The 55,437-nt window shown below is 67.3% G+C and carries 54 protein-coding genes (1 of these 54 only partly in view); 29 read left to right on the top strand and 25 right to left on the bottom strand.

Translation table 11 applies throughout. From position 1 onward, the window contains the following. Positions 1-579, top strand: partial view of a PadR family transcriptional regulator gene (locus ACP7AB_RS15780; RefSeq protein ID WP_425992667.1) — the 3' portion only. The gene continues 21 nt to the left of window position 1, outside the view; the window shows 579 of its 600 coding nt (coding positions 22-600); its start codon lies off the left edge, out of view; it ends in the stop codon at positions 577-579. A gap of 134 nt (positions 580-713) precedes the next feature. On the opposite strand, the gene ACP7AB_RS15775 is transcribed toward ACP7AB_RS15780, so the two are convergent. The 3 genes from ACP7AB_RS15775 to ACP7AB_RS15765 form a co-directional block, all read right to left on the bottom strand. Beyond that, positions 714-1,766, bottom strand: a complete 1,053-nt coding sequence (locus ACP7AB_RS15775; protein ID WP_425992665.1) for a 1,9-bis(guanidino)-5-aza-nonane synthase — start codon at positions 1,764-1,766, stop codon at positions 714-716. 105 nt (positions 1,767-1,871) lie between these two features. Beyond that, a complete protein-coding gene (locus ACP7AB_RS15770; RefSeq protein WP_425992664.1) occupies positions 1,872-2,276 on the bottom strand; it encodes a TM2 domain-containing protein in 405 nt (134 codons plus the stop codon). A gap of 67 nt (positions 2,277-2,343) precedes the next feature. Next, complete coding sequence (locus ACP7AB_RS15765) at positions 2,344-3,609, bottom strand: type III PLP-dependent enzyme (RefSeq protein WP_425992662.1); 1,266 nt, start codon at positions 3,607-3,609, stop codon at positions 2,344-2,346. A 257-nt stretch (positions 3,610-3,866) separates the two neighbouring features. Between ACP7AB_RS15765 and ACP7AB_RS15760 the strand changes: the two genes are divergently transcribed. The 5 genes from ACP7AB_RS15760 to ACP7AB_RS15740 all read left to right on the top strand — a co-directional run bounded on the left by ACP7AB_RS15760 (position 3,867) and on the right by ACP7AB_RS15740 (position 8,684). Further along, a complete protein-coding gene (locus ACP7AB_RS15760; protein WP_425992660.1) occupies positions 3,867-4,841 on the top strand; it encodes a hypothetical protein in 975 nt (324 codons plus the stop codon). Positions 4,842-4,949: 108 nt separating this feature from the next. Continuing rightward, entirely contained in the window at positions 4,950-5,774 is an 825-nt protein-coding gene (gene phnC, locus ACP7AB_RS15755; RefSeq protein ID WP_425992658.1) for a phosphonate ABC transporter ATP-binding protein, read from the top strand. Continuing rightward, entirely contained in the window at positions 5,771-6,772 is a 1,002-nt protein-coding gene (gene phnD, locus ACP7AB_RS15750) for a phosphate/phosphite/phosphonate ABC transporter substrate-binding protein (protein ID WP_425992656.1), read from the top strand. The genes phnC and phnD overlap by 4 nt, the downstream gene beginning before the upstream one ends. After that, a complete protein-coding gene (phnE, locus tag ACP7AB_RS15745; protein WP_425992655.1) occupies positions 6,769-7,581 on the top strand; it encodes a phosphonate ABC transporter, permease protein PhnE in 813 nt (270 codons plus the stop codon). The genes phnD and phnE overlap by 4 nt, the downstream gene beginning before the upstream one ends. A gap of 35 nt (positions 7,582-7,616) precedes the next feature. After that, positions 7,617-8,684 (top strand): substrate-binding domain-containing protein, encoded by a 1,068-nt coding sequence (locus ACP7AB_RS15740; protein ID WP_425992653.1) that lies wholly within the window; start codon positions 7,617-7,619, stop codon positions 8,682-8,684. Here ACP7AB_RS15740 and ACP7AB_RS15735 read toward each other — a convergent pair whose 3' ends face one another. Further along, positions 8,685-9,770, bottom strand: a complete 1,086-nt coding sequence (locus ACP7AB_RS15735) for a glycosyltransferase family 4 protein (protein WP_303696787.1) — start codon at positions 9,768-9,770, stop codon at positions 8,685-8,687. Between the two features lie 115 nt (positions 9,771-9,885). Here ACP7AB_RS15735 and putA point away from each other — a divergent pair, with 115 nt between their 5' ends. Further along, positions 9,886-13,014 (top strand): bifunctional proline dehydrogenase/L-glutamate gamma-semialdehyde dehydrogenase PutA, encoded by a 3,129-nt coding sequence (gene putA / locus ACP7AB_RS15730; protein WP_425992651.1) that lies wholly within the window; start codon positions 9,886-9,888, stop codon positions 13,012-13,014. Between the two features lie 46 nt (positions 13,015-13,060). Here putA and ACP7AB_RS15725 read toward each other — a convergent pair whose 3' ends face one another. Continuing rightward, positions 13,061-13,978 (bottom strand): hydroxymethylglutaryl-CoA lyase, encoded by a 918-nt coding sequence (locus tag ACP7AB_RS15725; protein ID WP_425992649.1) that lies wholly within the window; start codon positions 13,976-13,978, stop codon positions 13,061-13,063. Beyond that, positions 13,975-15,669, bottom strand: a complete 1,695-nt coding sequence (locus ACP7AB_RS15720; protein ID WP_425992647.1) for an ArnT family glycosyltransferase — start codon at positions 15,667-15,669, stop codon at positions 13,975-13,977. Before ACP7AB_RS15720 ends, ACP7AB_RS15725 begins: the two co-directional genes overlap by 4 nt. A gap of 74 nt (positions 15,670-15,743) precedes the next feature. On the opposite strand from ACP7AB_RS15720, the gene ACP7AB_RS15715 reads away from it, so the two are divergent. Both ACP7AB_RS15715 and ACP7AB_RS15710 read left to right on the top strand, forming a co-directional pair. Next, complete coding sequence (locus ACP7AB_RS15715; RefSeq protein ID WP_425992689.1) at positions 15,744-16,475, top strand: glycosyltransferase family 2 protein; 732 nt, start codon at positions 15,744-15,746, stop codon at positions 16,473-16,475. A 92-nt stretch (positions 16,476-16,567) separates the two neighbouring features. Then, positions 16,568-16,993, top strand: a complete 426-nt coding sequence (locus tag ACP7AB_RS15710; RefSeq protein ID WP_303696781.1) for a hypothetical protein — start codon at positions 16,568-16,570, stop codon at positions 16,991-16,993. A 178-nt stretch (positions 16,994-17,171) separates the two neighbouring features. On the opposite strand, the gene ACP7AB_RS15705 is transcribed toward ACP7AB_RS15710, so the two are convergent. The 3 genes from ACP7AB_RS15705 to trhA form a co-directional block, all read right to left on the bottom strand. Further along, positions 17,172-17,534, bottom strand: a complete 363-nt coding sequence (locus ACP7AB_RS15705) for a hypothetical protein (protein ID WP_425992645.1) — start codon at positions 17,532-17,534, stop codon at positions 17,172-17,174. After that, positions 17,531-18,187, bottom strand: a complete 657-nt coding sequence (gene phaR, locus ACP7AB_RS15700; RefSeq protein WP_425992643.1) for a polyhydroxyalkanoate synthesis repressor PhaR — start codon at positions 18,185-18,187, stop codon at positions 17,531-17,533. Before phaR ends, ACP7AB_RS15705 begins: the two co-directional genes overlap by 4 nt. A 138-nt stretch (positions 18,188-18,325) precedes the next feature. Next, entirely contained in the window at positions 18,326-19,036 is a 711-nt protein-coding gene (trhA, locus tag ACP7AB_RS15695) for a PAQR family membrane homeostasis protein TrhA (protein ID WP_425992641.1), read from the bottom strand. 182 nt (positions 19,037-19,218) lie between these two features. Between trhA and ACP7AB_RS15690 the strand changes: the two genes are divergently transcribed. The 9 genes from ACP7AB_RS15690 to ACP7AB_RS15650 all read left to right on the top strand — a co-directional run bounded on the left by ACP7AB_RS15690 (position 19,219) and on the right by ACP7AB_RS15650 (position 28,078). Further along, positions 19,219-20,403, top strand: coding sequence for an acetyl-CoA C-acetyltransferase (locus ACP7AB_RS15690; protein WP_425992639.1), 1,185 nt, complete (start codon positions 19,219-19,221; stop codon positions 20,401-20,403). Positions 20,404-20,891: 488 nt separating this feature from the next. Then, positions 20,892-21,794 carry a class I SAM-dependent methyltransferase gene (locus ACP7AB_RS15685; RefSeq protein ID WP_425992637.1) on the top strand — a complete coding sequence of 301 codons (903 nt, stop codon included), beginning with the start codon at positions 20,892-20,894 and terminating at the stop codon, positions 21,792-21,794. Then, positions 21,791-22,522, top strand: coding sequence for a pseudouridine synthase (locus ACP7AB_RS15680; protein WP_425992635.1), 732 nt, complete (start codon positions 21,791-21,793; stop codon positions 22,520-22,522). Before ACP7AB_RS15685 ends, ACP7AB_RS15680 begins: the two co-directional genes overlap by 4 nt. Positions 22,523-22,559: 37 nt before the next feature. Beyond that, the gene (locus ACP7AB_RS15675) at positions 22,560-23,192 is read left to right on the top strand and encodes a phosphoribosylanthranilate isomerase (RefSeq protein WP_425992634.1); all 633 of its coding nucleotides are present in this window, start codon (positions 22,560-22,562) and stop codon (positions 23,190-23,192) included. An 80-nt stretch (positions 23,193-23,272) separates the two neighbouring features. Next, positions 23,273-24,457 (top strand): tryptophan synthase subunit beta, encoded by a 1,185-nt coding sequence (gene trpB, locus ACP7AB_RS15670; protein WP_425992687.1) that lies wholly within the window; start codon positions 23,273-23,275, stop codon positions 24,455-24,457. Positions 24,458-24,459: 2 nt separating this feature from the next. Beyond that, on the top strand, positions 24,460-24,897 hold the full coding sequence (locus ACP7AB_RS15665; protein WP_425992632.1) for a hypothetical protein: 438 nt from the start codon (positions 24,460-24,462) through the stop codon (positions 24,895-24,897). Then, on the top strand, positions 24,894-25,724 hold the full coding sequence (gene trpA, locus ACP7AB_RS15660) for a tryptophan synthase subunit alpha (protein ID WP_425992631.1): 831 nt from the start codon (positions 24,894-24,896) through the stop codon (positions 25,722-25,724). Before ACP7AB_RS15665 ends, trpA begins: the two co-directional genes overlap by 4 nt. 170 nt (positions 25,725-25,894) lie before the next feature. Beyond that, positions 25,895-26,791, top strand: a complete 897-nt coding sequence (locus ACP7AB_RS15655) for an acetyl-CoA carboxylase carboxyltransferase subunit beta (RefSeq protein ID WP_425992629.1) — start codon at positions 25,895-25,897, stop codon at positions 26,789-26,791. A 9-nt stretch (positions 26,792-26,800) separates the two neighbouring features. After that, positions 26,801-28,078: a bifunctional folylpolyglutamate synthase/dihydrofolate synthase gene (locus tag ACP7AB_RS15650; RefSeq protein WP_425992627.1), complete on the top strand. Its 1,278-nt coding sequence runs from the start codon at positions 26,801-26,803 to the stop codon at positions 28,076-28,078. Between the two features lie 238 nt (positions 28,079-28,316). Here ACP7AB_RS15650 and ACP7AB_RS15645 read toward each other — a convergent pair whose 3' ends face one another. Continuing rightward, positions 28,317-29,975, bottom strand: coding sequence for a thiamine pyrophosphate-dependent enzyme (locus tag ACP7AB_RS15645; RefSeq protein WP_425992625.1), 1,659 nt, complete (start codon positions 29,973-29,975; stop codon positions 28,317-28,319). A gap of 115 nt (positions 29,976-30,090) precedes the next feature. On the opposite strand from ACP7AB_RS15645, the gene ACP7AB_RS15640 reads away from it, so the two are divergent. After that, positions 30,091-30,228 carry an entericidin A/B family lipoprotein gene (locus ACP7AB_RS15640; protein WP_425992623.1) on the top strand — a complete coding sequence of 46 codons (138 nt, stop codon included), beginning with the start codon at positions 30,091-30,093 and terminating at the stop codon, positions 30,226-30,228. Between the two features lie 67 nt (positions 30,229-30,295). Here ACP7AB_RS15640 and ACP7AB_RS15635 read toward each other — a convergent pair whose 3' ends face one another. From ACP7AB_RS15635 to ACP7AB_RS15620, 4 genes are all read right to left on the bottom strand, one after another. Then, complete coding sequence (locus ACP7AB_RS15635) at positions 30,296-31,657, bottom strand: glutamate--cysteine ligase (protein ID WP_425992621.1); 1,362 nt, start codon at positions 31,655-31,657, stop codon at positions 30,296-30,298. An 81-nt stretch (positions 31,658-31,738) separates the two neighbouring features. Continuing rightward, complete coding sequence (locus ACP7AB_RS15630) at positions 31,739-32,179, bottom strand: ion channel (RefSeq protein WP_425992684.1); 441 nt, start codon at positions 32,177-32,179, stop codon at positions 31,739-31,741. Then, entirely contained in the window at positions 32,179-32,898 is a 720-nt protein-coding gene (locus ACP7AB_RS15625; protein WP_425992619.1) for a 16S rRNA (uracil(1498)-N(3))-methyltransferase, read from the bottom strand. The genes ACP7AB_RS15630 and ACP7AB_RS15625 overlap by 1 nt, the downstream gene beginning before the upstream one ends. Further along, positions 32,895-33,293, bottom strand: coding sequence for a hypothetical protein (locus tag ACP7AB_RS15620; RefSeq protein ID WP_425992617.1), 399 nt, complete (start codon positions 33,291-33,293; stop codon positions 32,895-32,897). The genes ACP7AB_RS15625 and ACP7AB_RS15620 overlap by 4 nt, the downstream gene beginning before the upstream one ends. Positions 33,294-33,449: 156 nt before the next feature. Between ACP7AB_RS15620 and ACP7AB_RS15615 the strand changes: the two genes are divergently transcribed. After that, entirely contained in the window at positions 33,450-33,785 is a 336-nt protein-coding gene (locus ACP7AB_RS15615) for a GIY-YIG nuclease family protein (protein ID WP_425992615.1), read from the top strand. Here ACP7AB_RS15615 and ACP7AB_RS15610 read toward each other — a convergent pair. From ACP7AB_RS15610 to ACP7AB_RS15595, 4 genes are all read right to left on the bottom strand, one after another. Further along, complete coding sequence (locus ACP7AB_RS15610; protein WP_425992613.1) at positions 33,782-34,072, bottom strand: hypothetical protein; 291 nt, start codon at positions 34,070-34,072, stop codon at positions 33,782-33,784. The genes ACP7AB_RS15615 and ACP7AB_RS15610 overlap by 4 nt on opposite strands. Positions 34,073-34,107: 35 nt before the next feature. After that, positions 34,108-35,271 carry an acyl-CoA dehydrogenase family protein gene (locus tag ACP7AB_RS15605; protein WP_425992611.1) on the bottom strand — a complete coding sequence of 388 codons (1,164 nt, stop codon included), beginning with the start codon at positions 35,269-35,271 and terminating at the stop codon, positions 34,108-34,110. A 173-nt stretch (positions 35,272-35,444) separates the two neighbouring features. Beyond that, positions 35,445-37,229, bottom strand: coding sequence for an acyl-CoA dehydrogenase C-terminal domain-containing protein (locus ACP7AB_RS15600; RefSeq protein WP_425992609.1), 1,785 nt, complete (start codon positions 37,227-37,229; stop codon positions 35,445-35,447). A gap of 4 nt (positions 37,230-37,233) precedes the next feature. Then, on the bottom strand, positions 37,234-37,716 hold the full coding sequence (locus ACP7AB_RS15595) for a MerR family transcriptional regulator (RefSeq protein WP_425992607.1): 483 nt from the start codon (positions 37,714-37,716) through the stop codon (positions 37,234-37,236). A 202-nt stretch (positions 37,717-37,918) separates the two neighbouring features. On the opposite strand from ACP7AB_RS15595, the gene ACP7AB_RS15590 reads away from it, so the two are divergent. Beyond that, positions 37,919-38,107 carry a DUF2256 domain-containing protein gene (locus ACP7AB_RS15590; protein WP_425992606.1) on the top strand — a complete coding sequence of 63 codons (189 nt, stop codon included), beginning with the start codon at positions 37,919-37,921 and terminating at the stop codon, positions 38,105-38,107. Here ACP7AB_RS15590 and ACP7AB_RS15585 read toward each other — a convergent pair. From ACP7AB_RS15585 to ACP7AB_RS15570, 4 genes are all read right to left on the bottom strand, one after another. Next, entirely contained in the window at positions 38,076-38,516 is a 441-nt protein-coding gene (locus tag ACP7AB_RS15585; RefSeq protein WP_425992604.1) for a DoxX family protein, read from the bottom strand. The genes ACP7AB_RS15590 and ACP7AB_RS15585 overlap by 32 nt on opposite strands. Before the next feature lie 352 nt (positions 38,517-38,868). Then, on the bottom strand, positions 38,869-39,105 hold the full coding sequence (locus tag ACP7AB_RS15580) for a helix-turn-helix domain-containing protein (protein ID WP_303696755.1): 237 nt from the start codon (positions 39,103-39,105) through the stop codon (positions 38,869-38,871). 8 nt (positions 39,106-39,113) lie between these two features. After that, positions 39,114-39,635, bottom strand: coding sequence for a DUF2975 domain-containing protein (locus tag ACP7AB_RS15575; protein ID WP_425992601.1), 522 nt, complete (start codon positions 39,633-39,635; stop codon positions 39,114-39,116). A gap of 110 nt (positions 39,636-39,745) precedes the next feature. Continuing rightward, positions 39,746-41,209, bottom strand: a complete 1,464-nt coding sequence (locus ACP7AB_RS15570; RefSeq protein WP_425992600.1) for a protein adenylyltransferase SelO family protein — start codon at positions 41,207-41,209, stop codon at positions 39,746-39,748. Between the two features lie 351 nt (positions 41,210-41,560). Here ACP7AB_RS15570 and nhaA point away from each other — a divergent pair, with 351 nt between their 5' ends. The 3 genes from nhaA to ACP7AB_RS15555 all read left to right on the top strand — a co-directional run bounded on the left by nhaA (position 41,561) and on the right by ACP7AB_RS15555 (position 46,239). After that, on the top strand, positions 41,561-42,772 hold the full coding sequence (gene nhaA, locus ACP7AB_RS15565; RefSeq protein WP_425992598.1) for a Na+/H+ antiporter NhaA: 1,212 nt from the start codon (positions 41,561-41,563) through the stop codon (positions 42,770-42,772). 234 nt (positions 42,773-43,006) lie between these two features. Further along, complete coding sequence (locus ACP7AB_RS15560; protein WP_425992596.1) at positions 43,007-45,622, top strand: TonB-dependent receptor; 2,616 nt, start codon at positions 43,007-43,009, stop codon at positions 45,620-45,622. Positions 45,623-46,056: 434 nt separating this feature from the next. After that, on the top strand, positions 46,057-46,239 hold the full coding sequence (locus ACP7AB_RS15555; RefSeq protein WP_425992594.1) for a hypothetical protein: 183 nt from the start codon (positions 46,057-46,059) through the stop codon (positions 46,237-46,239). A 60-nt stretch (positions 46,240-46,299) separates the two neighbouring features. Here the strand turns inward: ACP7AB_RS15555 and ACP7AB_RS15550 are convergent, their stop codons facing one another. Together ACP7AB_RS15550 and ACP7AB_RS15545 are read right to left on the bottom strand one after the other, a co-directional pair. After that, on the bottom strand, positions 46,300-49,386 hold the full coding sequence (locus tag ACP7AB_RS15550) for an efflux RND transporter permease subunit (RefSeq protein WP_425992593.1): 3,087 nt from the start codon (positions 49,384-49,386) through the stop codon (positions 46,300-46,302). 9 nt (positions 49,387-49,395) lie between these two features. Next, positions 49,396-50,556 carry an efflux RND transporter periplasmic adaptor subunit gene (locus ACP7AB_RS15545; protein ID WP_425992591.1) on the bottom strand — a complete coding sequence of 387 codons (1,161 nt, stop codon included), beginning with the start codon at positions 50,554-50,556 and terminating at the stop codon, positions 49,396-49,398. A 221-nt stretch (positions 50,557-50,777) separates the two neighbouring features. Here ACP7AB_RS15545 and lepA point away from each other — a divergent pair, with 221 nt between their 5' ends. The 5 genes from lepA to ACP7AB_RS15520 all read left to right on the top strand — a co-directional run bounded on the left by lepA (position 50,778) and on the right by ACP7AB_RS15520 (position 54,873). Continuing rightward, a complete protein-coding gene (lepA, locus tag ACP7AB_RS15540) occupies positions 50,778-52,586 on the top strand; it encodes a translation elongation factor 4 (protein ID WP_425992589.1) in 1,809 nt (602 codons plus the stop codon). A 112-nt stretch (positions 52,587-52,698) separates the two neighbouring features. After that, positions 52,699-52,926 (top strand): DUF433 domain-containing protein, encoded by a 228-nt coding sequence (locus ACP7AB_RS15535; RefSeq protein WP_425992587.1) that lies wholly within the window; start codon positions 52,699-52,701, stop codon positions 52,924-52,926. Then, positions 52,923-53,249, top strand: coding sequence for a DUF5615 family PIN-like protein (locus tag ACP7AB_RS15530; protein WP_425992586.1), 327 nt, complete (start codon positions 52,923-52,925; stop codon positions 53,247-53,249). Before ACP7AB_RS15535 ends, ACP7AB_RS15530 begins: the two co-directional genes overlap by 4 nt. Positions 53,250-53,369: 120 nt before the next feature. Further along, entirely contained in the window at positions 53,370-54,317 is a 948-nt protein-coding gene (locus ACP7AB_RS15525; RefSeq protein ID WP_425992585.1) for a hypothetical protein, read from the top strand. 7 nt (positions 54,318-54,324) lie between these two features. Next, positions 54,325-54,873: a fasciclin domain-containing protein gene (locus ACP7AB_RS15520; RefSeq protein ID WP_425992583.1), complete on the top strand. Its 549-nt coding sequence runs from the start codon at positions 54,325-54,327 to the stop codon at positions 54,871-54,873. A 78-nt stretch (positions 54,874-54,951) separates the two neighbouring features. On the opposite strand, the gene ACP7AB_RS15515 is transcribed toward ACP7AB_RS15520, so the two are convergent. Beyond that, entirely contained in the window at positions 54,952-55,341 is a 390-nt protein-coding gene (locus tag ACP7AB_RS15515; protein WP_426046185.1) for a NaeI family type II restriction endonuclease, read from the bottom strand. Between the last annotated feature and the right edge of the window lie 96 nt (positions 55,342-55,437).

The raw sequence follows: 55,437 nt of genomic DNA, 5'->3' as shown, positions 1-55,437 counted from the left end.
AAACACGGCTGGCGCGAGCATCGCTGCGGGCCGGAGGGCGAGGGGCGCGGTCGTGAAGGCCGGGGCCATGGACGGGGTCGTTTCGGCGGGCCCGGAATGTTCGGCGGACGCGGCGGCCCGGGCCGCCGCATGTTCGGGCCGGGCGACTTGAGGATCGTCGCCCTGGCCCTGATCGAGAAGGAGCCGCGCCACGGCTACGACCTGATCAAGGCGATCGAGGCGATGTTCGGCGGGGCCTATGCGCCGTCGCCGGGCGTCGTCTATCCGACCCTGTCGATGCTGGCCGACGAAGGCCTGATCGCGGGGGTGGAGGACTCTGCCGGCAAGCGCATCTTCACCCTGACGGAGGCCGGCCAGGCCTGGCTGAACGAGAACCGTACCGCCGTCGACGGCGTCATGCAGCGCATGGCGCTCGCGGCGCGGCTGGTCTCGGGCGAACAGACGCCGGACGTGGTCAAGGAGGCGCTGCACACGCTGCGCCAGGCCGTGATCATGAAGCCGGGCGAGTGGTCCGACGTGGAGACGGCCCGGGTGGTCGAGAGCCTGATGAGGGCGGTCCGCGAAGTCAGCGGGCAGTAGATACTCCCCCTCTGGGGGAGGTGGCGCGGCGCTGCTTAGCGCCGTGACGGAGGGGGCTTAATGCAAACGACGGCGTGCGCGGCCGGCCGCCTCCACCGCTTCGCGGTCCCCCTCCCCCCGATGGGGGAGGATTCCTACTTCCCGAACAGCTTGGCCCAGCGGCGCTTGTCGCGGTTCTTCCAGGCGCCGCGGTGCCAGGCGTCCGAAGCGATCAATGGCACCACGGTGGTGGCTTCGGCGAAGACCATCTGTTCATGCGTGGTCTGGACCTTGCCCCAGGAGGCGGCCTCCTTGAGCGTCGAGGACGAGCAGGCCCCGTCGCGGACATCGGCGACCGTGATCTGGACCGCATAGCGGTGCATCTCGGCCTCGACACCGAGGATCTCGGCGCAGACGACCGTGTCCTGGGCGAAATTCTTGGGCACGCCGCCGCCGACCATGAACAGGCCGGTGACGCCCGCCGCGATCTTGATGTCGGTCAGTTCGCGGAAGTCGGCGACCGCGTCGATCATCAGATAGGGCTTGCCCGCTGCGATCCGTTCCTTCTGGTGCTTGACCAGACCGAAGCCGGCCGAGGAATCGACGAACGCCGGGCAGAAGATCGGCACGCCTTCTTCATAGGCGGTCTGGATCAGGCTGCCGGGTTTCTTCGCATTTCCCTCCGACAGCCATTTGCCCATTTCCCAGATGAACTCGCGGCTGGAATAGGCGCGCGGCTCCAGGGCGTTGCAGATCTCCAGGATGGTGTGATCGCAGTTCTGGAGCTCTTCCTCGTCGATATAGGTGTCGTAGATCCGGTCGATGTAGTTCTCGCGCAGGACGTTGTCGTCCACCTCGCCGGCGGCCTGATAGTGTTTGAAGCCGAGGGCCTCGAAGAAATCCATGTCGACGATCGAGGCGCCGGTGGCGACGATCGCGTCGATCATGCCGAACTTCACCATGTCGCGGTACACATGCATGCAGCCGCCAGCCGAGGTCGACCCGGCCAGGATCAGCCACGGCGAGCAGTCCTTGTCCTCGATGGCCATGGAGAAGATGTCGGCGGCGCGGGCGGTGTCACGCGACGAGAAGCTCATCTTGCGCATGGCATCGACGATCGGACGGGCATCGAACGAGGTGATGTCGATGTGTTCGACGACGTTCTGGAGCAGCTCGGCCTTGGTGTTCTTTTGAACGGGTGCGTTCATTGCAAGGGTTTCCCTTTGGTTTGAGCGCCCGTCGTCAAAATCAACAGCGGCCCGGACGGAGCGACGGGCTGCTGTGTGTCGTCTAGTCAGGAAACGTGACGAAGGTCAGACCGTTTCGACGATCGTCGGTTTCATCGCGTTGGCCTCGTTCGCCTGCCGGATCCAGCCGGGGATCAGGACGGCGTCGAAGATCCACCAGATCGTCATGGGGATCCCCAGGTAAGGACCGAGCATCTCGGTCATGATCCAGGTCACAAACCCCGCCGCGGCCATGCCGAGCGCCGATTTCCAGCGGCCGACGTAGAGGCGGTGTCCTCCGATCCAGCCGAGGAACAACCACAGGACATAGCCGATCAGGACTGTGCGGCGTCCGTCCCACGGCTTGACCGAGGGATCCGAAGCCATGAACTCAGCATGAGCCATGTCATGCATCATCTGCTGATGGCTGGGCCCCGGTGCGCCGTAGTCGACACTGGGCCCCGGATCGGACGGACCGGACGAGTCGGACATCACACCCCTCCCAAGCGTTGCCTTTCGGGAAGGTGTGGCGCCGACCCGCGCCGTTCACAAGCCAACGTTACTTGCGGCTCTTCCTCCGCTGGCCTGCCTTGCCCTTCGGGCGCGACAGGCGGACGATCTTGCGGGCCTGCTCTTCCGCCGTGGTGCGCACGGTCGGGATGGAGCGGGGCGCGAGCCCGTAGAGCGAGGCCATCGGGGGGTCCTCGACCATGGCGACGTCGTGCTCGCCGTAGCCGTTGAAGCCCGTCGACATGGCGACACCGTAGGCGCCGAGCATGCCGATCTCGATGAAGTCGCCTTCCCGGATGTCGGCCGGCAGCCAGAACGGACCCGGCATATGGTCGATCGAATCGCAGGTCGGTCCGTAGAACTGGAACGGCTTGAGATCGTCCGAGCTTTCGCCGTCCCGGACCAGCTTGGTCGGGAAGGGCCAGCGCGAATGGGTCGCGTCGAACAGCGCTCCATAGGACCCGTCGTTCAGATAGAGGGCGTCACCCTTGCGCAGGTCCACGCGCGCCAGGACCGAAGAGGATTCGGCGACCAGGGCCCGGCCGGGCTCGCACCACAGCTCGGTCGTTTCCGACACGGGCATGTCGTTGAAGCCCCGGTGGATGGCGTCGGCGTATTCGCTCATGTCCGGCGGGACCATGCCCGGATAGACCGAGGGGAAGCCGCCGCCGATGTCGACGATGTCCACGATCACGCCCGCGCGCGAGATGGCGCGACCGACCTGGGCCATGGCGGCCTGATAGGCGGTCGGGCGCATGCACTGCGATCCGACGTGGAAGCAGACGCCCATCAGCCCCTCCTTGACCGCCCGACGAACGGACAGCAGCAGGGCCGGGGCCTGATCGGCGGAGACGCCGAACTTGCCCGAGAGGGAGTAGGCTGCACCGTCGGCGGAAACCGCCATACGCACGAGCAGGTTCAGATCCGTCGCGCCGCCGGTGGCGTCGAGGATCTTCTGCAACTCGTCCTCGCAGTCGAGCGAGAAGGTGCGGACGCCGTGATCGAAATAGGCGCGGGTGATCGCAGACCGGCTCTTCACCGGGTGCATGAATGAGATGCGCGCGTCGGGATCGACGGAGCGCACGAGTTCTATCTCGGCGATCGAAGCCGCATCATAGCCGCGAATCCTGGCGTCCTTCAGGGCCTCGATGACCCAGCGTGAAGGGTTGGCCTTCACAGCATAGAAGACGTCAGCCTTTAGATTATCCTGGAACCAGCGCGCCGCAACGGAGACCGAACGCGGACGCACGAGTGCGACTGGACGTTCGGGGGACCGCTCGCGGACCAGGTCCAGGGGAAATGGATACGTGCGCAATTCACGTAAACCCCTGTAATTGTTAAACCCAGACCGGCGTTAGCAGCGCAAAGTCAGACCACGGGGTCCGCCGGAAGCCGCGCATTTAGGGTCGCGAGACTGTCATGTAAAGCGGTTTCTTCATGACCACGCGGGCGACCCCCGGCGTCGCCTGACGGAACCAGATTCAACGTTCGCCGAACTCGACCATTCGAAAATGACGCTTTAGGGTTAGCGCGTTCGGCCGGGACAGGGTCGGGAGCGCCGGGGGCCTTGAAATGAAATCGATAAACGTCTGGACGACAGCGGCCGTCGCCGCCCTTCTGATGATCGCCGGGTGCGGCAAGAAGGACGAGGCCGCAGCGCCTCAGATTAATGCGGCCCAGCAGGCCGCCGTCGAGCACGCGCCGCCGCCCGGTAAGGCTCTGTCGCCGGGCGGCGTGAACAAGGTGCTGACCGACCGGGGCTTCACGCCCCAGAACGTGAGGCGTCGCGGATCGACCTATGTCGTCGATGCGGTCGGCAAGACCGGCAACCAGGTCCGCCTCGTGATCGACGGCAAGGCAGGCCAGATCAAGGGCCTGGACGTCATCCGCTGGGCGCCGGGGGCCAAGCGGATCGCCAAGGGAAGCCGGGGCGCCACCTTCGTCAACGACACCTACGAGTTCGGCTACACCCTGCCGGACAGCTATTTCGTCGACTGGATCGTCTATCAACCGGCCCAATGGCAGGTGTGGGAACCCTGGATCGACTACGGCGACGAATACGTGATCGATGACTGGATCGAGGTCTATTACGAGGACTACGTCGACGAAATTTCCTATGCCGAGTGGGTCGAGTATTACGGTGACATTCCGGATTGGTCCGACGAAAGCTTCTATGATGACGGCTACTGGGACGTGGCGGTCGAGGAATATTACGCCGATAACGCGGACGCCTTCGCCGAAGACTACGGCTATGAGTACGCCGCCGAGGTCTTCGAGGAAGACTACTACGCCGCCTTGGTCGGGGACGAGATGGCGGCCGATCAGGCGGCCCAGGACGAGGCCGACTACCAGCAGCAGGTCGAGGCGGAGCGCGATGTCGCCAACGAAGAGGCGGCGGCCGAGGTTGAGTATCAGCAGCAGGCCGAGGCCGAGCGCGACGCCGCGGCCTCTGGCGACAGCGGCTACGAAGAGCCCGTCGAGGACACCTCGAACTACGAGGACACGTCCAGCTCTGGGGATACGGGCGACAGCGGCCAGGACTACTGAAGCGCAGGCGCGCTGGACTGCGGCGCGGGCGTCGTGGCAATAGGGAGGGCCGGAGCACGCGCGTCGCGTGATCCGGCGCCTGTCCTTCCATCCGCCGTCAGCGAGTTCATGAATTCATCCGCCGCCAGCGCCGCGCCCGGCCCCCTCGTGGCCGGCCTAGTCATGGCCCGCGACGTGTCCAAGACCTTCGGAACACGGAAGGCGCTGGACGGCGTCTCCGTGTCCGTCGCCGCCGGAGAGATGGTCGCCCTGATCGGTCCGTCCGGCTCGGGCAAGTCCACCCTGTTGCGTTCGATCACCGGCCTGCAGACGATCGACGCGGGGTCGGGCCAGATCGACGTCTTCGGCGTCTGCGTCCAGAAGAACGGCCGCACCACCGGCGCCGTCCGCGCCGCGCGCCAGAAGCTGGGCATGATCTTCCAGCAGTTCAATCTGGTCGGACGGTTGAGCCTGTTCTCCAATGTCATGCTTGGCGCCCTGGGTCGTCTGCCAGGCTGGCAGGGCGTGTTCGGGGCCTGGCCGAAGGCGGACAAGGACCGGGCCATGGCGGCCCTGCACCGGGTGGGTGTCGCCGACTACGCCGCCCAGCGCGCCAACACATTGTCGGGCGGCCAGCAGCAGCGCGGCGCCATCGCCCGGGCCCTGGTTCAGGGTGCCAAGGGGATCCTGGCCGACGAGCCGGTCGCCTCGCTGGACCCGGTCTCGGCCCGCAAGGTGATGGAGTTGCTGGTCGAACTAAACAAGCGCGACGGCCTGGGCGTCATCGTCACCCTGCACCAGGTCGACTACGCCATCCGCTATTGCGACCGGGTCATCGCGCTGAAAGCCGGCAAGGTCGTCTATGACGGCCCGTCGACCAGCCTCGACACCAAGCAATTGATCGATATCTACGGTCCCGAGTTCGAGGACGCGTTCTGGGAAACCAAGGCATGATCTTCGCCTCCTTCACCCGCCGGGCCGGTCTGGTCGGCGCCGCGATCGCCCTGCTCGGTCTCTCGGCCTGCGGCGGCGGTGACGAAACCAAGGCCGGCGCTCCGGCCAAGATCACCTTCTCCATCCTGTCGGCGGAAGGCCAGGCCTCGGCCGGTCCGCTGTGGCAGCCGCTGCTTGACGATATGTCGACCGCCATCGGCGTGCCCGTGGAGCCGTTCTTCGGCTCGAACTACACCGTCCTGGTCGAGGCCATGCGCGGCAACCAGACCCAGGTCGCCTGGTTCTCGGCCAAGCCGGCGGTCGAGGCTATCGACCGCGCCGACGCCGAGGTCATCGCCCGCACCGTCAACAAGGAAGGCTCGGACAGCTATCGCTCGACCCTGATCGTCAAGACCGGTTCGGGCATCACGCTGGATCAGGTCCTGGCCTGCGGCAAACGGTTCGACTTCGGCATAGGCGACGCCCAGTCGACCTCGGGCACGCTGGCCCCGATGGCCTTCCTGTTCAATCCGCGCGGCATCGTCCCGGCCCAGTGCTTCAAGACCGTGCGCTCGGCCAACCACCAGGCCAACGCCTTCGCCGTGGCGACCGGCGTGGTCGACGTGGCGACCTCGAACACCGTCAACACCGTCTTCCTGAACCGCCAGAACCCGGCCATCGCGGCCCAGATCACCGAGATCTGGCAGTCCCCGCCGATCCCGGAATCGGGCATTCTGGTGCGCGGCGATCTCGATCCCGCCATCAAGGAAAAGATCCGCAGCTTCTTTCTGACCTACGGCCAGGGCGAGGGCGTCGAGGCCGACCGTCAGCGCCGCGTGCTGGCCGGGCTGGAGTATTCCCAGTTCCGCGCCGCGGACGACAACTATCTGAACCCGATCCGCGAGATGGTCGCCGACCAGCAGCTGACCGAGGCGCGCGAGAAGGGTGACACCGCCGCCGTCACCGCCGCCGAGGCCGAGCTGCAGCGCCTGCGCGCCCTGCGTGAGGTTCAGCCTTGACCCACGCCGCGCATGCCGCCGGCCCGATCCCGAAGGCGCCCCGGAAGTCGCTGGGGGCCTGGGCGCTCGACGTCCTGATCTGGGGCGGCGTCCTGGCGCTGCTGGTCTATAGCGTCGGCGACGTCGATCTGGGCAATATTGGCAAGCTGTTCAGCAACGCCGAAAGCACCCAGACCTTCGCCAGGGAACTGTTGCGTCCCGACTTCACCGACTGGCGCATCTTCGTCGAGAAGATGTGGGAGACGATTCAGATCGCCCTCTGGGGGACGTTCATCGCCGTGTTCGCGGCCGTCCCGATGGGGCTGGCGGCAGCACGCAACGTGTCTCCGGTCTGGGTTGTCACGCCGGTTCGCTGGCTGATGAACCTGCTACGCTCCATTCCCGATCTGCTCATTGGTCTGTTATTCGTCGTGGCAGTGGGCCTCGGCCCGTTGCCCGGCGTTCTGGCCATCGCCCTGAACACCGCCGGCGTGCTGGCCAAGCTGTTCTCGGAAGCCGTGGAGTCGATCGACAAGGGTCCCGTCGAGGGCGTTCGCGCCACCGGCGCCACCAAGCTCCATGAGATCGTCTGGGGCGTCATCCCCCAGGTCGCGCCGCTGTGGACATCGTTCGCCCTCTACCGGTTCGAGTCCAACAGCCGGTCGGCCACCGTACTGGGTCTGATCGGCGCGGGCGGCATCGGCCAGGTGCTGTTCGACCGGATGAACGCCTTCGACTTCCGCGACGTGTCCGCCATCGTCGTGGTCGTGGTCATCGCCGTGACCCTGATCGACATGCTGTCACAGGCCATGCGCAAACGTCTGCTTTAAGCGTCGCAACTTCGCTTCGCCCGAGAGACCGCCTGATGTCGTCCACCCCGCTCCGCCGGTTTTTGCTCGTCGCCGGAACCGCCGTCATGGCCCTGACCGTCGTCGCCTGCGGGCAGGCTGGCGGACAGAGGAACGGAATCTGGGCGGCGGGATCCTCGACCGTCTTCCCGTTCGCGACCCGGGTGGCCGAGAATTTCGGGCGCAACAATCCGGAAGCCGCTCCGCCTCGCGTCGAGGCCCTGGGCACCGGCGGCGGCATCCAGGCCTTCTGTCAGGGCCTCGGCCCCTCGACGCCCGACATCGCCAACGCCTCCCGGCCGATGAAACAGTCCGAGTTCGACAAATGCGCCGCGAACGGCGTCACCGAGATCGTCGAGTTGAAGATCGGCTACGACGGCATCGTGGTCGCCACGGCGCGCAACGGCGCCAGCTTCGACTTCCAGCTGGATGACCTCTACGAAGGCCTGGCCAAGGAGGCGCCCGGCCCGAACGGGACCTTCGTGCCCAATCCGGCCCGGACCTGGTCCGACATCAATCCGGCCCTGCCGAACCAGCGCATCCAGGTCTATGGCCCGCCGCCGACCTCAGGCACGCGCGACGCCTTCCTGGAGCTGGGCATGACGCCTGGCGCCAAGCTGATCCCGGCCGTCGCCGCGGTTGAGGAGCAGGACAAGGAGCGGTTCGAGGCCCTGGCCCATACGGTGCGCGAGGACGGCGCCTGGGTCGACTCGGGCGAGAACGACAATGCCATCCTGCAGACCCTGACCCGCACGCCGGGCTCACTGGGCATTTTCGGCTACTCCTTCCTCGAGCAGAACATGGACACGGTGAAGGCTGAGACCATCGACGGCGTCTATCCGACGCCGGAGAACATCGCCAACGGGACCTATCCGCTGGCCCGCAGCCTCTACATCTATGTGAAGAAGGCCCACATCGGCGTGACGCCGGGTCTGCAGAAGTTCCTGATCGAGTTCACGTCCGAGGCGGCCGTGGGACAGGGCGGCTATCTGCAGGACCGCGGTCTGGTGCCCCTGCCGGAGCCCGAACTGGTGCAGCAACGCGCCATCGCCACGGCCCTCACGCCCATGGCGCGGCCAGAATAGTCAGGCCGCCGCCCGGCGCCGGACCCGGGCGATGCGACGAAGGCGGCGCCAGAAGCGTCCGCGCTCGGGCTCGGGATAGGGCTCGAGGTTCTGCACGAACTGCTCGGCCGAGGCGCGCCAGCTGAACTTCTCGGCATAGGCGCGGGTGGCGGCGCGGTCGCACTTCAGCGCCTCGAGGCAGGCCGTTCGCAGGTCCGCGTCGATGGCGCCGGCGTTGGAGCCGGGAACCAGGTCGATGGGGCCGTGGGCCGGATAGGCCGCGACGGGGGTGCCGGTGGCCATGGCCTCCAGGATCACCAGGCCGAAGGTGTCGGTCCAGCTGGGGAAGACGAAGACATCGGCGTCGCGGAAACAGCGGGCCAGCTCCTCGCCGAACCGGGCGCCGAGGAATTTCGCCTCGGGATAGCGGTGCTGCAGATCCGCGCGGGCGGGGCCGTCGCCGACCACGATCTTGGTGCCGGGCAGGTCGGTCTCGAGGAAGGATTCGATGTTCTTCTCGACGGCGACGCGTCCGACGTTCAGCCAGAAGGGGCGCGGCCAGTCCTTGCCGCCCAGGTCGTCGAAGATGCGCTCCAGATCCGGCCGGAACTGGTCCGTGTCGACGCCCCGCGACCAGGGCGAGATGTTCTTGAACCCGTGCTCCTCGAGTTCCTTCTTCAGCGTCGGGGTGGCGACCATCAGCCGGCCCGACGGCTTGTGGAACCACTTCATATAGGCGTAGCCGACCTGCACCGGGACGGGGAAGCGGGCGGAAATATATTCCGGGAATTTCGTATGATAGCTGGTCGTGAAGGGCAGTTTCCACTCGACGCAGATGCGCCGGGTGGCGATGCCGATCGGCCCCTCGGTGGCGATGTGCACGGCGTCGGGCTCGATCGCGCGCAGGCGTTCGCGGATCTCTTCCTCGGCGCCGAGGGCCAGGCGAATCTCGGGATAGGTCGGCGCCGCGATGGTGCGGAACTGGCTGGGCTCGATGACCTCAACCTCGTGACCCATGGCGCGGCATTCCGCGACCGTGCGGGTCAGGGTGCGGACGACGCCGTTGACCTGGGGCTCCCAGGCGTCAGTGGCCAGAACGATGCGCATGGATAGGCGGCGGCTCTCACCGTGGCGGGGCGATGAGCATTAGCCTCTTGTTTCGAGGAATGCGAGATGTCGCGGCCCCTCCCGTTCCGACGCGGAAGGGTTTATGTGCGCGGCCATGAACGCACACGTCACGCCACCGGTCGCCCTCTCCCAGGACTGGGACACGCTGGACCACGGCAAGTTCGCCGACGAGCCGTCGACCGTTCGGGCCCTGCTGACCGCCTCTCCGCTGGACTCCGCCGCCCGCCGGGCCGTCGTGGATGAGGCCGTCCGCCTGGTCGAGCATGCTCGCAAGAGCCAGAAGAAGCAGGGGGTGGTGGAGAGCTTCCTGCAGGAATTCTCACTGGGCACCCGCGAGGGTCTGGCCCTGATGTGCCTGGCCGAAGCCCTGCTGCGCACGCCGGACGAGGACACGCGCGACCGGCTGATCGCCGAGAAGATCGGGTCGGCCGACTGGGCGTCGCACCTCGGCCAGTCCGACAGCCTGTTCGTCAACGCCTCGACATGGGGCCTGATGCTGACGGGCAAGCTGGTCGACGCCGACGAGCAGGCCAAGACCGATCTGCCGGGCTTCCTGACCCGCGTCGCCGGGCGTCTGGGCGAGCCGGTCATCCGTCAGGCCGTGGCTGCGGCCGTCCGCATCATGGGCGAGCAGTTCGTGGTCGGACGGACCATCGAGGCGGCGCTGAAGCGGTCGAACCGCGAGGGCTGGCTGTGCAGCTTCGACATGCTGGGCGAGGGCGCCCGCACCGCCGCCGACGCCGAGCGGTATGAAAAGATCTACGCCGACGCCATCACCGCCGTGGGCAAGACCGCCCGGGGGCAGGGGCCGGAGGTCGGACACGGCGTCTCGGTCAAGCTCTCGGCCCTGTCGCCGCGCTATGAGGCGACACATGAAGGCCGTGTCTGGGACGAGCTCTATCCGCGCATCAAGCGGCTGGCCCTGATCGCGGCCGAGGCGGACATCAACTTCACCATGGACGCAGAGGAGGCGGACCGGCTGGCTCTGTCGCTGAAGCTGCTTGACCGGCTGGCGAACGAGCCGGAACTGGGCGACTGGTCGGGGCTGGGCCTGGCCGTGCAGGCCTATCAGAAGCGCGGACCGGAGGCGATCGCACGGATCGCCGAGCTGGCGCGGACCTCGAAGCGGCGACTGATGGTGCGGCTGGTCAAGGGGGCCTACTGGGACACCGAGATCAAGCGGGCCCAGGTCATGGGCCGAACCGACTATCCGGTGTTCACCACCAAGGCGGCGACGGACCTCAACTATCTGGTCTGTGCGCAGGCCATGATCGACGCCGCGCCGCATCTGTATTCGCAGTTCGCGACCCACAACGCCCACTCGCTGGCCGCCGTGCACGACATGGCCAGGGAGGCCGGGGTCAAGATCGAGTACCAACGCCTGCACGGCATGGGCGAGGCCCTCTATGACGCCGCCGCCGAGACCTTCGGGCCGATGACCGTGCGCGCCTATGCTCCCGTCGGGGGTCATGAGGACCTGCTGCCCTATCTGGTTCGTCGCCTGCTTGAGAACGGGGCCAATTCGTCGTTCGTCCACGCCCTGCTGGACGAGCGGGTGCCGGCCTCGGCCGTCGCCGCCGACCCCATCGCCTCGGTCGAGGCCCACCCTGACCGCCACGCCAAGATCCCCACGCCCAAGGACATGTACATGGACCGCCAGAACTCGCTCGGCCGCGACTATTCGCAGAAGGTCGATCGCGAGCGTCACGCCGCCGCCCTGCAGAAGGTCGATGCGGAAAAGCTGACCTCCGGCCCCATCATTGGCGGCAGGCTGATGGCGGGGACGAACGCCCAGGCCGTGACCAACCCCTATGACCGGTCGCAGGTGCTGGGCCATGTGTCTGAGGCCTCGCCGCAGGACATCGACAATGCGGCCCATGCGGCGGCGAAGGCCCAGATCACCTGGGACAGGTCGGGCGGCTCCCGCCGGGCGCCGGTGCTGCGCGCCATGGCCGATGCGCTGGAAGCCGATATGGACCGGCTGGTGGCCTTGCTGTCGCGGGAAGCGGGCAAGACGCTGAACGACGGCGTGGCCGAGGTGCGCGAGGCCGCTGACTTCTGCCGCTACTACGCCATGCTGGCCGAGAAGGATTTCGGCGGACCGCAGATCCTGAACGGGCCGGTCGGCGAGACCAACCGGCTAGTGCTGCACGGGCGCGGCGTCTTCGCCTGCATCAGCCCGTGGAATTTCCCGCTGGCGATCTTCACAGGCCAGATCGCGGCGGCCCTGGCGGCCGGCAATGCCGTGCTGGCCAAGCCGGCGGAACAGACGCCCCTGGTCGCGGCCGAGGCCGTGCGGCTCTATCACAAGGCGGGGCTGAACCCGGACCTGCTGGCCCTTGTGCCCGGCCGAGGCGAGACGGTCGGCGCGGCGCTCGTTTCGCATCCGGGGATCGACGGCGTCGCCTTCACCGGCGGCACGGACACGGCGGCGGCCATCAACCGCTCGATCGCGGCGCGGCCGGGGGCCATCATCCCGTTCATCGCCGAGACGGGCGGGTTGAACGGGATGTTCGTGGACACAACGGCCCTGCGCGAACAGGTCATCGATGACGTGATCTCGTCGGCCTTCGGTTCGGCCGGCCAGCGGTGTTCGGCGCTGCGGGTGCTGTATGCGCCGCGGGATTCAGCCGACAGCCTGATCGAAGGCTTGAAGGGCGCGCTGGCGGCCCAGGTGCTCGGCGATCCGTCCGATCCGGCTTCGGACATCGGCCCCGTGATCGACACCGAGAGCCGCAAGGCGCTGGAAGCCCACGTCGAACGGCTCGGCAAGGATGCGAAGATCGTGGCGCGCGCCATGATGCCCGAGGGCTCGGAGCGCGGCGACCTGTTCGCCCCGACCATCGCCGAGATTCCGACCCCGGACTATCTGGAGCGTGAGGTCTTCGGCCCCATCCTGCACGTCTATCGCTACGATCCGAAAGACCTGAAGTCGGTGGCCGGCAGGCTGGCGGCGCGCGGCTATGGTCTGACCCTGGGCGTGCACTCCAGGATCGAGGCCTTCGCCGAAGAGGTCATCGAACTGGTCCCGGCGGGCAACGTCTACATCAACCGGGGCGTGACCGGCGCGGTGGTCGGGGTCCAGCCGTTCGGCGGCGAGGGCCTGTCGGGCACGGGTCCCAAGGCGGGAGGGCCGAACAGCCTGATCCGATACGCGTCGGAAAAGGCCATCTCGAACAACATTTCGGCCCAGGGCGGAGACCCGGCGCTACTCAATTTGTGATTGATGTCTCCTCCCCGACGCCGCTCGGCGATGGGGAGGAGGCGGGTTACCCAGGCCAGCCGCCCGCGCGGCTGAGGGCGCTGGGGGCGGGCCGGCCGATCTTCTCGCCGATCCAGCGGGCGGTCCCGATCAGGGCGTCGAGGTCGTAGCCGGTCGAATAGCCGGCGCGCTCCAGCATGTAGACGAGGTCCTCGGTGGCGACATTGCCCGTGGCGCCGGGGGCGAAGGGACAGCCGCCGATGCCGCCGACCGAGGCGTCCAGGACATCGACTCCCGCCTGCACCGCCGCATAGGCGTTGGCCACGCCGGTGTTGCGGGTGTCGTGGAAATGCAGGCGCAGGACGGCGTCCGGCGCGGCGGCCCGCGCCGCCTCTATCTTTCGTGTGACCGACCATGGATCGCCCGCGCCGATGGTGTCGGCCAGGCCGATCTCGGCGACGCCGAGGGCGGCGAGTTCGCCGACCAGATCGCGGACCTGACCGACCGAGACCTCGCCGTCGAAGGGGCAGCCCCAGACACAGCTGAGGGTGGCCGAGAGGGCGGGAACGGGCGTGTCGGCGCCGTCGGAGTTGTGCCGCCGGGCGAGGATGTCGGACAGCATCGCCACCTGATCTCGGACGGCCAGACCCTGGTTCTTCAAGCCGAAGCCGTCGGTGACGGAGAGGGAGACGTTGACCTCGTCGACGCCGGTCCCGAGCGCGCGGTCATAGCCCTTGCCGTTGAGGACGAGGCCGATGCGGCTACGGCCCGGGGTTGGGGACAGGGCAGCCATGACGTCTTCCGCGCCGGCCATCTGGGGCACCAGTCTCGGATGGACGAAGCTGACCGCCTCGATGCGACGGGCGCCGGCGGCCTCCAGGCGCAGAACCAGGTCGGCGCGGACGGACGGGTCGAGAATGGCCTTCTCGTTCTGGAGGCCGTCGCGGGGGCCGACCTCGACGATCTGTATCGGACGGAAACTCACCGGGGAGGGTCCTGACCCGTGGGTGCGCCCGGTGGCGCATAGACGGTCAGGCGGACATCGTCGCCGCTGGAATAGTTGTGACCGGTGACTACGCCGACCGCGCGGCCGGGCACGCCGGTCTGGGCCGTCGCCTGACGGAAGGCCTCGTCGTCGCCGGCCTCGACGATGGCGGGGCGGCCCTCGGCCAGGGCGCGGGCGGCGCCGGCGGCGTCGGTCAACTGGGTATCGCGACCGGTGACGAAGACGAAGCTGGGCTCATGGAAGCTTGTGATGGCGACGGGGCCGGGGGTCAGGCCCTGACGCGGCGACAGGCCGTTCTGCTCCAGCATGGTCTCCAGCCGGGGAGCGATGGACAGGGGACGCAACTGGCGCAGAGTGCCCGCGAGCGCTCCGTGGGCGACGATGCCGAAGCCCAGGGCGATCAGCACGCCGGTGACGGCCGCGCGATTGAGCAGCAGGAAGCCGCCGATCAGGGCGGCCATGACGGCGCAGACGACAGTGATCGTCGCCCAGGTCTGGGCCGTCGAGGTGCCGAAGGCCGTCAGGCCGTAGACGGTGATCCCGCTGACCAGAATGGCGGCGAAGACGGCGAGTCCGGCGCCGGTCCAGCGCGATGCGGTTCCGATCGGCCGGGTCAAGGCGGCGGCCATCAGCAGGGCGATCGCACCGAAGGTGGGCAATGTGTAGTGCCACAGCTTGGTGGGGGCGATCTCGAAGATCAGCCAGCACGGGATCAGCCAGCAGACCAGGAAGCGGATCGCGGGCTCGGCGCGGCGGCTCCAACCCGTCGACAGGGCGGCCGGCAGCATCAGGGTGGCGGGGAACAGCAGCAGGGGCGCCAGCACGGCGTACATGCCGGGGAAGCCGCCGTGGCTCTCGGCGATGCCGGTGACCTTGTTTCCCAGGTCGTTGCCGATGGCCTCGCGCCAGAAGCCGCCGTCGGTGGCGATGGTGATGGCGATGGCCCAGGGTCCGACCAGCAGGGCCAACACCGGTAGTCCCCAACCCCAGCCCAGTCGCTTCAGCCAGGCCCACCGGCGGTCCCACAGGCACAGCATCAGCACTGCGGGCACGATGACCAGCAGGCCGATCGGCCCCTTGATCAGGATCGACAGGCCCAGCCCGACCCAGACCATCAGCTTCCAGGGTCGCTGCGAAGGATCGCCCTTGATCAGGGCGCCCGCCCGCGACGCCATGTAGAGCCGCCCGAGCCCCGCCATGGCGAGCGTCACCGAGCCGCACAGCATGGCGTCGGTCTTGGCGATCCCGGCCTCTGACGACAGCAGGAAGGTCGCGCCCAGCATGGCGCCGGCCAGGAAACCCGCTCTCGCCCCGAACAGGGCTGTTCCAAGCCAGGCACAGGCCCAGGCGGCCAGCATGGCCCCAAGCAGCGACGGGATACGGTAGGGGGCGATGTCGCGGTTCTCGACCTTGGAGGTCAGGCCGACGGCCACGGCCTGCATCCAGTAGATGCCGACCGGCTTCTTCCAGCGCGGCTCGTCCTGGAAGCGGATGTCGACGTAGTCGCCGCTCTCCAGCATCTGAGAGGTCGCCTGGGCGTAGCGGCTTTCGTCCCGGTCCAGCGGCGGAAGCAGCAGCAGGCTCGGTAGCCCCGCGATCAGCGCAACGAGCGCCGCCAGAAGGGGGCCGCGCCAGCCGGCGATGTGGCGATCCAGGTTCGGGCGCGTCATGAGAGGTTCCTAACACGGCGATTGCGCTGGCGTCAGCCGTGGGCGAACCCGGGATTTGCGTCTAGAGAACCATGATGCAGAGCGCCGAGACTCCTCAGATTTCCATCGTCGTGCCGGTCCACAACGAGTCCGGAGCAGCCGCGCCGCTGGCGCGCGAGATCGCCGCAGCCTTCGCCGGGCGGGCGCACGAGATCATCTTCATCGACGACGCCAGCCGCGATGCGACCCTGGCCGAGCTGAAGGCCCTGATGGCCGAACTGCCGACGCTGCGGGTGCTGGCCCACACGACCAATGCAGGTCAGAGCCGGGCGGTGCGGACGGGCGTGCTGGCCGCGCGGGCGCCGATCGTGGTCACCCTTGACGGTGACGGCCAGAACCCGCCCGAGGATGGGCCGAAACTCGCCGATGCCCTGATGGCCGCCCCGCCGCAGGTCGCCCTGGTCGGCGGCGTGCGCCAGAAGCGCCAGGACTCCGAGGCCAAGCTGTGGGCCTCGCGCTGGGCCAACCGGATCAGGAAGCGGCTGCTGGGCGATGACGCCGACGACACGGGCTGCGGCTTGAAGGCCTTCCGCCGCGATGTCTTCCTGCGGCTTCCCTATTTCGATCACGTGCACCGCTACCTGCCAGCGCTGGTGATCCGCGAGGGGTACGAGAACCGGTACCTGCCGATCGGCCACCGTCACCGCGAGACGGGGCAGTCGAAATACACGAACTGGGGGCGGCTCAAGAACTCTTTCTCGGACCTGCTGGGCGTCATGTGGCTGAAAACCCGGTCGCGCCGGCCGGGAGCCATCAGCGAGTTCTAAGTCGCCTGTTTGGTGAACCGGCGTAGCCGTATGGAGCGAACGGGAGTATTCGTCGTTAACAAGCTGCGCCGTTCCAAAGCGAGAGACAGACCATGCTGATCGCCCTGCCCCTGCTGGTCATTCCGGTGATCTTGTACAACATCGTCGTGCTGTCCGGACTGGGTGGCGGCGGTCTGGCGGCGGCGGACGAAGCGTTGCGCCAGTCGCTGTTTTCGATCCCGATGGCCTCGGGCGCGAGCTGGAATGTCGGCATCGGCGACCTGATCCTGTTCCTGTCGCTGATCCTTCTGTTCTTCGAACTGCTGAAGTCGACGTCGAGCCAGAAGGTGGCGATCGTCAATCACGCCCTGTCGATGATCCTGTTCGTCATCTGCCTGGTCGAGTTCCTGCTGGTGCGCGGGTTCGCGACCTCGACCTTCTTCCTGATCGTGACGATGGTCATGCTGGACGTGCTCGCCGGGTTTATCGTGACCATCATCTCGGCCCGCAAGGACCTGGACTTCGGAGCAGGCGCTTGATCCCCGGGGCCTAACCTTGGTGGAAAACCGCTGACACTTTTCCGGGTCAGGCCCTAGATCAGGGCGGCGAAGATCAGCGAGACGACGATCACGTCGAAGGTCTTGGCGGCGAAGGCGAGGGTCATGGCGGCGTCCGAAGGCGAGAGTTCGCGTCGTTCGCTGCAAGCCTCGGGCCAGCTCAGAGTTCGGTCTTCTTGATCAGTCCGGCGGGGGGGCGACGGTCCTTGTCGCCTGAATATTCCGCCCCGAGGTAGCTGGCGCGGGCCGCATCCATCACCGGCGGACCCCCTTTGAGGCCTTTTCGCTGACCGGTCTGGCCCATCATCTGTGCGGCGAAGGCGGCCGCCGGATCCAGAGGGTTGGGGTCGGCGGGCGTGGTCGACGCGGCAGGGCTTGCCGGGTCGGGGATCTCATCGACGACCTTGCCGACCGGAACCAGTTCGCGGCTGGAGGAGCCGGCGCGGCGTTCGGCCTCGCGCCGCTGGGCCGCGCGACGGTCGCGGCCCTCGACCGGACCGACAGGGCGGACGCCGTCGGTCACGGCTTGCCAGAGCCCTGGGCGGAGCCTGCGATGCGGTCGATCTGGGCGCGCATCTCGTCCATCTGGCGGCGCATCTCGTCGATGGCCGGGTCCGCCGAAGGTTGCGCGGCGGGCGCCGGGGCCGGAGTCTCGCCGTCCGTGCGGCCGTAGGCGAAGGGCGGGAACATCTTCATGGCGTTCTGGAACATGGCCATGTTCTGCTTGACCGCCGACTCCATCAGGCCGCCGGTCATCAGGCCGACCGCCGGCGTGGCGCCGAAGGTCTTGGTCACCTGTTCGCGGAACTGCTCCTGCTGGCGCGAGAAATTCTCCAGCGACATCTCGAGATAGGAGGGCAGGACGCCTTCCATATGGCCGCCGTAGAAGCCGATCAGCTGACGCAGGAACTGGACGGGCAGCAGCGCCTGGCCCCGGCTCTCTTCCTCGAAGATGATCTGGGTCAGGATCTGACGGGTCAGCTCCTCATTGGTCTTGGCGTCGAAGACGACGAAATCGACGCCTTCGCGGACCATCTTGGCGAGGTCCTCGAGCGTGACGTAGGTCGACGTCGAGGTATTGTAGAGCCTGCGGTTGGCGTATTTCTTGATGACCACCGGCTCGCCGTTTCTGGCGCTGTCCTTGGTCTTCCCGCCCTGGGTCGTGCTGTCGGCCACTGGAGTGTCCTTGTTGGCGTCTTTTGCTGGGTCGCGAGATCGAACCGGAAAAGTCTTCAACCTTTCCTGATCTCACTCCGTGCGCCCGTTATCCCGCACTGCGAAGCAACGCGCCAGTGGGCATGTGACCGTTCCATGTCAGCCCAGGTTGGGCGCCAGGACGACGCCGACCAGGACCGCCGCCCAGTGGACGCCCGCACCCGCCACCACGAACCCGTGCCAGATGGCCCGGCGGTACTTCAGCTTGGGCGAGATGAAGAAGAAGACCCCGGCCGTGTAGATCAGCCCGCCGAGCACCAGCAGGCCGAGCGCGATGGGGTGGACGGTGTCGATCATCGGCTTCAGCGCGATCACCGCGAGCCAGCCAAACAGGACATAGACCCCGCTCCAGAAGGCGTCGGAGATGCGCGGCGCGACCAGCTTGGCCGCCACGCCGGCGAAGGCGATGGTCCAGACCACGAGGGTAAAGCCGATGGACCACCAGCCCTCGAACCTCTGGGTCGTGAAGGGGGTGTAGGAGCCCGCGATCATCAGGAAGATGGCGGCCTCGTCCAGACGGCGCAGCACCGGCCGGGCGGCGCAGGGACGGGTCAGGTTGTAGATCGTCGAACAGGTCAGCATGGCGATCAGGCACAGGGCGTAGATCGCCGTGGCGAAGACCGCGCCGAAGCCGGCGTAGAAGGCCGACAGGATCGCCAGGGCGATGCCGCCGACGGCCGCCAGGGTCAGGCCGACGACGTGGACCACCAGATCGGCGGTGTGTTCGGATCGCGACTGATAGTGCTCCTCCAGATCGATCTGATCCGGGGTGCATATGCGTCGGGCGTGGCGCTTGAGAAGAGTCAGCATCGTCCCACCTAAGTCGGCGTTGAGCCGATCGTTCCGAGGAATATGGGGGCGCCGCCATGACTATCGCCTGAACGGCGAGGCCGGACGTGACGAAACCGCGCGGATGCGGCAGAAACGCCACGCAAGGTTTCGAGGAGCCTAAGGGGCGGTCGCCCTGTTGAGACTCCAGCAAGGATAAATTCATGAGCGCCGCCACCGAAGTCGTCATCGTCTCTGCCGCCCGCACGCCGGTCGGTTCTTTCCTGGGCGGACTGTCCAGCCTGCCGGCTTCGAAGCTGGGCGAGATCGCGATCAAGGCGGCGCTTGAGCGGGCAGGGGTTTCGCCGGCCGATGTCGACGAGGTCATCCTTGGCCATGTGCTGCAGGCCGCGGCCGGTCAGGGGCCCGCCAGACAGGCCTCGATGGGAGCCGGCATCCCGCAGGAAACCCCGGCCTGGAGCCTGAACCAGATCTGTGGCTCGGGCCTGCGGGCCGTGGCCCTGGGCTATCAGCAGATCGCCCTGGGCGATGCGAAGATCATCGTCGCGGGCGGTCAGGAGAGCATGAGTCAGGCGCCGCACGCCCAGCACCTGCGCACCGGCCACAAGATGGGGGACCTCGCCTTCACCGACACCATGATCAAGGATGGGCTGTGGGACGCCTTCAACGGCTATCACATGGGCCAGACGGCCGAGAACGTCGCCGAGACGTTCCAGATCAGCCGCGTCGCCCAGGATGAATTCGCCCTGGCCAGCCAGCACAAGGCCGAGGCGGCGCAGAAGGCGGGCAAGTTCGACGAGGAGATCGTTCCGGTCGTGATCCCCGGCCGCAAGGGCGACGTCACCGTCGACAAGGACGAATACATCCGTCACGGCGCGACCCTCGAATCCATGGAGAAGCTGAAGCCCGCCTTCAGCAAGGAAGGGTCGGTGACTGCGGCCAACGCCTCGGGCCTGAATGACGGCGCGGCGGCCCTGGTGCTGATGTCGGCCGATGAGGCGAAGGCGCGCGGGCTGGAGCCTCTGGCGACCATCCGCTCGTGGGCCTCGGCGGGCGTCGATCCGGCGATCATGGGCACGGGCCCGATCCCGGCCTCGAGGAAGGCGCTGGAGAAGGCGGGCTGGACCGTCGCCGATCTGGATCGCGTCGAGTCGAACGAGGCCTTCGCCGCCCAGAGCCTGTGCGTGCTGAAGGAGCTGGGGCTGGACCCGGCCAAGGTGAACGTCAACGGCGGCGCCATCGCCATCGGCCACCCGATCGGGGCGTCCGGCGCACGCATCCTGACGACCCTGCTGTACGAACTGAAGCGTTCGGGCGGCAAGAAGGGACTGGCGACGCTCTGCATCGGCGGCGGCATGGGCGTGGCCCTGTGCGTGGAGCGGGTCTGACGGGTTTCCGGACACCAAAACACGGTCCGAAGCGTTGGGAGCGTCCGAAGCGTCCGGAAGCGTGTGGGCGCGCGACTCCAGAATAGACTCGACAGAGTCGACAGAGTCGCGCCGCTGGTTGGGGAGGTCCCGGACATCGGGACAGTGTGCGCCCGTTTTCAGGGGTGATTGATAAAAGGCCTCTCGTTATAGCCGGACATTGATTTCAAAGGCGGATTCGGGCGATCCGTTGATGGGTATAAGGCTCAGCGCACTCTGAACCGTGCATCCCCGCGACGGCGGGGACCCAGGTTTTAGCTTCAACGTAGCGTGTGGGACTGCGGTAAACGCGCGGCCGGTCCCGCCTATCGCCCAAAGCACTGGGTCCCCGCCTTCGCGGGGATGCACGAAAATCTTGTCAGTCGGGCGCCCAGGCTCGTCGTCGGATCACAGGTGATCCTTCCTCCACCCTCTGGGAGAGGGGCGCTAGAGGCGCTATGGACCGCTCGATGACCACATCGATCCTCTACGGCCGCCCCCCGCTGGTGTTCGATCCGCCGGGCGCGGCGACCCAGACCTCTCCCCTGATCCCCGGATCGACCGCGCTGGAAAGCCTGGCCGACGGCTCCGTCGAAACGGCCATGGTCTATGCGCCGCCGGGCGTGCTGGAGCGACGCTATGCGCTGGCGCAGGCGCTGCGGGCGCTGGAGGTCGGCGGGCGGCTGGACGTCATGGCGGCCAAGGACAAGGGCGGCTCGCGGTTGAAGAAGGAGCTCGAGGCGTTCGGGCTGGAGGTCGGAGAGACAGCCAAGGCGCACCATCGGCGCTGCGTGGTGATCAAGACGGGAAACGAGACCGGGCTGGACGCGGCGATCGCGGCGGGCGCGATCCAGGCGGTCGAGGGGCTGGAGGCCTGGTCGCAGCCAGGCGTATTCGCCTGGGACCGGATCGACGCGGGCTCGGCGCAGCTGGCCGCGCATATGCCGGCGCTGAAGGGCGCCGGAGCCGATCTGGGCTGCGGCTATGGAGCGCTGGCGACGGTGGTCCTGCGGTCGGAGGCGGTGACGTCGCTGCGGTTGATCGATCTGGATCGGCGGGCCGTCGAGGCGGCGCAGAAGAATGTCGAGGACGCGCGGGCGTCGTTCGAATGGGCCGATGTGCGGAAGCTGGAGGCGGCGGGCGATCTGGACTTCATCGTCTCCAATCCGCCTTTCCATGACGGCGGGGCCGAGGACCGGCGGCTGGGCCAGGCCTTCATCAAGAAGGCCGCCGAGATGCTGAAGAAGGGTGGGGGGCTTTGGCTCGTCGGCAATCGGCACCTGCCTTACGAGGCCGATCTGAACGCGGCGTTCAAGCGGGTGACGCCGGCGGGCGACGGCGGCGGGTACAAGCTGTTCGAAGCCACGAAATGAAGACACCCACCGCCCGCGTCGACAAGCTGCTGGGATCCATGGGCTACGGCTCGCGGAGCGAGATCGCGCGGCTGGGCAAGGTCGGGGGGATCGTGCTGGACGGGGTCGATCTGACGGATGTGTCGAAGCGGATCGCGGTGACCGCGGACCTGCCGGGGCGGATGCAGATCGACGGACGGCCGCTGGACCCACCCGCCGGGCTGGTGCTGATTCTGAACAAGCCCCTCGGCATGACCTGTTCGCACAAGGAGGACGGCGACCTCGTTTACGACATCCTGCCCGAGCGCTGGCGTCGGCGCGATCCGGCCATCTCGACCATTGGCCGGCTGGACAAACAGACCTCGGGGCTGCTGCTCCTGACCGACGACGGCGACCTGCTGCACCGGGTGATCTCGCCGAAACGCCATGTGGCCAAGGTTTATCGCGCGACCCTGGCGCGGCCGCTGGCGGGGACGGAGGCGGCGCTGTTCGAGGCCGGCGGACTGGTGCTGGAAGGCGAGGACAAGCCGCTGGCGCCCGCGCGTCTGGAGGTCATTTCGCCGACCGAAGCGCGGCTGTCGGTCACCGAGGGGCGCTATCACATGGTGCGCCGCATGTTCGCGGCCGTGGGCAATCATGTCGAGGCGCTGCACCGGGAACGGATGGGTCAGCTGGCCTTGCCGGAGGATCTGGCGCCGAGCGAATGGCGGCCGGCCACCCAGGCCGAGATCGACAGTCTGTTCGCCTGACCTTGACCCGGTCGATCGCGAAGGTCACCAGCGGCGCATGACCGGTGTGAAGATCTGCGGCCTCACGACACCCGAGACGATCGACGTCGCCCTGGATCACGGGGCGGCGTTCTTGGGGGCGGTGATGTTCGCCCGCAGTCCCCGCAACATCGCGCCAGAGGATGCGCGGCCGCTGTTCGAGCGGGCGCGCGGACGGGCCGGGATCGTGGCGGTGACGGTGGATGCGGACGATGATCTGCTGAGCCGGATCGGGGCGCATCTGAGACCGGACTTCGTGCAGTTGCATGGGCGCGAGACGGTGGCGCGGGCGCACGCGGTGCGGACCCTGACCGGGGCGGGGATCATCAGGGTGCTGTCGGTGTCGACAGCGGAAGATCTCGATGCGGCGAAAGACTGGGAGGATCACGTCGAGCATCTGATGTTCGACGCGAAGCCGCCGGAGGGGTCGGTTCTGCCCGGCGGGGTCGGGGCCACGTTCGACTGGGCCATGCTGGGCGGGCGAGAGTTCAGGAAGCCGTGGTTCCTGGCGGGCGGGCTGACGCCGGGCAACGCTGCCGAGGCTGCGGCGATCAGCAGCGCCCCCCTGCTGGACGTGTCCTCTGGCGTCGAAAGCGCGCCGGGTGTTAAGGACGCGGCCCGGATCGCGGCCTTCCTGAAGGCCGTCGTCTGAACCCTCCGCCCGGCCGTATTTCGGGCGTAAGCCTGCGTGAAAGCTGACCCGTGAACGCCATCATCCCCAACGAATACGCCATGCCCGACGCGGAGGGCCGTTTCGGCCCCTATGGCGGACGGTTCGTGGCCGAGACCCTGATGCCGCTCGTGCTGGAGCTGAACCAGGCCTATGAGGCCTGCAAGGCCGACCCGACCTACCAGGCCGAGCTGGACGACTTCCTGACCCACTATGTGGGCCGGCCCAGCCCGCTGTATTTCGCCGAGCGCCTGACCGCGCATCATGGCGGGGCGGACATCTGGTTCAAGCGCGACGAGCTGAATCACACGGGTGCGCACAAGATCAACAACTGCATGGGCCAGATCCTGCTGGCCATGCGGATGGGCAAGAAGCGGATCATCGCCGAGACCGGCGCCGGCCAGCATGGTGTGGCGACGGCGACCGTCTGCGCCCGCTTCGGCCTGCAATGCGTGGTCTATATGGGCGCGGCGGACGTCCAGCGGCAGTCGCCCAACGTCTTCCGCATGAAGCTTCTGGGGGCCGAGGTCATCCCCGTCACCTCGGGTCGCGGCACGCTGAAGGACGCCATGAATGAGGCGATGCGCGACTGGGTCACCAATGTCGAGGACACTTATTACCTGATCGGCACGGCGGCGGGGCCGCATCCCTATCCGGCCATGGTGCGCGACTTCCAGAGCGTGATCGGCAAGGAGACCAAGGTCCAGATGCAGGCGCGGCGCGGCAAGCTGCCTGACGCCCTGGTCGCGGCCATCGGCGGCGGGTCGAACGCCATCGGCCTGTTCCACCCCTTCATCGAGGATGCGGGGGTGCGGCTGATCGGCATCGAGGCGGCCGGACGGGGTCTGGACGGACCCGACCACGCCGCGTCGCTGCAGGGGGGTCGGCCGGGGGTGCTGCACGGCAACCGGACCTATCTGCTGCAGGACGACGACGGCCAGATCCTGGAAGGCCATTCCATCTCGGCGGGCCTCGACTATCCGGGCATCGGGCCGGAGCACGCCTGGCTGAAGGACATCGGCCGGGCCGAATATCGCGCCGCCACGGACGTCGAGGCGCTGGAAGCCTTCCAGCTGTGTTCGAAGCTGGAGGGTATCATTCCGGCGCTGGAGCCGGCCCACGCCCTGGCCCGGATCGGCGAGATCGCCAACGAGGTCGGCAAGGGCGGCGACGTGGTGCTGAACATGTGCGGGCGGGGCGACAAGGACATCTTCGCCGTGGCGAAGCATCTGGGCGTGGAGTTGTGACGATGAAGACGATGATGATCGCGGCCGTCCTGGCCCCCGTTCTGGGGGTGGCGCCAGCCGCGGCCATGGCCCAGGCGACGGGTATCGGCCAGCCGATCGAGGCTCCGGTCCTGCCGGGCGCAGTCCTCGATGCGGCCTGCGGCAACCTCTACGACATGGCGGGCAAGGCGTTCTGCGTCACCGCGCCCCTGGCCTCGATCGGAGCGCTGGCCGATGCCTATGTCGCCCATTTCGAAAGCCAGGGCTGGATCGCCGCCGGCGGTGACGACAACCGCGTGGTGTTCATCAAACGCAAGGACGCCGGCGGCTGCGACGGCATGCAGCTGCAGGCCTTCTATGATCCCAACCGTCCGGCCGGACCGGAAGTGCCGGGCTATATCGCCATGGCTACCGTTCCCGGCGACGTCTGCGCCGCCGCTGCCGCCGCGCCCGCCCAATGACGACCGCCCGCATCGACGCGCGCTTCGCCGCGCTGAAGGCCGAGGGCCGGGCCGGTTTCGTGGCCTATGTCATGGCCGGCGATCCCACCCGCGATGAGGCGCTGGAGATCCTGCGCGGCCTGCCCGCCGCCGGGGCCGACATCATCGAACTGGGCTTCCCGTTCAGCGATCCGATGGCCGAGGGGCCGCCGATCCAGCGCGCTGCGCTGCGCGGTCTGAAGGCCGGGCTGACGCTGAAGGGCACACTCGATCTCGCCGCCGCCTTCCGTCAGGGCGATGCGGACACCCCCCTGATCCTGATGGGCTATCTCAACCCGATCGAGAGCTATGGCTACGAGGCCTTCGCGCGCGATGCGGCGGCATCAGGGGTGGACGGCTGTATCGTCGTCGATTGCCCGCCGGAAGAGGCCGATCCGTTGACCGACGCGCTCGATGCGGCGTCCCTGTCGCTGATCCGTCTGGCCACGCCGACGTCGGACGATGCCCGGCTGGAGCTCATCGCGCGGCGGACCTCGGGCTTCGTCTATTACGTCTCGGTCGCGGGCGTGACCGGTGTGAAGGAGGCGCAATCCGCCTCGGTCGCCCCGGCCGTCGAGCGCGTGCGCAAGGCCTCGGGCCTGCCGGTCGCGGTCGGGTTCGGGGTCAAGACGCCGGAACGGGCGGCCGAGATCGCGCGCGTCGCCGACGCCGTGGTCGCAGGCTCCGTCCTGGTCGACGAGGTCGCGGCGGCGCTGGACGCGAACGAACCCGTGGCGCCCCGCGTTCTGTCCAGGGTGAAGGCCCTCGCCGACGCCGTGCGCGGTGCGCGCGTGGCGGAAACCGTCTAGAGACACTATCCTCCGCGCACCCCGGCGAAAGCCGGGGGCCAGATCGAAGGCGCGGTGTCTGGTATCAAAGCCCGGCTGTTGTCGGGGATGCTGAAGTTTACAACTGGACCCGGGCCTTCGCCGGGGTGCACGGTGAAGGGACGGCGGGCAGGGCTCGCCCACGAGGCAAGATGGCTGACAAAACTCCCCCGAAGCCTCAGGAAAAGCGCGGCGGCTGGCTCAGCCGGTTCGCCCCTGGCGTTCGCAAGATCGTCAGCCGGCGCGAGACGCCGGACAATCTGTGGGTCAAGGATCCTGACAGCGGCGAGATGCTCTACCGCTCCGACCTGGCGGCCGCCCTGTGGGTGACGCCGTCCGGCCGGCACATGCGCATCAACGCGACCCAGAGGCTGGGCTACACCTTCGACGACGGCGAGTATGAGGCGATCTCTTCGCCCGACGTGGTCGAGGATCCGCTGAAGTTCTCGGACGGCAAACCCTATCGCGAGCGGCTGATCGCGGCGCGCAAGGCCACCGGAACCAAGGACGCCATGTCCATCGGCTTCGGCGAGATCGCCGGCACGCCGGCCGTGGCGGTGGTCCAGGACTTCGCCTTCATGGGCGGTTCGCTGGGCATGGCGGCCGGTGAAGGCTTCATCGCCGCCGCCCGGGCCGCGATCGAGCGCGGCGTGCCCCTGGTCTGTTTCACCGCCGCCGGCGGCGCGCGGATGCAGGAGGGCGCGCTGAGCCTGATGCAGATGGCCCGCACCACCCTGGCCGTTCAGGAACTGAAGGAGGCCCAGCTGCCCTATGTCGTGGTCCTGACCGACCCGACGACCGGCGGGGTCACGGCCAGCTACGCGATGCTGGGCGACATCCACCTGGCCGAGCCGGGCGCCCTGATCGGCTTCGCGGGACCGCGCGTGATCGAGACCACCATCCGCGAGAAGCTGCCGCCCGGGTTCCAGCGGTCCGAATATCTGCAGGAAAAGGGCATGGTCGACCGCGTCGTCGCCCGCGCCGACCTGCCGGAGACCCTGGGCAAGCTGCTGTCGATGCTGATGGGCGGACGGCGTCAGGCGGCCTAGACTCCCGCCATGGATCCTGTCTCCGAACGGCTGCGCCTGCGCCACCCCCAGAAGATCGACCTGTCGCTGGACCGGATGCGGACCCTGTGCGCGGTGCTGGGAAATCCACAGGATCGCCTGCCGCCGGTGATCCATGTGGCCGGGACCAACGGCAAGGGATCGACCATCGCCTTCATCCGCGCCATGGCCGAGGCGGCCGGGCTGAAGGTCCATGTCTACACCTCGCCCCATCTGGTCCGGTTCAACGAGCGCATCCGGCTGGCGGGGGAGCTGATCTCGGACGAGGCGCTGTCGGCGATCCTGGACCGGATCGAGGCCGTGCAGGGCGTCGAGGCCACGGTGTTCGAGAGCACAACCGCCGCCGCCTTCGTCGCCATGGCGGAGACGCCCGCCGACCTGTGCATCGTCGAAGTGGGCCTGGGCGGGAGGCTGGATGCGACCAATGTCATCGAGCGGCCTCTGCTGAGCGTCATCGCGCCGGTCGATCTGGATCATGCCGAGTTCCTCGGCACGCGGATCGAGGGCGTGGCGGGCGAGAAGGCGGGGATCCTGAAGGCCGGCGCACGCGGGGTCGTGGCGCGGCAGTCGGAGGCGGCGATGGCGGTGATCGAGGCGCGGGCGATGGCCGCCCATGCGCCGCTGACGGTCATGGGAGTAGATTTCGACGCCTGGGACGAGCGCGGCGGCATGGTGTTCCAGGACCAGGACCAGTTCTTCGACCTGCCGGCGCCGGGCCTGCGCGGACCGCATCAGACCGCCAACGCCGGACTGGCGGTCGCGGTGGCGCTGGAGCTCGACCTGCCGCCAGAGGCCATCGCGCGAGGCGTCGCCGAGGCGACATGGCCGGCGCGGATGCAGCGGCTGGCGGCGGGTCCCTATGGCGAGATGGCGCGGGCGTCGGAGGCCGAGCTGTGGCTGGACGGAGGGCATAATCCGCACGCGGGGCGGGCTCTGGCCGAGGCCATCGGGGAGAGACAGAGGAAGGCGCCGCGTCCGCTGGCCCTGATCGTCGGCATTCTGGCCAACAAGGACCACGGCGGATTCTTCGAGGCCTTGAAGGACACCGGGGCGCACGTCTTCACCGTCGGCTTCGAAGGCGCGGCGGCGGATCCGGCGGCGCTGGCGGCCGTGGCGCGTGGGCATGGTCTGGGGGCGCAGAGTTCGTCGTCGGTGGAAGCCGCGCTGAGCCGCGCGCTCAGGCTCGGCGCCGGGCGGGTGGTGATCTGCGGCTCGCTGTATCTGGCCGGCGAGGTGCTGGGGGCCAGCCCGGAGACGTGGCCGACCTAGGTGAACGGCAATCAATCTTGTAATCCCGGAAATCGCGTAAGCGATTATCCGGGACGGAAGACGTGCTTTCGAGATCCCGGAAGACGCGAAGCGGCTGTCCGGGAGAAGGCTGAGGGGTGGCAGGCTGTCTCCCGGACAATCGCTGGCGCGATTTCCTGGAGGGCCGCATTCCGCAATCCACGTCCCGGCTCTCCGCTTCGCTACGGCCGGGATGACAAGAGTTTGGTAGGCTGAAGCCCTAACCCTTCCGCAACCCCGTGATGGTCCGGTTGGGCGCGATGTCCTCGGCCGAGGTGATCAGATGGACCAGGGCGGGGCGGTCCCTGGCGGCGTCGCGGGCGGCCTGGAGCGCGGCGGGGAAGGCCTCGGTGCTCTCGCAGCGGATCCCGAAGGCGCCGAAGGCCTCGGCGTATTTGACGAAGTCGGGGTTCTTGAGGTCGGTGGCCATGACCCGGCCGGGATAGTGGCCCTCCTGGTGCATGCGGATGGTGCCGAAGGTCCCGTTGTCGACGACGATGACGACGACGTTGATGCCGAACTGGACGGCGGTGGCCATTTCCTGGCCGGTCATCAGGAACTCGCCGTCGCCGGCGACGCAGATGACTTCGCGGTCGGGATGCAGGGACTTGGCGGCGATTGCGGCCGGGTAGCCGTAGCCCATGGCGCCCGAGGTCGGGCCCAGCTGGGTGCGACAGGCGCGGTGGCGATAGAAGCGGTGCAGCCAGGCGGCGAAGTTGCCGGCGCCGTTGGTGACCACGGCGCTCGGCGGCAGAACCTCGCCGAGGTGGGCCATGCACTCCGACATATTGACCGCCCCGGTGACGGGCACCGGGGTCGAGAAGGCCTGGTAGTGGTCGTGGGCGGCCCCGGCGTGATCATGCCAGGTGCGGCCGGGTTCGAGCGTGGCGAGGGCGTGTGCGGCGAGGCTGTTGTCGGCGCTGGCGCTGGTCAAGGGCGTCCAGACGCGGCCGAGCTCCTCCGGGCCGGGATGGATATGGACCAGCCGGTCGGCCGTGTGGTCGCGGGTGAACAGGGTGTAGCCCTGGGTCGGGTTCTCGCCGAGCCGGGCGCCGAGGGCGATCAGCAGGTCGGCGTCGCGGGCGCGCTGCATCAGCTCGGGATTGCAGCCGAGGCCGAGGTCTCCGGCGTAGTTCGACCGGTCATTCGACAGGATGTCCTTCCTGCGGAACGACAGGGCGACGGGCAGACCGAGACGTTCGGACCAGTCGCCGATGGCGGCGGCGGCCGCGTCGGTCCAGCCGGAGCCGCCGAGGACCAGCAGCGGGCGCTCGGCCTTCGACAGTCGGTCGCCGAGGTCGGCGAGGAAGGCGGGGTCGAGGCCGCCCCTGGCCGGAGTCACGGCCCGGATCGGGGCCGGACCGCCCGGTTCGTGCAGGATGTCCTCGGGCAGGGCGATGACGACAGGCCCCATGCGGCCCTGCTGCGCCGTGGCGAAGGCGCGTTCGACGATCTCGACGGTGCGCCCGGGGCTTTCGAGCTCGGTGGCCCATTTGGCGAGGCCGCCGAAGACCTCGCGGTAATCGACCTCCTGGAAGGCGCCGCGGCCGCGATCGGTCAGGGCGATCTGGCCGACGAACAGGATCATCGGGGTGGAGTCCTGATGCGCCGTGTGCACGCCGATGGAGGCGTGGGTCGCGCCGGGACCGCGCGTGACCATGCAGACGCCGGGGCGGCCGGTCAGCTTGCCGTAGGCCTCGGCCATGTTGGCGGCTCCCGCCTCGTGGCGGCAGGTGATGACCTCGATCTCCGGGTGGTCGACCAGGGCGTCGAGCACGGCCAGATAGCTTTCGCCCGGCACGCAGAAGACGCGGGTGACGCCGTTGACGGCGAGGGTCTCGACGAGACGGCGAGCGGCGGTTCCGGGGGCTTGCGTCATCCTTGCGAACTAGCAGATCAACCCATGGCTTGGCGACCTCGAGCGCTTCACCATGGGCATGCAACCTCGGGCCAGGCTCGGCGTTATCGGAGCTTCACCATTGGGGAACTCCACCATGAAGAAGATCATCACCCTGTCGCTGGTCGCCGCCGCCCTGGCCGTGTCGGCCTGCAACACCATCTCGGGCGTCGGCCGCGACGTGCAGGCCGCCGGTTCGGCCGTCAGCACCGGCGCCGAGACCGCCAAGAACTAAAGGCCTTCGCTGCGGCGAAGACTGGAAGAGCCCGTCGCGCTGCGGCGGGCTTTTCACTGTCGGACGATCAGTAGGCGAAGTCGCGATAGATCCGGTCGACATCGCCCTTCCATTCGCCGTGATACAGGTCGAGCATCCGTTCGGCGGGCGTGACGCCGGTGTCGGCGATGTCCTCCAGTTCCGACAGATAGCCGCGCTCATCGACCATGCCGCCGGAGAATCTGGCGCGGTTCTTCAGGCCCTGGCGGGCGATGGCGACCATGTCGACGGCGATGTCGCGGACCGAGCGACCGGCGACCTCGGCGCGCAGGCCGAGCCGGGTCACGTCGCGGCGCAGACGCTCGTGGTCCTCGATGTCCCAGTCCTTGCACAGGTCCCAGGCGGCGGCGAGCGACGGGGCGTCGTAGAAGATGCCGGTCCACAGGGCGGGCAGGGCGCAGATCCGGCTCCACGGGCCGCCGTCCGAGCCGCGCATCTCCAGATATTGTTTCAGGCGGACCTCGGGGAACAGGGTGGTCAGGTGATCGCCCCAGTCCTTCAGCGTCGGCAACTCGCCAGGCAGGGCGGGCAGTTTTCCCTCCATGAAATCGCGGAACGACTGGCCCGAGGCGTCGACATAGGTCTCGCCGCGCTTGGCGAAATACATCGGCACGTCGAGGGCGTAGTTGGCATAGGTCTCGAAGCCGAACCCGTCCTTGAAGACGAAATCCAGCATGCCGGTGCGGTCGGGATCGGTGTCGGTCCAGACGTTGGCGCGGGCGGAAAGGAAGCCGTTCGGACGCCCCTCGGTGAACGGACTACAGGCGAACAGGGCGGTGCCGATAGGCTGGAGCGCCAGGGAGGTGCGGAATTTCGCCACCATGTCGGGCTCTGACCCGAAGTCGAGGTTGGCCTGGATGGTGCAGGTGCGCAGCATCATGTCGAGGCCGAGATCGCCCTTCTTCGGCATATAGGCGCGCATGATGTCGTAGCGGCCCTTGGGCATGACCGGCACGTCCTCGCGGGTCCATTTCGGGTCGAAACCGGCGCCGAGGAAGCCGAGGTTCAGCTCGTCGGCGACCATCTTGACCTCCATCAGGTGCTGGCCGGTCTCGGAGCAGATGTCGTGGATGGTCTGGAGCGGGGCGCCCGACAGTTCGAACTGGCCGCCGGGCTCCAGGCTGATCGAGGCGGCGTAGCCTTCGGCGTTCCTGCGTTCCAGGGCGATGACGTGGCCGGCCTCCTCGACCGGGGACCAGCCGAACCGCTGCAGGCCCGTCAGCATGGCCAGGATGCCGTTCGGGCCGTCATAGGCCGGGCGGCGCAGGGTCGACTTGTCGAAGCCGAACTTCTCGTGCTCGGCGCCGACGCGCCATTCGGATTTGGGCTTGGCGCCCCTGGCCATGACGCCGACCAGGTCGTCGAATGTGAGCGGCGCAGTATCGGTCATGGGAGCCCCAGCGGGCGACTGGCCCGTTGCGGCTAGATGGGTGAGATTGACGCAGGTCTCAAGGCGCCACAGTGCGTATCGTCAGCCGTTGTGATGCCGGGCCGGCAGGAAGCGGGTCATCAGGGTGACGAAGAAGGCCACCGACCAGCCGAGCAGAAGCGCGCCGTTAATCCCCTCGAGCGCGCCCAGCAACTTCCATTCCGGGGCCATGGCGGCGTCGGAAAAGCCGATTGAGGCGTAGGCGATGGTGGAGAAATAGACCGCGTCGCGCACGGTCTCGACCGCCCCGATGACGCGATAGACAAGGGCGTACAGCCAGATTTCGATCCCATGCAGGACGAGGAGGCCGAGGGCCGAGAGGACGGCGACGACGGCTCCCTCGCCCGAGACGGGGCTGATCCGGGACTTGCCGCGGGCGCGTTCCATCCATTCCATCAGATGGCCGAGGGCGAGCAGCCCGGCCCCGTGGATGACGACCGTCAGCAGCACCATCACGGTGGCCACGGCCAGTTCGGCAAACATCACGCCGCACGCTCCCAGTCGCCGACGGCGGCCTGCCACAGGGTCATGGCGGCGATGGCGGCTGTGTCGGCGCGCAGGATGCGCGGACCCAGCGACACGGCCGTGGTGAAGGGCAGGGCGCGCAGACGCTCGCGCTCCTCGGGCGAGAAGCCGCCTTCAGGACCGATCAGGATGGCCCAGGGACCGGGCTCGGTGACGGCGGCGGCGACCGGCGCGCCCCCTGTCTCGTCGCAGAACATCAGCCGGCGCGCGCCGTCCCAGCCGTCGAGGATGGCGGCGAGTTTTTCGGGATCGTCGACGGTCGGCACGTCGAGACGGCCGGTCTGTTCGGCGGCTTCGATGGCGATGGCGTCGAGCCGGTCGAGGCGGACGTGCTCGACATTGGTGCGCTGGGTGACCGTCAGTCGGACGCGGCGGGCGCCGAGTTCGGCGGCCTTCTCGACGATGGTCTCGACGCGCGATTTCTTGACCACGGCGACGATCAGGTCGAGGTTGGGGCCGAGAGTCTGGGGGCGGACCTGTTCCCCGGCGCGCAGGACGACACCCTTCTTGAGGATCTCGGCGATGGTGGCGCGCCATTCGCCGTCACGGCCGTTGAAGATCAGCAGATCGTCGCCGAGCCTCAGCCGCATGACCTGGGTCAGGTAGCGCGACTGGTCGAGCGTCGGGGCGACGGCGGCGCCGGCGGACAGGTCCGGAATGACGTGAAGGCGAATCATGATGCGGTCTTCGGCGGCGTGTCGGGCAGTCTGGCGCCGAACGTCCGCGCGACGATGGGGAAGATGGCGTCGGCCTCGGCTTCGGTGGCCCCGAACGGGGCGAGCAGATCGAGCCAGTAGGCGCGAAACTCCTGGCCGTCCGATAAGGCGAGGACGGTCAGGGCGGCCCGGATGCGCCCCTGGGTCTCACGCGTCAGTTCGGCGAAGGGGCCGGCGATGTCGGCCTTGAGCGCGCGCGAAACGTCGGCGGCGCTCAGCGGGTCGACCGGGCCGAGGCGGTCGAGGGTCGCGTCATTGCTCGCCTGACCGATCCACACGTCGAACAGACTGTCGAGCAGTTCTGAGCGGGCCCGGGCCTCGCGTTCGGCCAGTCGTTGAGGGGCGGTCTTGCGCATGTCGCCTCATAGCCGCTGCGCCGGCATGGGACCATCCTTGGCGACAGGCGAGGCGAGCTTGTCATCCCCGACGAAGCGAAGCGGAGATCGGGGACGGAGGCGCACAACCTTGACCGCTCCCGGACAACCCGCAAGGGTTGAGCCGGGAGGCCGGCTATGCAGAAGCAATTCCATGTTTACCTGCTCGCGAGCGGGCCCTGCGGCTGGCTCTACGTCGGCGTGTCCAACGACCTGGTGCGGCGGGTGGCCGAGCACAAGGAAGCTCTGATCCCGGGATACACCGCCGAGCACGGGATCGATCAACTCGTCTGGTACGAGGCCCATCAGTACATCGACAAGGCGATCATTCGCGAGAAGCGGATCAAGCGCTGGCTGCGTGAATGGAAGTTCGCGCTGGTCGAGAAGGACAATCCGAGGTGGCTGGATCTGTATGGCGAGGTGAGGCTCAGGAACGGGCCCGGTTCGGCGGAGCCGACCGGGCCTGCGGGTTAGGCACGTCCCCGTCCCCGATCTCCGCTGCGCTTCGTCGGGGATGACAAGGCGGCGGGTTTCTGGGGGTTATCGGGGTCCGCATCTCCCGCAACTTCGACCGCCTTTTCCGCACGCGCCTCGATCAGGTGCTCTGTGGACGGGGCGATGAAGGCCTGCATTTCCAGAAATGCCGAGCCCATGCCGCCGGCGCCAGACTTGCGCTGGCTGTTCCGCATCGATCCGATCGCCCAAGGCATGAATATGACGAAGCCGGCCAGCAGCCCTGCCATCACGATCCATTCCCACATGCGCCCGTTCCCGTCCTTCAGAGGACCGAAGGTGGCTACAGCGAGCGCGCGATCAAGACCTTCATGATCTCGTTGGTGCCGCCGTAGATGCGCTGGACGCGGGCGTCCTTGTAGAGCTGGGCGATGGGGTATTCGTTCATATAGCCGTAGCCGCCGTGCAGCTGGAGCATCTCGTCCAGCACCTCGCCCTGGATGTCGGTGACCCAGTATTTGGCCATGGAGGCGGTCACGGCGTCGAGCTGGCCCTTCAGGTGCAGGCCGATGCAGTGGTCGACGAAGACCTTGGCGACGGTCAGCTTGGTCTTGACCTCGGCCAGTTTGAACTGGGTGTTCTGGAACTCCAGGATCGCCTTGCCGAAGGCCTTGCGGCCCTTCACATACTCCAGCGTCTCGTGCAGGCCGCGCTCGCAGGCGGCCAGACCCTGAACAGCGATGTTCAGACGCTCCTGGGGGAGCTGCTGCATCAGCTGGATGAAGCCCCGGCCTTCCTCGCCGCCGATGATGTTGTCGCCGGGGACCTGGACGTCGTTGAAGAAGAGCTCGGAGGTGTCGTTGCCCTCCATACCGATCTTGTGGAGGTTGCGGCCGCGCTCGAAGCCGCCCGCGCCGTCGGTCTCGACCACGATCAGGGAGGTGCCCTTGGAGCCCTGGGTCGGGTCGGTCTTGGCGACGACGATGATGAAGTTGGCCAACTGACCGTTGGTGATGAAGGTCTTGGAGCCGTTCACGACATAGCCGTTGCCGGACTTGATGGCGGTGGTCTTGATGCCTTGCAGGTCGGAGCCGGCGCCCGGCTCGGTCATGGCGATGGCGCCGACCAGTTCGCCGGTGGCCAGACGCGGCAGCCAGCGCGTCTTCTGCTCCTCGGTGCCATAGTGCCAGATGTAGGGCATGACGATCGCGTTGTGCAGCGAGATGCCGAAGTGGTCGGAGCCCTTCCAGCCGAGCTGACGCATCAGCACGACCTCGTGGCGATAGTCGCCGCCCATGCCGCCGTCTTCCTCGGGCATCGACAGGCCCAGCAGGCCCGCCTCGCCGGCGTCGTTCCACAGCTGCCGCGGGACGCTGGAGTTGGCGATCCACGACTGGACCGCCTCGGGCGCGGCGTGCTCGTCGATCCATTTGCCGACGCTGTCGGAGAAGAGGGTGATCTCCTCGTCCTGCATGAAATCGGGTTCGGGGACGTTGAGGACGTTCATGGTCTCACTCGATCATCTCCCTCCCCCTGTGGGGGAGGGTGGCCGCGCAGCGGCCGGGTGGGGGCGTCAAGGCGAAGCGGACACCGGCGTGTGGATCGCCCGGCCCTCCCCACCCGGTCGTCGCTACGCGCCGACCACCCTCCCCCGAGGGGGAGGGTGAGGCGGGTGCGTCCTCAGAACGCCTCGGCGGGCATGGCCATGAGGACGTCGGAACCCGTCTTGAGCTTGGCCAGGTGGGCGTGGGCGTCCGGCAGGATCCGCTCGACGAAGTAACGGCCCGTCTGCAGCTTGGTGACATAGAAGGGGTCGGTCGATCCGGCGTCCACCTGTTTCTGGGCGGCGACCGCCATCTGGGCCCACAGATAGGCGAGCGCCGTCAGGCCGAAGATGTGCAGATAGTCTGTCGAGGCGGCGGCGGCGTTGTCCGGGTTCTGCATGCCGTTCTGCATCAGCCACATGGTGCCGTCCTGCAGCTTCTTCTTGGCGTCGGCGAGGCCGTCGACGAAGGGCTTGATCGGGCCCTCTGCGCCATTCTCGGCCACGAAGGCGTCAATGTCGGCGAACCAGCTCATGATCGCGCGACCGCCGTTGGCGGGAAGCTTGCGGCCCACCAGATCCAGGGCCTGGATGCCGTTGGCGCCCTCATAGATCATGGTGATCCGGGCATCACGCAGATACTGCGACGCCGCGAAATGCTCCGTATACCCCGAACCACCGTGCACCTGCATCGCCAGCGAGGCGACGTGGAACCCCTTGTCGGTCAGATAGGCCTTCAGCACCGGGGTGATCAGGCCCATATAGTCATGGGCCTTCTGCGCTTCGGCGGCATCGTCCGAATGCTGAAGATCGGCCTGGAGCGCGGTCCACAGGGTGAAGGCCTGGCCGCCCTCGACGAAGGCCTTGGCCTCCAGCAGCATGCGGCGCACGTCCGGGTGGACCATGATGGAGTCGGCCGGCAGTTCCGGGCTCTTGGGGCCGGTCAGCGAACGACCCTGCAGGCGGTCATGGGCGAACTCGACGGCGGCCTGGTAGGCGGCGGTGGCGATCGACAGGCCCTGCAGGCCCGTGCCGAGGCGGGCCTCATTCATCATCACGAACATGGCGGCCATGCCCTTGTTCTCGGTCCCGACCAGCCAGCCCTTTGCGTCCTCATAGGCCATGACGCAGGTGGCGTTGCCGTGGATGCCCATCTTGTGCTCGAGGCCGGCGCAGGCGGCGCCGACGTTGCGTTCGCCCAGCGAGCCGTCCTCATTGACGAAGACCTTGGGCACGACGAACAGGCTGATGCCCTTGATCCCCTCCGGCGCGCCCTCGATGCGGGCCAGCACCAGATGGATGATGTTGTCGGTGAAGTCGTGCTCGCCCGAGCTGATCCAGATCTTCTGGCCGGTGATGTTGTAGCTGCCGTCGCCGTTCGGGATGGCTTTCGTGCGGATCAGGCCCAGGTCCGTGCCGCACTGGGGCTCGGTCAGGTTCATGGTGCCGCCCCATTCGCCGGACGCCATCTTGGGCAGATACATCGCCTTCTGCTCAGGCGAACCGTTGGCGTTCAGCCCCCAGTAGGCGCCCGCCGTCAGGCCCGGATACATCGAGAAGGCGGCCGAGGCCGCGGCCGTGAACTGGCCGAACGCCATGGCCACGACCGAGGGCATGCCCTGGCCGCCATGCTCGGGCAGGGCCGAGAGGGCGGGCCAGCCAGCCTCGACCATCGCGTGATAAGCTTCCTTCCAGCCGGTCGGGCCGGTGACCTTGCCGTCGACCCATTTGCAGCCTTGCTGATCGCCGATCCGGTTGATGGGGGCGATGACCTCCTCGGCGAATTTCGCCCCCTCCTCGAGAATCTGCTGGACCAGATCGGAGGAGACATCCTTGAAGCCGGGCGAGTTCGAATAGCGGTCGATCTCCAGAACCTCGTTCAGGACGAAGGTCAGGTCGCGGACAGGCGCCTTGTAGGCCATGGGGTCAGGCTCTCAGCTTGAACGGATGATGGGCGTGTTGGTCGAGGTGCTGGCGCAGCACCGAGGCGTATTCCTCGGCGCCGGGCAGAAGGTCGGGGCGCTGTTCGGACAGGCGGGATTCCATCGCCACGCAGGCTGCCTCGGCCATCTCAATGGCGGCGTCGAGGTCATCGCGTTGCTGCTTCAGGGTCTCGATCTGCGCGCGGTGGCGGGCGAGGGCGATGGCCATCTGATGGGTGTTGCCGTCGTTGCGGTCGTACAGATCCAGCATTTCCTGGATCTCGGTCAGGGTGAAGCCGATGCGGCGGCCGCGCAGGATCAACTTCAAGCGGGCGCGGTCGCGGGCATCATAGACCCGGGTCTGGCCCTTGCGGGCCGGGGTCAGCAGGCCCTTGTCCTCATAGAAGCGCAGGGCGCGCGCAGTCGCCCCGAACTCCCGGCAGAGCTGGCGGATCGAATAGGTGCGATGATCGTCGGCGGTCGCCATAGGTCGACATAACCCAAACTTGACGCGCACGTAAAGGGAAGCTTTTGCCTCACCCTTATCCGTGCACCCCGGCGAAGGCCGGGGTCCAGATGGAGCTTGCGGCGTTCAGAACCCGCTCCCGGTGCTACAGCCCTGCCGACCGTGACCGTGATCTGGACCCCGGCATGCGCCGGGGTGCACGGTGAGGGGGATAGGGAAGAGTATGGCGCGCAAGCATGTGAACGACGGCGGCACCGACAAGCGCGATTTGCCGCAGAAGACATGCGTCTGCTGCGGCAAACCTTTTGCGTGGAGAGCCAAATGGGCCCGCGACTGGGAGCAGGTGAAATTCTGTTCCGAACGCTGTCGGCGTGTGGGAGTCAGCGGCGGCCCAGCAGCACCGGGATCGTGATCGCAAGCAGTGCCGCGTTGGTCAGGGCCAGGCCGATATCCAGACCGGCGGCGTGAACTGACAGCATGACGACTTCCAGTGCGGTCAGGCCGGCGGCCGAGATCAGCAAGGGCCAGCGGCCGAGCTTCCACGACACCAGCGGAGCCAGCATGCCGAGCGCCAGGACGATTTCGACGATGCCGACGCCGCGCACCAGGTTTTCACTGACCAGAGCCGGCCAGTTCATCAGGGCGACCAGGTTATACAGCGGCTCGGTCAGCTTGGCGTAGCCGGCCGCGAAGAAGAACATCGCCGCCCATCCCTGGAGGGTCCAGAGCGCGAGATTGCGGTAACCGGCGACCGCGCGAGCGCGGGCGGCGGAGACAGGGGCGCGGCCGGTCGTGGGGGAGGGGGTGAAGGTCGTGGACATGGCGTTTTCGATTTCGTCGGGGAGGACGGGTGAATTGGTAACAGTGGCTAGATCAGATCGAACATCGGCTTCCGCAAGGGTCGCAAGACGCACCGTAACCGAAGGTGATGAAGAAGCTGTGCCTTAGCTACGGGGCCGTAGCGTGGCGGTATTCATACAAGTCGGTAATCCCGGAGGGCCGCCGCCTTGAGGACAGATATGGCAGAGCTGACCAAAAAGTCATCAGCCGTAGACATCAATTGATGACATCAGGTGATGACTTAATGTTTCACGTGGCCAAAATGCCGCTATGACGGGGTTCTGAGGCAGCTGAACCGCGTGGTCCCGGCGCGAAGGGCCAGAGCGATCCGGGTCACTCTTCGCCCCCCTCCGCGGGCGGCTGCGGGCCCGGCGTGTTAGCCAGCAACTGGCCCGGCTGACAGCCCAGTTCGCGGCACAGGGCGTCCAGGGTGGAGAAGCGGATGGCGCGCGCCTTGCCCGTCTTCAGGATGGACAGGTTGGCGATGGTGACCCCGACCCGGTCACTGAGTTCCGTCAGCGACATGCGGCGTTCGACGAGCATCTGGTCGAGCTGAACAATTATGGCCATGGGGCGCCTCAGACCGTCATCTGCTGGTCGTCGCGCATCGCCGCGCCCTGGCGGAAGACCTCGGCGAGCATGAAGACGATCAGGATGCCCAGCCAGGCGCCGAGATCGACCGAATAGTCGAGGTCGTCGATGATCCCCTCGGGCACGGTCCAGGCGAGGATGAAGGCGCTGATCTGCACCCCGATCAGACCGAGGCCGACCCCCTGCAGGCGTCCGACATTGGCGCGTTCGAAGGCGTCGCCCTGGTTTACGGCGAGGAACATCCGGCGCAGGCGGTTGAGGACCCACCAGGTGCTCAGGGTGGCGACGAAGGCGGCGAGGAAGGTGGCGCGCCCGTTGAGCATCAAGGGGCCCCAGCCGGCCTCGTTGTCCGCGAGGCTATCGATGAAGCCGGCGCCGAAGTCCGGCATGACCAGAGACGCTGCAAGCATCAGGCCCGTGGCGATCACGGCGAAGGCCACGACTATGTTCACGAACCCCAGGACCCAGCGCAGGACGCTGGCGACGGAACGACGACCGATGAGCTTCACTTGACGACCTCCACGCCGCGATATGTGCGGCCATGTCGATAGTCGATATGGGTTCATTGATTATCGATCAAGAATATTCTCGATAAACGATATGAAACTTTCGTAAGATTTCAGGCGCGGGCCGTGCGGGTCGCTTCCAGCCGGGCCAGTTTGTCGTGCAGGGGGGACCAGTCGTCGGCGGTGTCGATCGCGGACCAGAGCGTTTCGACCTCGTCGATCAGCATCTCTTCAGGATCGGGGTTGGCGAAGATGGAGTGCTCCAGCCGCTCGGGCCGGTCGGGCTCGTGCTCGAACAGGGCGAAGCGGAAGGCGTCGAAGGCCTCGCCCTGCCATTCGCTCGCGCGCGGACCGGCGAGGGCGCGGGCCGAGGACGAGAAGCCAGCGAACCAGTCGTGGAACAGGGGCTCCCAACGGATCGCCTCCCCCTTTTCGCGCAGCAGGGCCAGGGTCGTATCGAGCAGGCGCTGATCGGCGGCCTCGCCGAGGCTCTTCACGCCGAGCCGGTCCAGGAAGGCGGCGCGCAGCTCGCGGATATAGGCCGGACCGAAGCCGTTCAGAGCCTCGGTCAATGCCAGAACCTGGGGCTCGGCGTCGTCGACCAGTTTCAGACAGCCGGCCAGCTGGGTCAGGTTCCAGAACACGGCTTCCGGCTGGCGCGCGAAGGCGTACAGGCCCTGGCTGTCGAAATAGGCGGCGGTGAAGCCGGGCTCGTAGGACGGCAGGAACCGCCACGGGCCGTAGTCGAAGCTCTCGCCCGTGACGTTCAGATTATCGGTGTTGAGCACGCCATGGACGAAGCCGGCGGCGATCCAGCGGGCCGTCAACCGGGCCGAGGCGGCGACGATTGCGGCGAGCAGCCCGGGCGCGTCTCCGGGGGCGACGGCGGGGTGATAGAGGGCGCGGACATGCTCGGCCAGGGTCTCGATCTGGTCGGCGCGGCCGAAGAAGGCGGCGCGCTGGAAGGTTCCGAAGCGGACGTGGCTATGTTGAAGACGGACGAGCACGGCTGAGCGGGTGGGGGAGGGTTCGTCGCCGCGTTCCAGATGTTCACCGGTCTCGATCAGCGACAGGGCGCGGCTGGTCGCAACGCCTTGGGCCTCCAGCATGGCGGCGGCCAGGACTTCGCGGACGCCGCCCTTCAGCGTCAGCCGGCCGTCGCCGGAGCGGGACCAGGGTGTTGTGCCGGAGCCTTTTGTTCCCAGGTCGAGAAGACGACCTGGAAGCGCGCTACCGCTCGCGACGCGGTCGCTCGCTGCTTGAGCGCGGATTGTTTCTCGCATCTGCGCCGCCAGGAAGCCGCGCCCGTCGCCGAGGTCGGGGTTGTAGGTGCGGAACTGGTGCCCGTGATAGCGCATGGCGACCGGGCCGGGCTGGCCGGGCAGGGGCTGGAACCGTCCGAAATGGGCGATCCATTCGGCGTCGGTCAGACTATCGAGCCCCACGGTTGCGGCGGCCCGGTCGTTGCGGACGCGCAGGATCGTCTCGGGAAAGTCGGCGGCCCGGACGGCGTCTGAATAGGCCTCGCCCAGATCGAAGAAACGGGGTTCAGGACGATAGGCGGGACCAGTGGGCATGGGCCGCAAATGGACGTCCGCGGTCTCGGCTGCAATGGCGGACGGGGTTGGCGGTGTTCGCGGTTCCGGCCTCGAAGACGCTGCGGTTCGAGATCGCGGTAACGGCGCCCGGGCCCCAACCAGCCGAATGCGGTCAATGCGGCGCGGGGTGATCGCTGCAAAGACAGCCCAGGGCGACAAACGCCCTCTGGCGGCGAGATCGGATTGAACTCACGAGGCTTGACGGTATTCTATCATCAGAGATCAGGCCTGCACGGCCAGGCTGGCGTCGTCTCCGGATGACGAACCCGGTCCGGCGTTCGTCGATAACCGGACGCCACGGAACACACCCTTCCAGATCCGGAGGCCGCCGTGGCGCGCAAACTGACATTCGATTTCCTCAAGACCGAGGCCGCCTCGGGCGCCGTGCTGGGGCTGGCGGCCATCGCCGCCCTGGTCGTCGCCAACTCGCCGCTGTCCGAGGCCTATTTCCACTGGCTCAAGAGCGAGCATCTGTTCCAGGCGGGGCCGCTGCAACTGGAACTGTCCGTCTCGGAGTGGATCAAGGAAGGCCTGATGGCCGTCTTCTTCCTGGTGGTCGGGCTGGAGATCAAATACGAGATCCTTAAGGGCGAACTGAGCGATCCGAAGAAGCTGGTGACCCCCGTCGCCGCCGCGCTGGGGGGGATGCTGGCGCCCGCAGGCCTGTATCTGCTCGTTTCCGGCGTCCTCGGGGGGGCGCACGAGGGCTGGCCCATTCCATTGGCCACCGACATCGCCTTCGCACTCGCCGTCTTTGCTCTGGTGGGCAAGGGGCTGCCGTCGTCGTTGAGGGTTTTCCTGCTGACCCTGGCCATCGTCGACGACCTCGGCGCGATCGCCCTGATTGCCGTCCTGTTCAGCACCGGCGTGGACTGGATGCTGGTGGGCGCGGCCAGCGTGCTGCTGCTCGTCGGTTCGGTGATGTCGTTGCGCCGGATCCCTGCGCCGGTCTGGGTGCTGGGCTTCGCCCTGGTCTGGTGGCTGAGCGTCAAGGCGGGGCTGAGCACCTCACTGGCCGCCGTCGCCTTCGCCGCCATCGTGCCGGTGTCCCCGCGAGCCGCTGACAGGCAGAGTCCCCTGAAGGAAGCGATGCACGACCTGCATCCCTTTGTTGCCTATCTGGTTCTGCCGCTGTTCGCCTTCGCCAAGGCCGGGGTGTCGTTCGCGGGCCTGTCGATCGACCAGATGTTCGCGCCTCTGGTTCTCGGCGTCGCCGCCGGTCTGTTCATCGGCAAGCAGATCGGCGTCATGGGCGCCGCCTGGCTGGTTTCGGCCCTGAAACTCGGAGCCCGCCCCAGTGGCGCCAGTTGGCTTCAAGTCTACGGCGTTTCTCTTCTTTGCGGCGTCGGCTTCACCATGAGCCTGTTCATCGGCGCCCTGGCCTTTCCCGGAGCGGTGGACTCGCCGGAACAGGTCGAAGTCAAGCTGGGCGTGATCCTGGGCTCGGTGCTTTCGGCGACTCTGGGCGGGATCGTTCTGTCGATCGCGTCGAACCGGAAGCGAGCCTCCAGGGCTTCCTCCAAACCGATTACTGAATCCTGAGGCGCGAATATTGACCTAAGGTCATCACGTTATGTCGCTTTCGCGTCACACAGGGCGCTATCCCAAGGCTGAAACATGGCGTGAGCCCTGCGTTCTCCTTGTCGCACTGTGCGGCTTGCACTACGAAAAACCCACGAGAATCCGACGCCCCGTAAGAAGGGTGCGGGTTGGGAATCAGGAAACGCCGCGATGCGCTCCGAGAGGAGGCGTCGGGCCATGAGCCGGGAGCCATCCATGCGTCTTACTCAATTTCTTCGTTGCACGGCATCCGCCGCCGTTGTCGGCGCGGTGGCCTTCGGTTTCGCCGGGGTCGCCTCGGCCCAGGACGGCCAGGCCTCATCGGTCGACGACATCATCGTCACCGCCCAGAAGCGTGAGCAGAGCCTCCAGGACGTGCCGATCGTGGTCACCTCCCTGTCGGCCGAGGCGCTCGAAGACGCCGGCGTCAAGGACATCAAGGATCTGCAGATCCTGACCCCCGGTCTGACCGTCACCTCGACGACGTCGGAAGCCTCGACCACCGCCCGTATCCGCGGCGTCGGCACCGTGGGCGACAACCCCGGCCTGGAAAGCTCGGTCGGCGTCGTGATCGACGGCGTCTATCGCTCGCGCAACGGCGTCGGCTTCGGCGACATCGGCGAACTGAGCCGCATCGAGGTGCTGAAGGGACCGCAAGGCACCCTGTTCGGCAAGAACACCTCGGCCGGCGTCATCAACATCATCACCGAAGCCCCGTCCTTCACGCCGGGCTATAGCGCCGAGTTCACCGCCGGCAACTATGGCTCGCTGGGCGCCGCCGGTTCGATCACCGGCCCGATCAACGACCAGGTCGCCATGCGCCTGTACGCCGCCCGCCGCGTGCGCGACGGCTTCTACAATGTCGATACCGGCGACGGTCCCCGCACCGAGACCGACGACGCGAACGTGGACTTCTACACCCTCCGCGGCCAGCTGCTGGTTCTGCCGAACGACTCGTCTTCGGTCCGCATCATCGCCGACTACACCGCCCGTGACGAATACTGCTGCACCGGCGTTCAGGTCCGCACCGGTCCGACCTATCCGTTCATCGACGGCGCCTCGAACGGCACGGGCCAGCGCCCGCCGGCCGCCGGTTTCGGCTTCCTCCCCTTCTCGCGTGACGCCTTCACCAACCGCGCCACCGATCAGCAGATCGAGGACAAGGGCATCTCGGCGGAAGCCAACATCGACATCGATCAGTGGAACGCCACCTTCACCTCGATCTCCTCGTTCCGCGACTGGAAGGTCCAGAACGGCCAGGACGCCGACTTCACCGGCGCCGACATCGCCTACCGCGTCAACGACGGCCAGTTCGGCGCCGGCGTCCGCAACATCACCCAGGAATTCCGCCTGGCGGGCGCCACGGACAGCCTCGACTGGCTGGTCGGAGTGTTCGCCACCCGTGAGCAGGTCAACCGTCACGACAGCTTCTACCTCGGCGCCGACTACGCTCCGGTCCTGTCGTTGCAGCTGACGGCGCCGTTCGCCGGCCTGGGAATTCCGACCAGCGGCACCTCGATCGGTTGCTTCACCCGCGCCGGTCAGACGGTGACACAGATGCAGCAGTGCCTGGGCACGTCGGGCGCCCTGTTCGGTACGGGCCCGACGCCGGTCGCCGGCCAAGCCCTGCGCGACGAGTACCAGCAGCAGTCGGACTCGGTGGCCATCTTCACCAACAACTCCTGGCACGTCACCGACCAGTTCGATGTGACCCTGGGCCTGCGCTACACCTACGACAAGAAGACGCTGGACGGCCTGCAGACCAACGTCGGCGCGTCCTCGGCCACCTGCGCCGGCGCCCTGGGCAACTTCACGACCCTCGCCACCCTGGTCGGCGGCGGTAACCCGGCCGCCGGTTCGGCCAGCGCCGGCGCCATTACCGCCCGCCTGTGCCTGCCCTGGACCAACCCGTTCTTCGCCAACCGCACCGTCCGCGAGAGCGCCAACGACGGCACCCTCAGCGGCACGGTCAAGGCGGCCTATCGCCTGAACGACTCGGTGCTGGTCTATGGTTCGTATGCCCGGGGCTACAAGAGCTTCGGTTACAACCAGGATCGCGTGCAGGCAACGGTTCCGCCGACCCCGCAGGCGTCGCTGTTCTTCCCTTCGGAGGACGTCAACAGCTACGAACTGGGCATCAAGACCACCCTGTTCGATCGCTCGATGCTGCTGAATGCCACCTACTTCGACCAGAAGTTCGAGAACTTCCAGCTCAACACCTTCCTCGGCACCGCCTTCGTGGTTGAGTCGATCCCCGAACTGACCTCGCGCGGCGTCGACGCCGACTTCATGTGGTTCACCCCGGTGGAAGGCCTGAGCTTCGCGGGCGGCGTCACCTACACCAAGGCCGAGTACGCCAACTTCACCGCTGCTAACCTGACGAACCCGGCCAACTTCCCGGGCCTGTCGCTGCTGCCAGGCGCAACACCGTCGTTCGCGCCGGAATGGTCCTTTGTCGCCGCCGTCAACTTCAACCGGTCGATCGGCAATGGCCTGACTGCTGGCTTCAGCCTGCAGGGCAAGTACATGACCGAGTACAACACCGGATCCGACCTGCTGCCCTTCAAGATGCAGGACGGCTTCGGCACCGTGAACGGCCGCATCACCATCGGTTCGGAAGACGAGCGGTGGACGCTGGAAGCCTGGGCCCAGAACCTGACGGATGAAGAGTACGTCCAGGTCGCCTTCAATGGCTTCCTGCAGGGCAGCGGTTTCCAGACCACCGCCCAGCCGAACGGGACCTTCTACAACCCGGCCGGCGACACCCAGACGATCAACGCCTTCCTAGGGGCCCCGCGCACCTTCGGCGCGACGCTCCGCCTCAAGTACTGAGACCGGCGAAAGCCGGAAAGACCGAGCCGGCCGGGGGCGACCCCGGCCGGCTTTTTCTTGCGCTCGATCACACACACGCCATGAGGTGTTGAACGCGCTCCGCGAGTGTGATCGATGGGGTCGAGCGACCGTCCAGGCGGATGGCATTCCCTATGACGCGATCGACATCGTCGGGGCTCTGGACGGCCTTTCGCCACTGGACTGCGCGACCCTGCGTGTCGCGGGCCCTGGTCCCGGCGCAAGGGCCTGATCGTTCGAGATGGAAGCGCTTCACGCTTCTGTCGAAGGCGTGAATCAGGCTCTCGCTGATATCTGGAGCAGGATTCACGGCATCAGCGGCATCGCGAAGCGATTCCTCCTCAGCCGATCCTGCTCCAGGCAGACGGCCCTCTGGCCGAGCGCTCGCATCATAGATCGACGACCGGCTGAAGGTCGTGAAACGCAGGCTGGATGCGGCCGATGGACCGATGCGGGTCGCGCTCGAGGCTTGGGGGACCCGGGCCCTGGTATGGCTCCTGCCGTTTCGGGACCGGCGCCTCACTCCCGAACAGACGATCCGCCGGCTGTTCACCCTGTCGCAGGCGCCCACGGGCATCGACATCCCCGAACCCCGCTGAGGCTCCGGCACTCGATCCCATGGCCTGCTCGAACGGGGCTGATCCCGACCGCGCCCCCGCTCACTCGGCGGGCGCGGTCTCGCCTGCCTGGGTGTGGTGCTGGCCGGCGAACATCCCGCCCAGTCGACGCCGGATCCAGCCCGAGATGTCGTCGATGATGGTGAAGATCGGCGGGATGAACAGCAGCGACAGGAAGGTCGAGGAGATCAGTCCGCCCACGACCGCTATGGCCATCGGTTGACGGAACTCGACGTCGGCGCCCCAGCCCACGGCGACCGGGATCATGCCGGCCCCCATGGCGAAGGTGGTCATCAGGATCGGTCGCGCGCGCTTGTGCGCCGCGTCCATGATCGCGTCGATCCGCTTCATGCCCCCCTGCTCGGCGATGACGATGTAGTCGACCAGCAGGATGGAGTTCTTGGCCGCGATCCCCATCAGCATCAGCACCCCGATCAGGGACGAGATCGAGAAGCTGGACCCGCCGATCATCAGGGCCACGAAAGCCCCGCCGATGGCCAGCGGCAACGAAGCCATGATGGTGATCGGATAGGCGAAGCTGCGGAACAGCAGCACCAGGACGGCGTACATCAGCAGGATCCCGGTCAGGAAGGCGACGGCAAAACCGCTGATCATCTCCTGGATGAACTCCTGGTCGCCGGCCGGGACCTGACGCACGCCGTCCGGGAGGTTCTGGACCGAGGGCAGTTTCTGGACCAGCACGCCGGCTTCACCCGAACGGATGCCGTCGAGTTCGGCCGTGATCGAGGCGATCCGCGAACGATCCTGACGCAGCACCTGTGAGGGACCGGCGCCGAACTGGATGTCCGCTACGGCGCTCAGCGGCACGGCGCCGCCATTCGCGGTCGGGACGCGCAGGTTCTCGATCACCGACAGGTCCTCGCGGGCGTCGCGGGTCAGGCGCAGACGGATCGGCACCTGACGGTCGCCGAGGTTGTATTTAGGCAGGTTCTGGTCGACGTCGCCGATGGTGGCGACGCGGACGGCCTGGGAGATGGCGCTGGTCGAGACGCCCATAAGGGCGGCCTGATCCGGACGCGGCGTGACCAGAATCTCGGGCCGCGCGATCGAGGCGGTGTTGACGACGTTGGCCAGGCCGGGGACCGTGCGCATCTCGGCCTCGACGGTACGAGCTGCGGCCACCAGGGCCTCGCCGCTGTCAGACAGGATCGAGAAGGTATAGCTGGTGCCGTCCGAAGGGCCGCCGCCCTGGTTGGCGATGCCTGCGCCGATGCGGGCGCCCGGAATGTCCTTCCAGCTGTCGACCATGGTGCGGGCGAACTCTTGCTGGCTCAGGTCGCGATCACCTTTGGGCAGCAGGTCGGCATAGACGCTGGCCTGGTTGACCTCCTGTCCGCCGATGGCGGCGAAGACAGATGTGACCTCGTCCCGCGCGCGCAGGTCGCCGGTCAGGCGCTGAACGACCGCGTCGGTCTGGGCCAGGGTCGCGCCTGGCGGCAGTTCAACCGAGAAGCCGGCCCGAGCCACGTCGCCCGAGGGCTGGAACTCGAACGGCACGCGAGGCGCGACCAGCAAGGACGTGGCGAGGAACAACGCAGTGCCTATCGCGAAGACCTTCCAGCGGTTCCTGAGGCTCCAGCTCAGCGACTTCAGATAGCCCGCCATCCAGAACGGGTCCCTGTCCTCGTGCTTCTGGTGCTTCAGCAGATAGGCCGCCATCAGCGGCGTCAGGGTTCGCGCCACGACCAGCGAGAACGCCACGGAGACGCAGGCCGCCAGGGCGAAGGCTTTGAAGAACTGGCCGATGATGCCCGGCATGAAGCCGACCGGCGCGAAGACGGCGATGATGGTTGCGGTGGTGGCGACGACGGCCAGGCCGATCTCGTCGGCGGCCTCCATCGAGGCGTTGTAGGGCGATTTTCCGTCCCGCATGTGCCGGACGATGTTCTCGATCTCAACGATGGCGTCATCGACGAGAATGCCGATGGTCAGGGACAGGGCCAGCAGGCTGACCACGTTCAGGGACTGACCCATCGGTCCCAGCACGGCGAAGGCGGGGATCAGCGACAACGGCATGGCCATGGCGGTGATGAAGGTGGCCCGCCAGTCGCGCAGGAAGATGAAGACGACGATGACAGCCAGGACAGCGCCCAGCAGCAGGGCCTCCAGCGAGGCGATGTAACTTTCCTCGATCTGTTCGACGCTGGCCGTGACCTGCTGGATCTCCAGCTGGGGGTTGTCTTCGTCGATCCTGGCCACGGCCTCGCGGACCTTCTCGGCGATCTTGACCTCGGAGGCGGTGCGCGAGCGCAGGAAGTTGAAGGTGATGGCTTCCTGGCCGTTGTAGCGGGCCAGACGCCGCGGTTCGGACCAGTGGTCCTCCACCGTGCCGAGATCGCCCAGCCGCACGGTGCGTCCGCCGCTCAGCGGGACCAGGGTCTCGCGCAGGCCTTCGATCGAGGTCGCGGCGCCCAGGGTGCGGATGGACCGTTCCGAGCCCGAGATGGTGACCCGGCCGCCCGGCTGGTCGGAGTTGACCCCGGTCAGGGCCTGGCTGACCGCGGCCGCCGTCAAGCCATAGGAGGCCAGGCGATCGGGGTCCAGTTCGACGGCGATCTCGCGATCCACGCCGCCTGAACGGTTGACCTCTCCCACGCCCTTGATGGCCAGAAGGGTGCGGCTGATGTTGTTATCGACGAACCAGCTGATTTCTTCCGGCGTCATGGTCGAGGAGCGGACGACCCATGTGATGAGGGCATCGCCGGTGATGTCGATGCGCTGAACGCCGGGTTCCTGCATGTCCTGGGGCAGGTCGGCGCGCAGGCCGCTCATGGCGTTGCGCACGTCGTTGGTGGCGCGCTCGGTGTCGGTGCCCAGTTCGAACTCGATCGTCGTCGAGGAGACGCCGTCCATGACCTGGGAGTTGATGTGGCGCACGCCCGACAGGCCGGAGAGGGAATCCTCGATCAGCCGGGTGACCTGGACCTCCATCTCACTGGGGGCCGCGCCCGGCCGCACGGCCGTGACCGCCACCAGCGGGAAGTCGATGTCCGGATTGTTGTTGATCCGCATGTTGTTGAAGCTGAGCAGACCCGCGATGGTCAGCAGCGTGAACAGCAGGATGATCGGGATCGGGTTCCTGATCGACCAGGAGGAGATGTTCTTCATGGTCAGCCCCTAGCGCGCGGCCGGAGCGGCGGGTGTCGCCGCGGGGGCTACAGCAGTGGCGGCGGTCGCCCGTGCAGGCACGACGTTGACGCGGTCTCCGTCGCCGAGGAAGCCGGCGCCCTCGACGATCACCTGGGCCCCCGCGTTCAGCCCGGTGACCGATGTGCGCGTCTCGGACCGCGACAGGACCGTCACCGGCTGGAAGCGGACGTGGTTATTGGTCATCAGGACGTACACGCCCGAGCGGTTCTCGCGGTACAGGACGGCGGCCGTGGGCACGGTGATGGTGGGCTGGGCGCCCACGTCGATCTCGGCCCTGGCGAACATTCCGGGGCGGAAGCCGCCGCCGGCCAGGGCGATGCGCGCGACTCCCAGGCGGCTCTGTGCGTTCACCTCCGGCGTGACGATGCGAACGCGGCCGGTGGTCTGGCCGACCTGATCAGAAGAGATGGTGGCGGTCTGACCCGCGCGGATCAGGGCCAGCTCGGTCTCGGGCACCTGGGCGTCGAGCTCCAGCCGGCCATCGCGGACCATACGGAACATCTCGGCCCCGGCCTGGACGATCTGGCCCCGGGTGACGCTGCGGCTGATGATCAGGCCGGCGACCGGCGCCCGCAGGGTCGCCTGCGAAAGCCGGGTCTGGGTCTCGGACAGGGAGGCCCGCGCCGAGGCTAGGTTTGCGGTCGAGGCGCGCTGATTGGCCAGAGCCGTATCCAGCGACGCCTGACTGAGGAAGCCGCGTTCCTTCAGTTCCTGCGAACGGGCCAGGGCGGCCTCGTCGCGGGCCAGATTGGCCTCGGCGGTCTGCACGCCCGCCTGCTCCTGGCGCAACTGGGCGCGCAGCAGGGCGTCGTTGAGCTGGACCAGGGGCTGGCCCTGGCGGACATAGGAGCCTTCGTCGACGTAGACGGCGGTCGCGACCAGACCGCCGGTCTCGGCGCCGACCGGCACCTCCTCCCAGGCCGAGACGCTGCCCGAAGCGGTGATGATGCGCGGCTGGTTGGTCACCGCGGCGGACACCACCGTGACGGTCGGGCCGGAAGCCGCCGGAGGGCCGGACTTTTCACCCTTCTCCTCGCCGCCCCCGCCGCAGGCGGCGACGGTCAGGCCCAGGCCGAGGACAAGCGCCAGTGTCGAGGCGCGGAGAAGGCGGGAGGGCGTGGGGGCCACGGAGCGATCCTGTTGTCTGGGCGGGCGAGGGAGCCGCAGGGGAGGTCAACCGGCGATGACATGTCCGGCGAGCAGGGGCCTCATACCGCGTTCAGGCGTCGTCCTCAAACGGCAAGCGTCGCCATTACTGCGATGTAATCCGGGCCGAAACCGGTTGCTGAAGCGGTTCATCAAGACCCGCGTTGGCGCTGTGGGCCCCGTCATGCTAACCGCCCGGCACAATGAAGACGCCGCCCATCGACCGAATCCGCAATTTCTCCGTCGTCGCCCACATCGATCACGGCAAATCCACCCTGTCCGACCGGTTGATTCAATTCACCGGAGGCCTGACCGCGCGCGAAATGTCGGCGCAAGTCCTTGATTCGATGGATATCGAGAAGGAGCGGGGGATCACGATCAAGGCGCAGACCGTGCGCCTGAACTACACGGCGAAGGACGGGCTCGACTATGTCCTGAACCTGATGGACACGCCGGGGCATGTGGACTTCGCCTATGAGGTCTCGCGGTCGCTGGCGGCCTGCGAGGGTTCGCTGCTGGTCGTCGATGCGTCGCAGGGGGTCGAGGCCCAGACCCTGGCGAATGTCTATCAGGCCATCGATAACAATCATGAGATCGTCCCCGTCCTCAACAAGATCGACCTGCCGGCGGCGGAGCCGGAGCGGGTTCGGCAGCAGATCGAGGACGTCATCGGCATCGACGCCTCCGACGCGGTCCTGTGCAGCGCCAAGTCCGGCATCGGCATCGAGGATGTGCTGGAGGCCATCGTCACCCGCCTGCCGGCCCCCAAGGGCGACCCCGACGCGCCGCTGAAGGCCCTGCTGGTCGACGCCTGGTACGATCCCTACCTCGGCGTCGTCGTCCTGGTTCGCGTGTTCGACGGCGTGCTGAAGGCCGGGATGCGGGTCAAGATGATGCAGAACGGCTCGACCCACCTGATCGACCGGGTCGGCGTCTTCCTGCCCAAGAACACCCCCGTGGGCCAGCTCGGCCCCGGCGAGGTCGGCTTCATCACCGCCCAGATCAAGGAGGTCGCCGACGCCGCCGTCGGCGACACCATCACCGACGAACGCAAACCCACCGCCGAGGCCCTGAAAGGCTTCAAGGACGTGCAGTCGGTGGTCTTCTGCGGCCTGTTCCCGGTCGACGCCGCGGATTTCGAGGACCTGCGCGCCGCCATCGGCCGCCTGAGGCTGAACGACGCCTCCTTCACCTTCGAGATGGAATCCAGCGCCGCCCTCGGCTTCGGCTTCCGTTGCGGCTTCCTGGGTCTGCTGCACCTCGAGATCATTCAGGAGCGGCTGAGCCGCGAGTTCAACCTCGACCTGATCGCGACGGCGCCCTCGGTGGTCTACAAGATCGGCCTGCGCGACGGGCGCGAGATCGACCTGCACAATCCGGCCGACCTGCCCGATGTGATGCAGATCGAGACGATCAGTGAGCCGTGGATCAAGGCCACCATCCTGACGCCGGACGAATACCTCGGCAGCGTCATCAAGCTGTGTCAGGACCGGCGCGGCTCCCAGGTCGAACTGTCCTACGTCGGCAGCCGCGCCCTGGTGGTCTATGAGCTGCCGCTGAACGAGGTGGTGTTCGACTTCTACGACCGGCTGAAGTCGATCTCGAAGGGCTATGCCTCGTTCGACTACGAGATCACCGACTACAAGGTCGGCGATCTGGTCAAGATGAGCATCCTGGTCAATGCCGAGCCGGTCGACGCCCTGTCGATGCTGGTCCACCGCGCGAGGGCCGAGACGCGCGGCCGGGGCATGGTCGAGAAGATGAAGGAGCTGATCCCGCCCCATATGTTCGTCATCCCGATCCAGGCCGCCATCGGCGGCAAGATCATCGCGCGGGAGACGGTCCGGGCCCTGCGCAAGGACGTGACGTCGAAATGCTACGGCGGCGACGCGACGCGCAAGAAGAAGCTGCTGGAGAAGCAGAAGGCCGGCAAGAAGCGCATGCGCCAGTTCGGCAAGGTCGAGATCCCGCAGGAGGCCTTCATCGCCGCGCTGAAGATGGACGAGGATTGAGGGGCAGGTCGAGGGCGCTAGCGCCGCGGCTCGCGGAGCCGGGCTGCTTGAGCGGGGACCTGCTGTGGCGGTCCCGGTTCTGTGTCGGGTCAAAATGTGCCAGGATAGGCGTATGAGCGATCTTCTGGCCCGCATCACGATCCGCCCCGAGACCTGTGGCGGGCGCCCCTGCATCCGGGGCCTGCGGATACGTGTCAGCGACGTGCTGGGTATGCTGGCGGCGGGGGAAACCCCGGCCTCCATTCTGGAATACCACCCCGATCTGGAGGCCGAGGACATCTCGGCCTGTCTGGCCTATGCGGCGCGCGAGGTCGATCACGCGGTCATCCTCGCCGCGTGAGGATCATCGTCGATCAGCAGTTGCCGCCCGTTTTGGCCAACTGGTTTCGTGATCAGGGCATAGACGCTGTCCATGTGCGCGATCTCGGCATGACCACCGCGTCGGACGAGACGATCTGGGCCGAGGCGGCGCGGGACGATGCCGTGATCCTCAGCCGCGACGAAGACTTTCTGGGCCTGACTCGCGCCGGTGGCGCACGGCTGGTCTGGATACGCATCGGCAACTGCACCAACGCCACATTGCTGGCCGCGATCGAGGCGAACTGGTCAACCATCCACCAGCGGCTGGAGGCCGGCGAGCGTCTGGTGGAGTTGCGGTCCTGAGACCCCTTGGGCGGCAGAGTTATCACCGCGCTGAAGATGGACGAGGATTGATCCGCCTGCGGATCTTCGGAACACCCGCGATCCGGTAACGTTGTCATCGTCTGGACGAGGAGTCTGACGATGAAACGATCAATCACCCTGACGAGCGCGCTGGCGCTGACCTTGGCCATCTCGGGCGCCGCGATGGCGCAAAACGGGAACGGCAACGGCAATGGCCGGGGCAACGGCAATGGCGGGGGCGACAACGCCCGGCAGGAACGCGGCAACGGTAACGGTGGCGAAAACCGGGGCGGCGGCAACGACAACCGGGGCGGCGATCACGGCCGCGGCGACGACCGCATGGAGCGGCAGGTCGAGGGCCGTATCCCCGACGTTGCCCGCGATATGGCGCGCAGTCAGGACCGGATGGAACGGGACGTCCGCCGCGAGGTCGAACAGCGGGTCGTGGTCGACAATGGCGGGGTGGTCCTGCGTCGCGAGGCCAATCGTGGGATGATGAACGGCTGCCCGCCGGGGCTGGCCAAGCGCGACAACGGCTGTCTGCCGCCGGGACAGGCGCGCCAGATCGAGCGGGCCCAGGATCCCTATAATCGCTACAACTATGTGTGGCGCACCCTGGGCGGCGATGGCGACTACCAGTATCGCGACGGCTATGTGTACCGCACGACGCCGCAGGGCGGCCTGCTCGGATATCTGCCCGTGCTGGGCGGCATCCTGTCGCCGGGCAACACCTGGCCCAGCCAGTACGCCTATCAGCAGCCCCCGCAGTCCCTGTCGCAGTACTACGGCCTGAACGACGGGGCCCAGTATCGGTATGCCGACGGCGTGCTGTACCGCGTCGATCCGCAGACCTCGTCGATCGGCCAGGTCGCCGCCCTTCTGACCGGTCAGCAGTTCAACGTCGGCCAGCGTCTGCCCGCCGGCTACGACGTCTACAATGTGCCCTACGCCTATCGGGACCAGTACGCCGACAGCGCCCGGAGCCAGTACCGGTACAACGACGGCAATGTTTATCAGGTCGATCCCACCACGCAGTTGGTGCAGGCCGTCATCCAGCTTTTGACCTGAGGGACCGATGAATAATCAAAGACTCTGGGCGCTCGCGCCCCTGATGGTCCTTTGCCTCGCGGGGTGCGGGCGGGACGCGGACAAGGCCGGGGCCGACGGCGTCGCGGCGCCCTCGAACCAGACGCTGTCGGCGGCCATCGCCGACGAGGGCGATCTCGACATGCTGGAGGGGGTCGTCAGGAACGGCGGCCTGTCCGAGGTGCTCGAAGGCAAGGGGCCCTATACCGTCTTCGCCCCCGTCAACGCCGCGCTCGGAACCGCAGGGTCCGAGCTGGCGGGCGAGGCCATGAAGGCCCAGAGCGCGGCCCTGCTGCGCGCCCACATCGTCCCCGGCGCCCTGACCCGGGCCGACATTGAGGCCGCGCTGGCGCGCGGCGGCGCCGACGGCGTCCAGATGCGCACCATGTCCGACGGACTGCTGACCTTCTCGAAGGACGGCGAGGTGATCGTGGTGACCGCAGCGGACGGCGCGACCGCCCGCCTGACGGGCGCGGAGACGGTTGTGTCGAACGGGGTGGTTCAGCCGGTGGACGGGGTGTTGGTGAAGGCGGAATAGGAGGCTTTTACAATCGGGAACCGAGGTAAACGTGCCCGCACTCGGCCTAGGGTAGAAGGTGGCGAGGACTATCTGCCGCTAAACGATCTTGTTGGCCGCACGTAGAAGCTGCGCTTCACCGGCGTCTTCTGGTGAAACGGCCATGAACTCCTGTCCGGTTAGATTGTAGCCGAACGTGCGGAGTAGCGGGCCATCTCTGGTGCCAGACAGTAGCGCGACGCCGGTAGGGGCCAGTAAATCTCTCGCTCCCTTGTTGCCTCGGAGACGCTTCATGGGATCGTCTTGGTCGTGCAGGAGTGCTTGAATGACCTTTCGATGGACAATTTTGCGCTGATTCTCAGTAAAGAAAATCGCGGCCCGTCGACTGCCTCCGCGTATGTTTCGAAGTTCTCGAAACCTCGCCATGTCGATTTCGCGCCAGCGGTTGGGCGGCCAGTCAATCTCTGTGACGTGACCCCCGTTTCTCATCCAGCCATAACGAGAGTCCTTTGGTGATCTGAGCCGTGATTGGCTGGGGTGGCAAGAGGCCGGTCTGCGCAGCCATCAACCAGCGCAGCAGGCCGG

The sequence above is a fragment of the Brevundimonas sp. TWP3-1-2b1 genome (assembly GCF_049896165.1).
Classification (GTDB): domain Bacteria; phylum Pseudomonadota; class Alphaproteobacteria; order Caulobacterales; family Caulobacteraceae; genus Brevundimonas; species Brevundimonas subvibrioides_B.
Note: the sequence above shows the minus strand (reverse complement) of the source record. Positions and strands in the feature narration are given on the sequence as shown.

Coding starts and splice junctions, on each gene's coding strand:
- ACP7AB_RS15775 (WP_425992665.1), bottom strand. CDS start 1,766: ATGAACGCACCCGTTCAAAAGAACACCAAGGCCGAGCTGCTCCAGAAC.
- ACP7AB_RS15770 (WP_425992664.1), bottom strand. CDS start 2,276: ATGTCCGACTCGTCCGGTCCGTCCGATCCGGGGCCCAGTGTCGACTAC.
- ACP7AB_RS15760 (WP_425992660.1), top strand. CDS start 3,867: ATGAAATCGATAAACGTCTGGACGACAGCGGCCGTCGCCGCCCTTCTG.
- phnC (WP_425992658.1), top strand. CDS start 4,950: ATGAATTCATCCGCCGCCAGCGCCGCGCCCGGCCCCCTCGTGGCCGGC.
- phnD (WP_425992656.1), top strand. CDS start 5,771: ATGATCTTCGCCTCCTTCACCCGCCGGGCCGGTCTGGTCGGCGCCGCG.
- ACP7AB_RS15740 (WP_425992653.1), top strand. CDS start 7,617: ATGTCGTCCACCCCGCTCCGCCGGTTTTTGCTCGTCGCCGGAACCGCC.
- ACP7AB_RS15735 (WP_303696787.1), bottom strand. CDS start 9,770: ATGCGCATCGTTCTGGCCACTGACGCCTGGGAGCCCCAGGTCAACGGC.
- putA (WP_425992651.1), top strand. CDS start 9,886: ATGAACGCACACGTCACGCCACCGGTCGCCCTCTCCCAGGACTGGGAC.
- ACP7AB_RS15720 (WP_425992647.1), bottom strand. CDS start 15,669: ATGACGCGCCCGAACCTGGATCGCCACATCGCCGGCTGGCGCGGCCCC.
- ACP7AB_RS15715 (WP_425992689.1), top strand. CDS start 15,744: ATGCAGAGCGCCGAGACTCCTCAGATTTCCATCGTCGTGCCGGTCCAC.
- ACP7AB_RS15710 (WP_303696781.1), top strand. CDS start 16,568: ATGCTGATCGCCCTGCCCCTGCTGGTCATTCCGGTGATCTTGTACAAC.
- trhA (WP_425992641.1), bottom strand. CDS start 19,036: ATGCTGACTCTTCTCAAGCGCCACGCCCGACGCATATGCACCCCGGAT.
- ACP7AB_RS15690 (WP_425992639.1), top strand. CDS start 19,219: ATGAGCGCCGCCACCGAAGTCGTCATCGTCTCTGCCGCCCGCACGCCG.
- ACP7AB_RS15685 (WP_425992637.1), top strand. CDS start 20,892: ATGACCACATCGATCCTCTACGGCCGCCCCCCGCTGGTGTTCGATCCG.
- ACP7AB_RS15680 (WP_425992635.1), top strand. CDS start 21,791: ATGAAGACACCCACCGCCCGCGTCGACAAGCTGCTGGGATCCATGGGC.
- ACP7AB_RS15675 (WP_425992634.1), top strand. CDS start 22,560: ATGACCGGTGTGAAGATCTGCGGCCTCACGACACCCGAGACGATCGAC.
- trpB (WP_425992687.1), top strand. CDS start 23,273: ATGCCCGACGCGGAGGGCCGTTTCGGCCCCTATGGCGGACGGTTCGTG.
- ACP7AB_RS15665 (WP_425992632.1), top strand. CDS start 24,460: ATGAAGACGATGATGATCGCGGCCGTCCTGGCCCCCGTTCTGGGGGTG.
- trpA (WP_425992631.1), top strand. CDS start 24,894: ATGACGACCGCCCGCATCGACGCGCGCTTCGCCGCGCTGAAGGCCGAG.
- ACP7AB_RS15655 (WP_425992629.1), top strand. CDS start 25,895: ATGGCTGACAAAACTCCCCCGAAGCCTCAGGAAAAGCGCGGCGGCTGG.
- ACP7AB_RS15650 (WP_425992627.1), top strand. CDS start 26,801: ATGGATCCTGTCTCCGAACGGCTGCGCCTGCGCCACCCCCAGAAGATC.
- ACP7AB_RS15645 (WP_425992625.1), bottom strand. CDS start 29,975: ATGACGCAAGCCCCCGGAACCGCCGCTCGCCGTCTCGTCGAGACCCTC.
- ACP7AB_RS15640 (WP_425992623.1), top strand. CDS start 30,091: ATGAAGAAGATCATCACCCTGTCGCTGGTCGCCGCCGCCCTGGCCGTG.
- ACP7AB_RS15635 (WP_425992621.1), bottom strand. CDS start 31,657: ATGACCGATACTGCGCCGCTCACATTCGACGACCTGGTCGGCGTCATG.
- ACP7AB_RS15630 (WP_425992684.1), bottom strand. CDS start 32,179: ATGTTTGCCGAACTGGCCGTGGCCACCGTGATGGTGCTGCTGACGGTC.
- ACP7AB_RS15625 (WP_425992619.1), bottom strand. CDS start 32,898: ATGATTCGCCTTCACGTCATTCCGGACCTGTCCGCCGGCGCCGCCGTC.
- ACP7AB_RS15620 (WP_425992617.1), bottom strand. CDS start 33,293: ATGCGCAAGACCGCCCCTCAACGACTGGCCGAACGCGAGGCCCGGGCC.
- ACP7AB_RS15615 (WP_425992615.1), top strand. CDS start 33,450: ATGCAGAAGCAATTCCATGTTTACCTGCTCGCGAGCGGGCCCTGCGGC.
- ACP7AB_RS15610 (WP_425992613.1), bottom strand. CDS start 34,072: ATGTGGGAATGGATCGTGATGGCAGGGCTGCTGGCCGGCTTCGTCATA.
- ACP7AB_RS15605 (WP_425992611.1), bottom strand. CDS start 35,271: ATGAACGTCCTCAACGTCCCCGAACCCGATTTCATGCAGGACGAGGAG.
- ACP7AB_RS15600 (WP_425992609.1), bottom strand. CDS start 37,229: ATGGCCTACAAGGCGCCTGTCCGCGACCTGACCTTCGTCCTGAACGAG.
- ACP7AB_RS15595 (WP_425992607.1), bottom strand. CDS start 37,716: ATGGCGACCGCCGACGATCATCGCACCTATTCGATCCGCCAGCTCTGC.
- ACP7AB_RS15590 (WP_425992606.1), top strand. CDS start 37,919: ATGGCGCGCAAGCATGTGAACGACGGCGGCACCGACAAGCGCGATTTG.
- ACP7AB_RS15585 (WP_425992604.1), bottom strand. CDS start 38,516: ATGTCCACGACCTTCACCCCCTCCCCCACGACCGGCCGCGCCCCTGTC.
- ACP7AB_RS15580 (WP_303696755.1), bottom strand. CDS start 39,105: ATGGCCATAATTGTTCAGCTCGACCAGATGCTCGTCGAACGCCGCATG.
- ACP7AB_RS15570 (WP_425992600.1), bottom strand. CDS start 41,209: ATGCCCACTGGTCCCGCCTATCGTCCTGAACCCCGTTTCTTCGATCTG.
- ACP7AB_RS15560 (WP_425992596.1), top strand. CDS start 43,007: ATGCGTCTTACTCAATTTCTTCGTTGCACGGCATCCGCCGCCGTTGTC.
- ACP7AB_RS15550 (WP_425992593.1), bottom strand. CDS start 49,386: ATGAAGAACATCTCCTCCTGGTCGATCAGGAACCCGATCCCGATCATC.
- lepA (WP_425992589.1), top strand. CDS start 50,778: ATGAAGACGCCGCCCATCGACCGAATCCGCAATTTCTCCGTCGTCGCC.
- ACP7AB_RS15535 (WP_425992587.1), top strand. CDS start 52,699: ATGAGCGATCTTCTGGCCCGCATCACGATCCGCCCCGAGACCTGTGGC.
- ACP7AB_RS15525 (WP_425992585.1), top strand. CDS start 53,370: ATGAAACGATCAATCACCCTGACGAGCGCGCTGGCGCTGACCTTGGCC.
- ACP7AB_RS15520 (WP_425992583.1), top strand. CDS start 54,325: ATGAATAATCAAAGACTCTGGGCGCTCGCGCCCCTGATGGTCCTTTGC.
- ACP7AB_RS15515 (WP_426046185.1), bottom strand. CDS start 55,341: ATGAGAAACGGGGGTCACGTCACAGAGATTGACTGGCCGCCCAACCGC.